Raw genomic sequence first — 57,671 nt, 5'->3', positions numbered from 1 at the left:
AGCAGCTGTTTCGGGACAAACCCGTGCTCCAAATTTTCACCCAACAATTGACGTGACAGGCAGCGATGGAAACACCTATAGTGTATTGGCAGGATACGGCGAACGCCGCGATAAACGTGGGGAAGCAAGTTTTAATGACCTTTATCTCATTGCAGGTTTTCGTTTTGAGGTTATTATCAATAAATCACCCCATCGCCCTAAGTTTCGTCGTAGAAGGTTTGGTTACTAATTGGCCTCTATTTGTTCTTTATAAACGCTTCATCAAACCAACCACGGGCTAGACAGTTGTTTTAAACATAATTAATTTTGCTATCTTTCACCAGCACCCAACGCACTAAGAACCTATTTATAAAACACCAAAGTTATGAAAGCATTTATTCTAAGCCTTGTGCTGGCTTCTGGTATCATTTTACCCTCCTTTGGGCAATTAAGCCCCGAACGACAAAAAACATTGAATCGCTACCTACAGTTTAGCGATCAGGTGTCAAAAGAAGCCAAAACCATGCTCAGGTGCTTATCGTCTCACTACCGCAAAGTACAGCGTTACAAACGAATGCAGCGTGTATACTATAATATTAGAGCCCCCTTTTGCCAAAAGCGTTCCTCGTTGTTAAAGGACAAATACAACAAAGCATTGCGTGGAGGCATTGCAGGGCTCAATGCTGAAGCCAAGGCTGTTTACCGTATTTTTGATAAATTTGCTGCCCTTGAGAGTGACCTCAAACAATACTATGTTTCTAAATCTTACCAGAAAGACAAGTTTGCTCATAATGATGAAGTGATCACTGCCTATGAAAAACTATTTGCACAATTGCAGACACAAAGCCAACGCTTGCAAAACCAAGTATTGCGTATGGGCAAGCAGACATATAAAGCTTCAGACCCTCACCACAGGGTAGAGCGAAAAATGCGGGAGTTATTGAGAGCAGAAGATCGTTTTCAACAAAAAATAGCCTTTAGTTTAGAAACTATTTCGCCTCAGGCAAATGTAAACGAAGCATTACTGAAAGAGAGTGTGCAAACACTTGAAAAGCACTTGAAAGCGTTGCCTACCATTAATGAAGCACCTATACGTGGTTTTGCTATTATGTCTTATACCAGTTTTTTACGAGCCGCCAACAGTTTGCTGGAGAGTCGTCGGAAGCTTTGGGACCAAAGCACTATAACTTACAAAAACTCTCGCTACCGAAGTAGCTACTACTCAAGTCGTTATTCAGTATATAGTTACTTTAAGCAGTATGTAGACAATTGTCGTCGAAATCAAGTGTATTTTTTGTACCATAGTCAGGTAGCTCCCCGGTTTAGTACTCAAGCCTTGCCTACACCTAAAAATGGCAACATACCCCCTAAAACCAATACCTTTCAAAAAAAACCAGTACCCCCATTACCGTTGCTGTCACATAACCAACCCATTAGTTTAAAAGTATTAAGTGCTTTGAATAATTACGTAGAGTGTATCAACCACTCTATTAACCGGAATAACCGCTTGGTAAGTACCATTGTGCGACACGACAAGACAGTAAAACGTATAGAAGCCCAGAAAAAAGAACAAGCTGATAATAAAAAACTGCCTGTAAACCCTCGCACCAAACGTCCCCGAAAAAAGTACATTTATTATCCTCGTTACTTTACCCGAAATTATTATTATCCCAAGTCATTGTTTTACAAAGTACAGCAAGGCAGTCAAAAACTCCCCCAGGCTTACCAGTTGGTGCTCAATGCCCAAATGCAAAACATTCAAAATATTTTGGAAGAAATGGTGGGTTTAGGGTACCAGTTAAACGAATACTTAAAAAAACGAGGATATCAAACAGACCAGTTTGCCAAGTCTAAACAAATTCTCAAGCGTTATCAATACCTGTTTGACATATTTGATGCGCAAAGAAATGGGTTACAAGCCAATATTCAACAAATAAAAAATGCTTATCCAATCAACAAAAATGCTTTGCCTCCAAGCCGCGCCCAACAAATGCTAAATAAAGCCTTAACCTTGGGCGAACCCATCATGCTTGCGGCTAAAGGCTTTATGCAGAAAAAATCTCAGGCATTGCTCAAGCAAACCATGGCTACACCACTTATCAGTGAGTTTGCCGACGTAAAAATAGATTATTCCCGTAAAAATCGCAGGCTTAAGCGTAACTGGCGTAGTGTGAAGTCTTTTGTACAAGCCACTGAGTCTATAGCTCATGCACAAGGCAAATACCGGGTATCGGCACAAACTATTCAAGGACTTTACTACAAGTACAATACACTGATTAAAAAATTTAATCAGTCGATAAAGGTTGTAATACAACCTACCCTCAAAAAAATGCTGTACCCTAAAGTTTTGTCTTTTGAAAAGGTGGGGTATACCCCCTGTGACTGCGGAGATGCCAATGAGGTAGTAAACATGAACAGTATGCAAGGGTTTGCCCATAACAACCTCATGTTGTTATTAGATGTGTCAGGATCAATGAAAAACGAATTGCCTATGCTCAAGAGCGCCCTGAAGTATCTTGTAAATATTATGCGTCCTGAAGACAAGGTGTCTGTAGTAGTATTTGGGTCAGAAGCTAAATTAATGCTACGCCCTACCTCTGCCAAATACAAAGCTCAAATTATGCAAGCAATAGATACGCTTAAATCCAGCGGGCGTACCAATGGCGAAGCTGGTCTTAAACTCGCCTATCAGTGGATACAAAATAACTATAAAAACAACAATAACAATCGTATTATTTTAGCGTCTGATGGGGAGTTTAGTATCAGCAAAGGTTTATATCAAATGATTGAACAAAAGGCTGAAGAAAGCATTGCCTTGTCAGTATTTAGTTTTGCCGATCAACTCAAAGCTTATAAAAAACTAAAAAAGCTGGTATCGTTGGGCAAAGGCAATCTTGAAGCAGTAGCACAGGGCAACATTACCTACAAAATGGTGCGTGAGGCTCAAAGCAAACGTTTGCCGGGTAAACGCATTAGAAAAAGTACTACTACCAGTACCAAGAAACCTTGTGACTGTGACTCATATAAAATAAAACAACTCCCCCCACCCAAAATTGTCATAAAAACAGATACCAATTATCAGGGAGTAAACATGACCAGTATGAAAGGCTTTGCCCACAATAACCTGATGCTATTGTTAGACGTGTCAGGGTCTATGTCGAGCAAAGACAAGCTCCCCTTACTAAAAGAATCTTTTAAATACCTTATTAGTATTATGCGTCCTCAAGACGACGTGTCTATTGTGATCTACGCCGGAGATGCTGCCATTGTACTCAAGCCCACTTCGGCAAGCAACCAAGAGCAAATCAATGCGGTGATAGATAAGCTGAGATCAAGAGGTAAAACCAATGTAAAGGCAGGTTTCAAGTTGGCGTACAAATGGATGAGTAAAAACTTTAAGGAAGGGGGAAACAATCGGATTATCCTTGCTACCGATGGTGAGTTTCCAATAAGTAAATACATTTATAAACTGGTAGAAAAGCGGGCAACAAAAGGAATTAACCTATCTGTGTTTAGCTTTGGCAGTATGACCAAAAAATTTGAAACCCTTGAAAAGCTGGTAGCCAAAGGCAAAGGCAACTATGAACAGGTAAATGCCCGTAATGTAAAGTATAAATTGGTGAAAGAAGCACAAAGCAAGCGGGTAGAATAGCGCCGATTGCTTGATAGCAAAAAAGGCTGGCGCTTGAAATCAAGCGTCAGCCTTTTTTGTTTGATCGTACAATAGTTGCTTTACGCAAAATGTAGGGCTACCCTTGCTGCATTGTTATAATGCGTTGTGGTAGTGGTGCTTCATAACCAGCCTTGCCCAAGGCTTCTACTATTCGTTGGCGAGTGTCCCAGTGTACATCCCAGTAACCCTCTACTGTAGAAAAAGGCAATGCTACCAATTCTACTGAACTCTCTCCCAAATTGTTTACTCCTACACGCGGGGCAGGTTCGTTCAACACATTGGGGTCTTTTTGCATCACCTCCATTACTATCTTTTTGGCTGCCTCTACATCGGCACCATAACGAACGGCAAACAACATATCTACCCGTAGGTTACCAATGGTTGAGTAATTGGTAATTTTTCCAGACGTGATGGCTCCATTTGGTATAATCTCGGTTTTGTTCTGAAAGGTCTCCAGCTCAGTTACAAATACAGATATTTCTTTGACAAAGCCCAAGGTACCATTGGTTTCTATCAAGTCCCCTACTTTGAAGGGGCGAAAGATAAGTAGCATAACCCCAGAGGCCAAATGCCCTAAAGAGCCGTTAAATGCTGCACCAATGGCAATACCTACACCTGCTATCAAGGCAGCAAACGAGGCAGTAGGAATACCTACAATGCCCGCAATAGAGATGAACAATAATGCCTTAAGGGAAAAACCCAACAAAGTAAGCAAAAACGGGCGAAGTGTCTTGTCAATTTTGCTGGCGTCAAATACGCGGGATACTGCTTTGAGCACCATACGAATGATCCAGAACCCAATAATGAGGGCGGCAAGTCCACCAATAAGCTTCAGACCCCAATCGCCTACTCCAATAGAAATAGAGTTAAAAAAGTTTTGAAGAGCTTGTTTAAATTCTGACATAAATTTCGGGTATTTTGTAATTGTTTAGATTTAGATGATTGATTTTACGTGACTTAGCCCTTAAGTAAATCAATGTATTGGATTAAGTAGCTCAAATCGTCGACAAAATACTGGTTTTGAGTGATTTTCAGCAATGAGACTTGAAAATTTTCTATGTTTTTTCCTTGGCCATACGCATTCTTTCAACAACAGCCCATTTGGTTAACCACAAACATTTAATGAGGCGTACTTGTAGCTTGGGGGTTACTTTTATCCCCAGACCTTAGTGCCCTCAGTACAGTTTTTACACATTTCTATTTGACTGCGCGACTTGATGAGGGTTTGCCTGAATTGCTGGTATTTTTTGCCTTGCCACAACTCTTTGAAACTTTGTTTCTGAACATCGCCTAGTCTATAATGAGCATCTTTGTCAAAACAGCATGGCACTACCAATCCATCCCAGGTAATTACACAAGAGTGCCACATTTTCCAACAGTGATTGATCAATTTATTTTTTATTTTATAAGTACCATCACCTTGCCGCTCATAACGTGAGTATTTGTCAATGGTAGGTATCAGGGGCGAACCTTGAGCATAGTCATAAATCTGCGCAGTTTTGAGCCCCACTTTGTCTACCCCAATCTCTTTGGCAAGTTGTTTTACTTCGGCTATTTGGTGTTGGTTGGGTTTTACTACCAAAAACTGAAAAACCACATGGGGTGTCTTTGATTTAAGCTGCTTTTTCCAACGTATCAGGTTGCGGGTACCTTCCAATACTTTATCGAGCTTGCCGCCTATACGATACGACTGGTAGGTATCTTGTGTGGTGCCATCAATCGAGATAATGAGGCGATCTAACCCTGACTCTATCGTTTTGCGGGCATTTTTATCGTTGAGGTAGTGAGCATTGGTAGACGTAGCCGTGTAAATACCTTTGTCCGAAGCGTATTGAACCAAATCTAAGAACTGGGGGTGAAGATAGGGTTCTCCTTGAAAATAGAAAGTGAGGTAAAGCAAGGTTTTTTGTAACTCATCAATGGTTTGCTTGAATACTTCTTCTTGTAGCATACCAGTAGGGCGGGTAAAATTGCGTAAACCACTGGGGCACTCCGGGCAACGTAAGTTGCATGAAGTAGTGGGCTCAAAGGCAATGCTGATGGGCAACCCGGTGTGGCGAGGCTTTTTAGTAAGTTTAGAGAGATAAAAACTACCTACTACTTTAGCAGCGTTCCAGGCACGGGGCAAGGTAAGTTTAGAAACTAAGTTAAAACTATCGTTGAGGTTGCTAATCATTAGTGTATACAATGAGGTAAAATAGGGTAGCTACTCAGCCACCCTGTTCAGCAATAAAATTACTCGAAATAGTGTTAACTCCCCAATGGAATAAGTGATGTAACCACAAATTTAAGGTAAAAGTAGCCTGAGGCGTTTACCATAGGTACATCATCTATGGGTCGACTGGTATTAAAATTTTCGCTCCATTGGTTGTTAAAAGGCAGGGCATAGCCAGTTCTAAGCCCTACACGCACATCTAGCCTGGGGCTACGTCCAAACAAACCCTTGAATCCAGTACATTTATCTACCCCTACACCAAGCGAAGTTTTTACCGGAACGGTATATAGTAAACTGTAAGGGAAAATGGCAGGGTTGGGTTGGATAGCCCTTAACTCAAGTATTGAAATATGCGCTGCTGCAGTGAAAAAAAACTCCAGGCTTTTCTTTTTCAACACCAAGTATTGGTAGTTGCCTCCAAAGTTGTATTGACTCAGGTAAAAGTTATCCCCATTGTGCGCACGATGGCCGTAACCACCCAAGCCAAACAGGTGCTTGCGATACACCAGCGAAAAAGTAAACCCAACGTGCAGATCTATAGGGGCAAACGCGCGGTAACCTTCAGTCTGTAGCTCTTGATTAATTGCTTGTACCCCCAACGTATGTACACCTACCTGCAGTTGGGTTCCTATTTTCCAGTCGGGTGGTTTAGCCTTAAAAAACCTTCGGCTACTGTCGAGGTTTATCTGAGCATAGCCTTGCCCAGCCAGGCACAAGAAAAAAAAGCCAAGAATAGTTCTGTAGTGTTGTGTCATATAATATGGGTAAGTAAAATAGATGTATTGATTTAGAGAAGTTTACGAGAATCAATACCAGGGGTTAAGCTTTGCGAAAAGTATTATTGAAAGTAAAATAAAAAGCCCTGACAATGTGCCAGGGCTTTTGTGATCAACTTACTCTAATCGTGTAGTAACATTACTAAAACTGGAACAAAATTCCTGTATTATACACTGGTGCTTTCAACATGTTTTGTCCTGACACAATGCCTCCTACACTGGCATTGAAAGAGAGCTTTTGGGTAATTGCAAAAGCAAGCTTAGGGGTAATGGTAACATAGCGTACATTGTTAGAAAAAATATTTTCAGGAGTGGCAGAAGCTGCCCCATTATTGAGCGAATGTACCATATTTGCTTGTACCATTGCCAAAAACCGGTTGTATGCCCAGGCTACTCCAGCATTGGCACGTATTTCATCCGAAAAACTATTGGTACGGTTATTAAAACCCACCCCACCAGTGACATAAAAAGAGGAGATTTTGTAGCCTATATCAAGACCAATGATTTGGTTAAACTCGCCGTCACCCGTTTGTAATAACTGAGACTCTCCGCCTTGAACCGTACCTGTGGGTACACCTAATAACAAACTGCCGCTTAATACAAACGACTTGCGATTGATCAGTCCATATTTTACACCCACGGTCATGTCGCCAATTGTACTTACCTGATCGCCTGTTTGTACTCTCTGGCTACTCCGAAAACGCACTGCATTGCGGGTAGCTCTTACAAACAAAGGAGCCTGTAGGCTTATTTCCAGGTGACTACCCAAACCCAACCTACCACTTAGCTCTGTAGAATAAAACCCCGCAGTGGTCATGTCTGTGGTAGTGCCTTCAGCTGAGTAAAACTGTTGGGCATAAATGGCTGTTTGGCTCAACTGCACATACCCATGTCCTTTGGGGGCTATCCAAACATCATTGAGTAAAGGGCTAACAGTATTGGTCGCTCGTGACTCAGAAGTGGTTTGTGCCTGAGCACCTACAGCGATACCCAGAGTTAATAAAAATAATAAATATATCTTGTTCATGAGTAGTTTACTATAGAATGGATAAACAACAATTTATTTGAGCTCAGCAGCGCCAAAAGTCACACCGAAAGGCTTGCAATACACCAACACGTATTTATATTGGTCAAGGGTAACTCCAGAAACCTGATAAGTATCGCCTCCAGAGGTTTTACGAAGTGGGGCAACTTCTAACCCTCCAGTAGTACTATTGCTTAGATATACATGTAAGCCTGGACCTGCTGACGAGGAAAAGTTACTGGCTAACACAATCTCCAAGGTGTTGTTAGCGGCTATTTTAAGTGTTACCCTACCCGACACATTGTAGTTGCCAAGCCCGCTAAACTCACCATTGAGCTCGCTTCCTGTACCTACAGTCAGTTCAAAGTTTTGGCTGTTGACACCATTAGTTGTGGCAGTAATCATCACAGAACCATTCGTTACTCCCGTCACTACACCGTTAGCGTCTACAGTGGCAATGGAGGGATCGTTACTACTCCAGGTATAGTTAGCTACGGTAAGGTTGGCACCATTGATATTTTGAGCAGTGGCAGTTAACTGTAAGGTGTTACCCACAGCTACATTGTTGGCGGGTGCCGTAATATTTACCATCGCTACAGCAGTCAGGCTATTCACCACGGTAATAATTAATTCATTACTGGTTACCCCCTCCTTTACGGCGGTTATTTTAGTTTGCCCCGCCCCTGTTGCGGTCACTGTTCCGTTGGCATCAATGGTAGCCACTTCAGAGTTGGTGTTTGTCCAAGCCACTTCACCTTCAAATTTATCATCAAAAGGATTTTGCAATATGGCGGTCACCTGACTGGTTTGGTTGGCAAGTAAAGCAGTTTTACTGGCAGTAATCTCAATAGATTTGATGCTGTCTTCTTTTACGTCTTCGCCTACACAACCAGGCAAAAAAAGCGTGCTTACAAAAAGCAGCAACCAATTATAAAGGGTTAATTTTTGAGTCATTGTTCATCAATAGTTTTATGTTTTATATAAAAATAGCGAATTACAATGAAGTAAAGTGTCAGGCAGGTTACATTTTATAAAAAAAGTTGAGGAGCTAAAAGGTGTTGGGTAAGTTATGCCCTAATTGGCATCTATAGTTAGCCTATGTTTATTACATTTGACACAGCGAAACAGGTATCCTTGAATATCTCCAGGCTTTGTTAATAAACCTTGTAATTCTGTCTGAGATATATTCCACCTGCTTTGAATGTCGCTTAAATCTGGCATTAATTCTTCCTGAAGGTGAGCAATTTCTTTCCAACCTACATAATCAATGATGGCACAAGGTTCGTTGCAGTGGCTAAGCCAGACTTCTTGTTGCCACCCTCTGTATCCAGGGGTTCTTTCCAGTAGCTCATCTATTACATCTGAGGCATAGTTAATAGTATGGGGAGTAGACGGGTCAGGCGATATTCCTTCTATCGCTAAATAGTCTTGCAAAGTACCTTGAAACCTTTGGGCTGCACTTCCATCTTTAATACACCAAGGACAAATGCCTCTGACTTGTGCTGTAGTGTAAAAAGGGCCTGTATAAACATAGGCTCGCTCTTGCTGACACACGGGGCAATGTGTTCTCTCTTTTTTGATTACCCCTAACCTTACCGGGTCAGGGTTGTATTTGAAAACGGGTAAATCACACATATTTAATTTTTTTAATCTTAGAAACCCTGACAGGGGCAAGCCTTAAGCGACAAGTCGCAAGTCCTTAGATACCAATGCCCCGCAAGCGGGATGTCGGCATAAGGCAAACCCTGTTTAATTACAACTCGTCACAGCAAGCTGCTATGGGTTCGGTTCACAGGTAGCTAATAATTCATAGCATACTCATTTTCAACTAGTTATAAATAACAACTATTTTTCCAGAAAGTAAATATTGGGATTATCTACTTGCTTGATTACCTCTAAAAACTCTGAAGGGGTCAAAAACTTTTGAAAAAACTCTTCCAAAGTACCTTCCTTTTTTATCTCCCAAAAATAAGTTTCATGATCTGTACTATACACCATGGGGTTATGGGGGCTTTTGTCAGACAAACAGATAAAATAATGATTAGGGAAACCATCTGTATTGCCAATAAACATAAACTCCAGCACCGCATCGTCAATAAACACCCTCACTTCTGCTTCTTCAATATCCCACTCCTCGTAGTCTTTGGTTCCTTTGGTAAAAGGAGTAAAAAGGGTATGCTCAAAACGAATATTTGTGTAACAAGTATTGGCAGGTGAGTAAAAATGCTGTACTGCATTTTTAAAAAATAGTGCCTGATGGTGTTCAAACAATTGCTTGTTTGTAGTTTTGAACTTTTCCAATTCATCACAAAAAGAATAAAAATCCTTGATAATGAGTGGCACAGGAAAATGAATACTTTGAATGTTGTCTTGTAGAGTTTTGCCCTGAAAATGAAACGTACCACCTAAAGCAGTGATACGTTCTCTAATGCTTTGGTTCATGTGTATTTAAATATTAGCAAAGGTGTAAAAAAGATATATAATACAGCCCATCTTTGCCAAAAAAAGCCTCGGATTAATTCATCGTTTTGCCTTCATCAATGCCGGAATCACATAACGAGGCATAATCTCGTCGCGGTATTTCAACCACAAACGTCCTTGTCCATAATTACCCGCATTAATTACCGTAACCAAGTCAAGTTTTGGAACCACAAAAATGAGTTGTCCACCATTGCCTGCGGCATAAAAGCAGCGAAATTTTTCACCCTCTACTTCAAAACGATGAATCCACCAATTATATCCATAGTTTTTATAGCTTGCATTGTGCATGGTAGCTTTGCCTTGGGTAGCTTGCTGTACCCATTTTTCCGAAATAACCCGTTTGCCTTTCCACACCCCTTTATTCGCAAACAATTGACCAAACTTGGCAAGGTCACGGGGACGCATATGAATGCCTCCTCCCAGGTAGCCGTTGCCCATAGGAGTCATGTTCATGGTATATTTTTTAATACCCAATGGTTCAAACAAATAGGTTTGTAAAAACTCATAACTGGGTTTGCGCGATACATTAGAGACTATTTGCCCCAGCAAATTCACCCCTCCTGTACAGTACACGGCTTTTTTACCTGGTTCACGTTTCATAGGCAAGTCAAGTGTAAACTTCACCCAATCAGGCTGGGCGTTTTGCTCTTGCATGCGGTCTTCGTGCCCTGGCGATTCGTAGTTGTCGTCGTTGCAGGCAAGCCCTGATGACATAGACATCAGGTCGCGGATTCGAATACGTTTTTTGCGGTCGCCTACATGTTTGATTGAACCTTTATATTCAGGAAAAAACGTGAGTATTTTTTGGTCTACATTGCTCAATAAACCTTGATCAAGCGCCAAGCCTACCATCGTTGATGCCAAACTTTTACCTGCCGATCGGGTGTCGTGGTACTGGTCGCGGTGGTGTCCGTAAAAATATTCTTCTAACAAGAGCTTATTGTTTTGCATAATAAGTATGCTATGCAGGTAGATATATTTTTGAGTCAGAATTTTTTCCATGAGCGCCTTAATTTTGCCCATGTCTGCTCCTTGCTTTTCCAACGAAGCAGTTTGCCAACCATCATGCAATTGGGGAGGAGTTTGATAGGCATAGGTTTTTTGCCCCACACGAGGACGCACCAATATGTCCTTTTTAGTATCTACTTTGTGTAACACTTTGCCTGTCATTCCATGCACTCGAAACTTCACATGCAAAGTTTTGCCATCTTTTGCCAGCATTCCCTTAAACATAGGCTTGGTAGTATCTCTGCCATAAATGAGTACTTGCCTTTGTTTTTGTACAATCTCACGTATTCGGATAAAAATGCCTTGGTTTCGTTCGGGGTTATGAATAAATCCCTTAAAATTACCGCCTTTTTTTGGGCGAATGACTAAGTAAAAGGTCAATCGCTTCAACTGAACTTCACGCACTCCTTCCCAGCCACTATTTTTGGGGTGTAGCTCTACCGGGGCTACATAACCATACTGCCGCCAAAAGCCTTTGATTATTTTTTGTTGAGGGTTTTGCGCATCTCTGGCAAACTCCCCATCAAACTTTGCTTTTTTCCAACGAATGGTAAACTTCCCATGGCGATATTTTACCGGAATGTTTTTCGTACCTAACTGGGCTTTCCAGTTTTTTCCTTTGGGGTAAATGCGCAATTTTTTCACCAGCTCTCTAGGCTCTTTGAGTACCACCTTCCATACTCCTTTTGCACTGGGTATGGTGGGAGGTGTAGTTTGGGCCTGGCAAGCCAAAGCCGATAAAATAAGGAATGTAATGACTTGAATTGTTTTCATGAATATATGGTTTATGTATAAATGGTAAGCCATTTTTAGCGAATACGATTACTGTAGTACAAACGAATGCCAAACGTGAGCATCAGACTTGCCACAAACAACACCAGTAATACAGGTAGTTGTTGGGTTTGTTGTTGCCAATAAGCCCTGATTGCCAAACTTGCCCATAGCACAGTGAGTATTCCACAAAAAAACAATGATAATTTTTGCATTATGTACTTACGTTTACTCAAAAATAAGCTGTGCTACCTCACAAGCGAAAGTCTCTGTGACCAATGGCTATATAACTGGACAAACTGCTATGCATGTTCTGCTATAATCTACTAAATTGAACATTGTATATTTTTATATAAAATAATGTTTAAAACACAATTCAAAAGCAATGTATGGGCATTGTTAGCCTTTTCGTTGGCATTGGTAGGGCTCACAATATGGTCGGTTACTTCTGCACAAAACTTTTATGTATTTGACCTGCTATATGGCCAAGATGTAACCCCGATAAAACGTCTGGAACTCAAGAGCATTAATGAAGCATCGCCTTGGCAACAAAAAATTAATTTTCACCAAAAAAGCGGAACATACCTACTCAGAGGAGAAGTAGATTTAGCCAATGCTTCTGACAAGCATCTGGGCATGTTAGTAGTTTTGCAAGCTTCTTATAAACTCTATTGGGACGGGCAACTCATTGAAACAAATGGCGTTGTGGGTGATAGTAAAACCAGTGAAGTACCCGGAAAAATGAATAATACGGTGATTATTCCCCGTGCTTTGACTACCCAAGGCAAACATCAGGTATTGTTTCAGTTGTCAAACTACCACCGCTCATCTGCCAACAGCTTTCGTTTGTTACTGGTGGGCACTTATGATCAACTCACTCAGCGTCCGCTTATTTTTACCGCTATCTTGTACATTTTAGCAGGCAGTTTTTTTACCATTGCTATTTATTACTTGCTACTTTACCTCATTGCCTATCGGCAAGCGTCTTTGCTGGTGTTTGGCATGTTAAGCCTCTGTTTTTGTTTATTAACCTTGTTTGAACATAGCAAACCAATTTACCAATACCCCTACCCCTGGCACCTTACTCGCTTAATGATTATTGACGCCTTAAGTTATGCCATTAGTTACCTCATTGTTTTATTTTTTCTCTTACGTTTTCAACCACCCCGACAACCCCTCATTTTACTGGTGCTTACCTTGTTGCTGGTAAGCATGCACCAGCTCAACTTCAACCCAGAAGGTGTTTTTTATATGTACATATCGGCACTGTTCATTGCTTTGCTCATTATTATAAGGGCTATGTGGCAAAAGCAAAGGGGGAGCTTAGAAGCCTTTAGTGGCATCCTTGCGTGTTTTATTAGTCTCAACTACTACGATTTGACCTTGTTTCTGGGCTTTTTTGGACTGATTGTTTTTATGTTAATTTCCTTGAGTATTCAACTCAAAGCCCAACAGCAAACCGAAAAAAATGCCTTGCTTCGATCAAGTAGATTAGAGATAGAACTGCTTAAAAAACAGTTACAACCTCATTTTCTGATGAACACCCTTACTTCTGTCATTGGTTGGATAGAAGCCGAACCTGCTACCAGTGTAAAACTGATAGAAGCCCTGGCAGATGAGCTGAAAATTTTGCTTCAGATCGCTTCTGAAAAACTCATTACTTTATCGCAAGAGATTGCTTTATGCCAAGCACATATTGCTGTAATGCGTTACCGCAAAAATACAGTTTATACCCTGGAAGTACAGTATGAAAAAGAGGATGTAATGATTCCTCCTGCTATTTTTCATACGCTGCTCGAAAACGGCATCACCCACAGCGATGCTCATGCAGGAGGGTTGGTTTTTATGCTTAAGCAACAATTGCACGCCCAAGGCATTACTTATGTCTTTACTTCCAAACATCGTCAAAGTAAAAACGAAATCACCACTACAGGCACAAATGGCACTGGGCACCGTTACATCAAAGCCAGGTTAGACGAAAGTTTTTCGGGGCGGTGGGAGTTTTATTCAGAAAATACCCCAAATGGTTGGCAAGATGTCATTCACCTAAAAAAATAGCCAGACAAATGAAAATAGTAATCGTAGAAGACGAGTTTCCCATTTTACAGTTAATCAAAAAACACCTCAAAGACATCCTTGTTGGACAAATCACCCAAATCCATGAGTTTTCATCGCTTGATGCGGCACAACAATACCTAAAAATCAACTTGGTAGACTTATTATTACTTGACCTAAACCTGAATGGCAAAAATGGTTTTGACCTACTCACTCACCTGGTGGCAGAATCATTTCATACCATTGTTATTTCAGCCTATCAAGAGCGTGCTATAGAAGCCTTCGAGTACGGGGTACTTGACTTTGTCCCCAAACCGTTTAACCGGGACAGGCTACAAAAAGCCTTCGATCGTTTGCAACTAGCACAGGCAAATCATTTAAAATTTTTAGCCATCAAACACAGTGGGCGTATCCGTTTGGTACCTATAGAGGAGGTAATGTATGTACAAGGTGCAGGCAATTACTCTGAGGTGTTTCTTAAAAATGGCGAAAAAGTATTGCACGACAAGGCATTAGACAAATTACATCATTTATTACCCCCAAGCTTTGAGCGTATCCATAAGTCGTACCTTGCCCAAATGAACGAAGCCAAAGATATTTGTATTTATCAAGGAAGCAAGTATGAATTAGTCTTGACAGATGGTACCAGCTTGCCCATTGGTAGAACCAGGTATAAGTATTTAAAAGAAAAATGGGTTTAACTTTTTGCCAACCTAAGGCAGTAGTACGTTCTTGCATACTTTGTTTCACAAATATGATGGGTGAGCCAAAGAATATCAAAAATACAGAAAATGCTCAAGGTGGCCTAAGTACTCTTTAGACACAAGAGAGGCAGCATTTGCTAAAAAATGATCCTTGATTAACTCATCGTTTTTCTCTTCGTCTTCATCATCAGGCAAAGGATACTGGAGCGACACATTGATGAGTTCAATACAAAGTAAGAAAAAATGGCGCAAGGTGGGAGCAATTGCTAGAGGCTTGCGGGCTTCTATAGACGCAAAAATTTCGTTATGATGAGTGTGCGCAATGATAGGGTCGTCATTGAGGTGAGCAAAGACAAACTGCCCTGCTTCTAAATGTAAACCTTCTTGATACCTCTCCAAACGCTCAACAGCAACAAAGGCTATGTTATGAACAATCAGATGAAAGCCCCAAGCGTAGTTTTTGTATAAATACTCAAAGGTAGGCGACAGAATAATACCAGTACGCAAAGTGCCAACAGTATTTACTTTGGTAAGAGTGCCTACATAAGCATCAGGATGAGAGCTTAAGGTCTCATAGAGCTTTTGAAAAACATGAATGGTTTTTTGATCATACATTGGCAACGCTATTAATTTTGCATTAAAGTACAATTATAAGTTTAACTTTTTGCCATCAAAGTAGTTTAAAGTGGTGTCTCCAGGGTTAAAAATATTTTTTAGCCTGAGCAATGGAATTCATACTCTCACATTGATTTTGCATTTACCCTCATAGCTTGTGTATATTTGCAAAACTTTAATAGCACCTCAACAGATACTTATGAAGATCAGGGATTTTGTAGACCACTATACTAAAGACAGCCTCACCCAAATGCTCGCCCAATACCTCAGCTCCAGCACCCCCGAACGTGTTCAGGTCAAGGGACTGGTAGGAAGCCTGGACTCAGTAATGGCAAGTGCCACCTATAAAATTCATACTGAGGCAAACCAACGTATTAATCATATTTTGGTACTGCACGACCGAGACGAAGCCCTGTATTTTTACAATGACTTGCAAAACCTACTGGGCAAAAAAAATATTTGGTTTTTTCCTTCTTCTTACAAACGCCCTTACAAATTTATGGAGGTCGAAAATGCCAATATACTGGAGCGTGCCGAGGTACTCAACCGCATCAACCAACAAATAAGCAACCCTCAGGTAGTAAGTATTGATGCTGGCAAAGCCAATGAAGAAAACCCCACCAATCAGGAGGGGTTTATGATAGTAACCTACCCCAGCGCTTTAGTCGAAAAAGTAATCAATAAACGGTCTTTACTGGAAAATACATTTACCGCCGAAGTAGGCGAAAAAGTAGACATTGAGTTTCTTGCCGAAATACTACATACTTACGATTTTGATAAAACCGATTTTGTATACGAAGCTGGACAGTTTTCTATCCGGGGGGGGATTGTCGATATTTTTTCTTACTCAAACGACTATCCTTACCGTCTTGAGTTTTTTGACGATGAGCTGGAAAGTATTCGTTTGTTTGACCCTGAGAGCCAGCTTTCTATAGAGCAGGTAAGCCAAATAGCCATTATTCCCAATGTGCAAACCAAATTGGTGCAAGAAGTTCGTGAGTCGTTTCTCAACTTTGTGCCCAACAATACCAAGGTATGGCTCAAGGACTATGATGCTACAATGGATGTTATCCGAAAGAGTTTCACGAAAGTGGCAAACAATTTTAAAGAGATTCTGGAAAAAAGCGGCAATACTCAAGTCATCAATGACCCTGACGTGCTGTTTGAAACACAGGCCTCTTTCGAGGAAAAGCTACTAGAGTTTACCACAGTTGAATTTGGTAAGCGGTTTCACTTTAAGTCAGACAAACGCCTGGTACAAGAGGCAAAGCCCCAACCTTCGTTTAATAAAGACTTTGCGCTCCTCATTGACGACCTCAAAGAGCGGCAAAGTCAAGGCTACGCTAACTTTATTGCTGCCGACTCGTTGCGCCAAGTAGAACGCCTTCACGTAATATTTGACGAGCTTGACCCAAATATAAGTTTTGAAGCCCTGGGAGTATCCCTTCGCGAAGGTTTTGTGGATCATGTCAACCGTTTTGTGTGTTATACTGATCACCAGATTTTCGAACGTTTTCATAGGTATAGGGCAGGCAAACGTCACTCCAAGTCAAAGGCACTCACTATGAAGGCGCTTAAGGCACTTAACCCTGGTGACTATGTGACCCATGTAGACTATGGAGTAGGCAGGTTTGCCGGGCTTGAAAAGGTAGAAGCCAATGGCAAAGTACAAGAGGCGGTTCGCCTGGTATACCGCGACGATGACCTACTATACGTGAGTATTCACTCATTGCATAAAATCAGCAAATACTCAGGCAAAGATTCTGCTCCTCCAAAAGTACACAAGCTAGGTTCGCCTGAATGGGAAACCAAGAAGAAACGGGTAAAAAAACGAGTTCTCGACATTGCCGAAGATTTGATAGAACTATATGCCAAACGTAAATCTGCCCCAGGTTTTGCTTTTAGTCAAGACAGCTTCCTCCAGGCAGAGCTGGAGTCTTCTTTTATATATGAAGATACCCCCGACCAGGCAAAAGCCACCGCTGATGTGAAAGCTGACATGGAGCAAAATAGTCCTATGGATCGTTTGGTTTGTGGTGATGTTGGTTTTGGTAAAACCGAAGTGGCTATTCGAGCAGCGTTTAAGGCAGTATATGATGGCAAACAGGTGGCAATATTGGTACCTACTACCATTCTCGCCCTGCAACATTACAAAACCTTTAAAAACCGACTGGAAAAATTCCCCTGTAATATAGAGTATATCAACCGTTTTAAAACCAGTAAGCAAATCAAAGCAACCCTGAAAGAAGTAAACGAAGGCAAAGTAGATATCTTGATTGGGACTCATCGTATTGTAAATAAAGATGTCCAGTTTAAAGACCTTGGGCTGCTGGTGATAGATGAAGAGCAAAAATTTGGGGTAAAAACCAAAGAACGCCTGAAAGAAATGCGAGTAAATGTAGATGTACTTACACTTACGGCTACGCCTATTCCCCGTACCCTACATTTTTCACTAATGGGTGCCCGTGACTTGTCTATTATCCAAACCCCACCGCTCAACCGCCAACCGGTGACTACCGAACAACATACCTTTAACGATGAGGTTATTCGAGACGCCATCAGCTTTGAGCTACGCCGAGGCGGACAAGTGTTTTTTGTACATAACAGAGTCAAAGATATTATATCAATAGCCAATAATGTACTTAAGCTAGTACCTGATGCCCACGTGGGGGTTGCTCACGGGCAAATGGAGGGACCTAAGCTAGAGAAAACTATGATGAAATTCATCGAGGGCGAATATGATGTGTTAATTTCTACCAATATTATAGAAGCCGGACTGGATGTACCCAACGCCAACACCATTATTATAGACATGGCGCATACCTTTGGGCTTGCCGACTTGCACCAAATGCGGGGAAGAGTGGGGCGCTCTAACCGTAAAGCCTATTGTTATCTGCTTGCGCCTGCGTCTACTTTACTCAATGTAGAGTCACGTAGAAGGTTGTCAGCTTTGGAGGAGTTCTCTGACTTGGGCGATGGTTTTAAAATTGCTATGCGTGATTTGGATATCAGAGGCGCAGGTAATTTGTTAGGTGCCGAGCAAAGCGGTTTTATTAGTGACCTAGGGTTTGAAATGTACCACAAAGTATTAGATGAGGCAATTCAAGAACTTAAAGAAACCAAATTTAGGGAGTTATTTGAAAGTGAACTTGCTATCAAGGAAATCAAAACGGACTGTGTGATAGAAACCGATTTGGCCATTTTAATTCCTGAAAACTATGTTACAAACATCACTGAAAGGCTTAGTTTGTATACTACCCTTGATAACATTAAAGAAACAGAAGAGCTCAATAAGTTTAAAATCTCGGTTCAGGACAGGTTTGGCAACCCACCATCAGAGGTAAACGATTTGATAGAAACTGTCAAGCTAAGGTGGGAAGCAGAACGTTTGGGGATGACCAAACTTACGCTTAAAAATGGGGCAATGAAAGGCTATTTTAACTCTGAAAATGACGACTATTTTAAGTCTGATACCTTTGGCAAAATCATCCGGTATTTGCAGCAAAACCCTCAAAAAACACGCTTAAAGGAACATAAGCAAAAACCAATTATTATATTTGCCGAGGTAAATTCAATTCAGCAAGCGATCTCTATACTATCCTCTATAAAATAGCGTTGATAAGGGGAGTAAAAAACAAAAAATACAAAAACTTTCACCAAAGGATATACGTTGAATTTGGCATAATAAGTGTACTTTTGTATTTATACGCTTTAAATTTTCTATCAATAAATTTAAGTTTAAACAGGTTATGAATAATAAAATGCAGCTCTTTAAGCAATTTTGTCTGTTTGCAGTTTGCTCTACGATGCTGACCTCTTGTTTTTTGTTTAACCGGGAACCCAAAGGCTTACAAAACAGTAAGAACGTTCACCGGAAGAACCAAAAGAGTATGGTAACGGGAGTAAAGTATAACGTAGAAGCAGGTGAAAAAGGCTCTGAGTATAGCTTCAAAGTATCAGAGTACGAGGGACAACCCGATGCTCCTAATATGGTGTTTATTGAAGGAGGGCGCTTCACCCTTGGTTCTTCTGAAGAAGATATTATGTTTTCTCACGATAACGTAGAAAGAACCGCCAGTATTCAGTCTTTCTTTATGGACCAAACCGAAGTGGCCAATATCCACTGGTTAGAATATATGGCATATTATGAAAACCCAGACAACTCATCTCGTCTCCCTCCCGGTTTTACTGACCTAAAAACATACAGAGATCAGGTTTTGCTTCCTGATACTACTGTTTGGGCAAGTGAACTCGCCTATAACGACTCTTACGTAGCCAACTATCTACGTTATCCTGGTTTCCGTTTCTTTCCTGTAGTAGGTATTTCCTGGGTACAGGCACAAGACTTTTGTCGCTGGCGTACAATGGTTGTAAACGAGAACCTGGCACTACAGGCAGAAAAGTCTGGTAAAATCGAATCTGTACCTGACTTTGCCAATGGCGAAAAATTACCTTTGGAGTCTGGTGTAGTTGTACCTGATTTCCGTTTACCAACTGAAGCTGAGTGGGAATATGCTGCTAAAGCTTTAATTGGAACTCAATATAATGACGAAAACCAATCTAACGGACGTATTTATCCCTGGGATGGTCACTCTGTAAGAAACCCTTACGATACTAAGAAGTACCCAATGGGTTATATGCTTGCCAACTTTAAGCGTGGTCGTGGTGACTATGCTGGTATTGCTGGTAAACTAAATGATGGTGCTTTGATCACTGAATATGTATTTGCTTACCCTCCTAACGACTATGGTTTGTACAATATGGCAGGTAATGTAAGTGAATGGGTAGAGGATGTATATCGTCCAAACTCTTTCCGTGATGTAGATGATTTGAACCCTGTTCGTCGTCAACGACTTGATAGTACTAAGCTTAACCCTGATACCTCTAAGAGTGTATACAGCGATGATAAAAAGCCTTATAACCCTGCCAACTCACAAGGAAACACTACTTTGAACTCATTAGTAAATGATGATGTTCGTGTATACAAAGGTGCTTCTTGGAAAGATGTGGCTTACTGGTGTTCTCCTGGTACTCGTCGTTTCTTAGATAAAAATGGTCGTACTGCTGCTATCGGTTTCCGTTGCGCAATGATTATGGCTGGTGAAAGAGACGGAGAAACTCGTAGAAAAAATAAATAATATTACTGAATATACTTTTGTTAAAAAAAGGGTAGTCAATTTGATTGACTACCCTTTTTTTTATTAGAATAATATCAAAAAGCAATGTAAGCCTTGGATACCAATGCATATAAGTACAATTGGGATATAAGAACTTACTTTATTTATATTATCAAGATAGAACTAAATATGCCTAATGAGTAGGTGTCACAGCCATATGAATGAGTTACTCTTACTTGTAGCACCGATATACATCGGTATCTAAGGACTTATAGCTATTGCGGCTACTTATGTACCTGTTTTTTACTCTTCTCATCACTCAAGCTCTTCATAAACACCACCAATGCAGCTTGTTCTGCTTCTGTAAGGTTTAGCCTATCAGGTGGTAATGTTTGTAAGGGTTGGTTAATACCGATGCCAGCCCCTCCCCCTCGGTTATAAAAATCTACCACCGACTCTAGTGTGGGATATGCTCCATTGTGCATATAAGGTGCTGTTTGTGCTACATTGCGCACGGTAGGCGTCTTAAAGAAAAACTTACGTTCGTTTACCTTAAATAAGTGATACCTGCCCAAGTCGGGGTCTATAGTGGCATTGGCAGTATCAGGCTTTTGGGGCACAGCCAGCATTTCCAACTCGGTTTCACGAAAATTAGGTGGTATGGTGCCATTAAAAGTGGGAGGAAAATGACAGGTAGCACACTTCGCTTTACCCATAAACAAATTAAAACCCTTGACTTCTTTCTCAGTCAAGGTTTGCTCTTGTTGGTTCAGGTTACGGTCAAACTTAGAGTTAAACGGTGCCAGACTTCTTATATAACTGGCAATGGCATGACGAATGTTAAGGTCGTTTACACCACGCTTATACAGTTTTTCAAACGTTGTTTTATAGTCTACAGTGCGGTTAATGAATGCTTTTATACTTGCCAGATCGGTATGAAACTCTTTGGTGTTTTTTACTACCGAAACTATTTGCCCTTCTAAGCTACCTGCCCGCCCATCATAAAAAAACTTCTGTTGCAAAGCAGCATACAATAATGTAGGACTATTGCGGGTTTGTCCTGTGGGCGTCACCAAGCCATCACTAAAACCTTTTTTTGCCTGGTGACAACTGGCGCAGCTCATGGTCTTGTCTGCCGACAGGTTTACATCGTTGAACAAGCGTTTGCCCAAGGCTACCTTGTCGGCAGAATGTACCCCTAGTTTGGGATCAGAGAAATAGGCAAGGTTAAAAGTTTTGTCTGAAAACAAAGAGGTAGCCTCATGATTAAGCGCCAGCGTAAAAGGAAACTGCACTTGCCAGACGTCTACAGTTTTTACCCACAGCTTAAGTTGAGGATGGGTGTGTTGTTGAATAAAAGCATAACGGTCAAACTGATTAAAGTCTCCTTTGAGGGCAGCTACACTTTGGTCAATGGCCTGCCTCCATTGTTTGAATAAAGTACTGTCTTTAAACTCAGGTTGGAATATTTGTAAATAGTCCTGAAGGCGTTCGTATATCCAGGCACTTTCGCTGAGCGATTGCTCTAGTACAGGTGAGTCAAACCCAGTAACACCAGTGAGCGCTACTCTGGCGATGGCATCACGCAAGAGCCATAAAAAATGATAGGGCTTATGAGAAGTAAAACGGGTGTTTTTTCTGATAAGTTTGAGACGGTTGCGGGTAAGCGCTGCATTTTTTTTGATGGCTGCTTTATCCAGGCTATCAGTAAATATTTGCTCTTCTAATACCTGGAAACCTGCCGGTTTTTTCACCTTTATATCGGTGGCATCTTCTTCTACTACCTTGAGTATATTGGGCTGGTTCAAAAACTTATAATTTTCTATTTCCATAAAAGCCAGCACAGGCTCAGCGTATTTAAAATATTGACGGGCTTTTAGGTAATATTTTTCCAGGGCTTTTCTGGAATTGGCTTGCTCCAGGCTATCAAGCCAGTCAATGCATTGACTAATGTCTTGAGTGTATACTTGTTGAACCTTTGCAAAGTAATCGGTTTTGTGAACAGTGTTGGATGGATCTTTGGCAGCACAGCCAACCAGCCAACCTCCTATGGTAAGGGCAAGGGTGAACCTGAAAAGCAGTTTCATAACATTCATTAAAAAAAACAGAGAAACAATAAATAAACAAGAGCAAGCTCCCAACAAGCTTGCTCTGTTTGTGTTGAGGTGAAAACACCTCTGGGGGATAGAATCACGTGATTTATCTTTTCAATCCATTTACAACATACATTACGCTACCTTCGTTGCGGTTAGTTAAGTCAGGATTGGCTTTAGGGTCAGTAAATTTGTCGTTAGTCCACCCGTGGTTTTGAGTCATTAACAAGAAAGTTTCCGGCTTTCCTACAATGTCCGAAATATCAATCATTCCGGTAAGCTCCCAGGTTTTGGTAGATAGTCCATAACCAGCCTTGGCAGCACTTGCCTGATCACACTCTAATACTACTTTTAACTCACCTGTGTTTAGGTTGTACTGATACAAACGAGCATAGTGAGTTTTTTCAGGGGTATCAGGGTAGCCGTTTGGATCTTCCTGAATATAAGCATAGTTTTCTGTGACCAAAATGTTATCAGGGCTATGAAAAGCCTTGGCAACACCCGTGAGGTTGTCACCATCTAATACACAAGTGATTTTTCCGGCTTGAGTAGGGTCATTTTCGTTCAATACTACCTTGTATATTCTTCCATAGAAAGTACCTTTGTCTTTCAAGCCGTCTTTTTTTCTTCCGGTTACAGCAAAATAAACCTCACGGTTGTTTTGTGCCGAACCTCTTCTCCAGTCAACGTCTTCTAAACGAGAAAAGCCCATTACCCCTTTTTGCTTGGCCTCAGCATCCAACAAGTCTATGTTAGTCTCGGTCAATTGTACAAACTCCATATCGTAAGCTTGTCCTTCCTTCATATCCATTTCAAAGTTGATTCCCGCTGAGGTAACCTTCAAACCATACAGTTTACCTCCGGTCAAATCGCCACGGGCACCTACATACATGCCCAACTGACCAGATGGCACATCATTGTCAGAGTGGTCATCACCGATAAAAGCCACTGTTTTATCAGCGTAGGCATCTTTGCCTATCAATACTGCGTTTTCAGTAGACCATTGCCCAAAAGCAGGCAACATTGAAGCAGTTGAAGCAGTATTGGCATCTTTGTAAGGGTCTGTTACAAATACACCTTTAGAAGAACCACCCCACTCGCCACCAGACAAGTACAAAGGACCAAAGCCGTGCTCTTCGGGGGTAATCATTGAACCAGAACATTGAGCAGTAGAAGCCGTAGCAGCTGCGTTCAGTATGTACTCCCCTTTGATAGGTTTAAAAGTAGCGTCCAAGGTGATACGTGAAACAGAATAATCGGCCTCTATATTGTTGATCAGGGTATAGGTACCATCTGTGTTTTTCAACAACCCGGCACCATCAGCCATAGACCCATACACAAAATCAGGAGTTTCAGTAAGTTGATCTTCTGAAGATAATATAGAGTGTATGCTTACATTCGAAAACTCATTACTCAACTTCAAAAATGAGGGAGTTTTTGAGTGTGTAGCCAAGACTATTTGAGATGTATCTACGTTATTTTCATCTTTCTTACAAGCTAACAGGCTTACAGCCAATACACTAACAAGCAAGTATAGTTTTATAGATTTCATTGTAGTATAATAATAGATTTGAGTGATGTTTAAAGTCACAAACGTAGAGGTTTAATGTTAACCAAAGACTGTTTCGATTTTAATGCTAAGTTAAATATGCGGGTAAAGTAGGGGCTTATGGGGTAAAATAGTTAATACACTCTTAATACTTAATCATTTGTTTTTTAGGATATGCATAGAGTCCCAAAAAAACTGCTTATCCCAATATGTACTCCACCAATAAAAAAAGCCTTTGAAAACTGAGGAGTTTTCAAAGGCTTTTGAATGGGCTATATAGTCAATGTTACATCTTAGAAAACTGACGTAAAAAACGGATGTCATTTTCGGTAAACAAACGTAAATCGTTGATTTGATACTTAAGCATTGCAATGCGCTCTATACCCATACCAAAAGCAAAGCCCGTATACTTCTCTGGGTCAATGCCACAATTGGCAAGCACGTTAGGATCTACCATACCACACCCCATGATTTCTACCCAGCCACTGTATTTACAGACATTACAGCCTTTGCTATCGCAAATAAAGCAGGAGATGTCTACCTCAGCACTAGGCTCAGTAAACGGAAAATAAGAGGGACGGAAACGAATTTTAGTATTTTTACCAAACATTTCTTTGGCAAAATGATACAAGGTTTGCTTCAGATCGGCAAAACTCACATTTTCATCGACATACAATCCCTCTACCTGATGAAACACACAATGAGCTCTTGCTGAAATGGCTTCATTACGAAAAACCCGTCCTGGTGACAAAGTACGAATGGGAGGCTTTTGATTTTCCATCACCCGTATTTGTACCGACGAAGTATGGGTACGCAAGGCAATGTCGTCGTTTTTGTCTTCACCTTTGCCTTGTTTCTCTATAAAGAAGGTGTCCTGCATTTCGCGGGCAGGATGGTTGTGTGGAAAATTCAACGCCGTAAAGTTGTGCCAGTCGTCTTCTACCTCTGGTCCTTCAGACACATTGAAACCTATGCGCTCAAATATTTCTACAATACGGTTACGGGTAAGGGTAAGTGGATGTACCGTGCCTAGTGTATGGGGTACTGTGGGCAAGGTAGCATCTATAGGCGCACTATTTCCCCCTTTCTTTTTAGGGCGTCCAATATCGGCTAGTTTCTCTTTAAACTTGGTTTGAGCAGTATCTTTGAGTTGATTAATGGCTGCCCCAAATGCTTTGCGTTCTTCATTGGGGATATTTCTCATTTCTCCAAAGAGTTCCCCAATTTTCCCTTTGATAAAAACTCTCTTGAATTCTTCCAGTTGTTCACGGGTTTCAATGGCATAATCTTCTACCTCTTGCAAAACCTCTTTGACTTTATCCATAGGTGCCATAACAATCAAAATGATAAAAAAGACTTAGTACACTGTAAAATAAATATCTTATGCTTTTTTCGGCTTCTTTTGCCCTCTGACTTCTCTTTACAAAAATCGCGTAGCTTTGGCTATGCTCTATTTGTAAAGATCGCCAGCAAACAAAATAAACTCGAACTAAATGACAACTTACTTAATTTACAATGTACTTAGTAATGGTTGAAAAATAAAGTATCCATTTGGAGATAGAGATTTGCTACTGAGGCGAGGCATTTTTTGCGCTCGTAGCAGCGCTACGGGCAATAAAAATAACGAAGCATCAGGAGTAAAGGTCATTTCCCAAATCGAAAGCTTACAGTCCCGATTCATCGGGGGTTATTTTTTGTCCATTACTTAAAGCCTAAAATTCAATAGTTTCGTTGAAACAAGCAAATATTTTAGGTAAAAGCTATAAACACAATGTAAGAAAAATGTAAGTTTTACTGGCTTTTTTCATCTCTATTTATATATTGCAAGTAATTAATTCAATCAATATTTCAAACTACTTCAAAACGAACAATGACAAAGTCACTATTACTATCATTGGTAATTCTTGTTGCCGGATTATTCACTGCCAATGTCCAGGCAAAAGGCTTTTATTAGTGAGGATGTAAAGGTTATAACACCTAAAAAATCAAAGAAACTTACTCGTAAGGAAAGAAGGGCTCTAAAAAAAACAAAAGAGAGAACTTCTCAAAAAGAGATTAGTCGACCTGAAAAAACAAATTAAGGAAGCCAAAGCAAACCTGCCCTACCAGAGCAGAGCGTAAGAGTTTTACCAAGGCTCAGAAAAAAGAGTACCGCCAAAATAAACGGCTCTATGGGTACGCTAGTGTTAGCTGTAGTTTTGTGGGTATTCTTAGGGAGTTTAGGTATTTAGCGTTTAAGGCAAAACCTATTATAATTGTAGGCTACCTTTTTACTTTTGGTGGATTTTTTGGTATTATTCCATTGATAGATATATTCCACATGCTGATCAACCCTGCCCATTATGAAGGAAACAGTAAATTATTTGCCGCATTTGGAGCAAAATAAAACTTAAAAATACTACCCCTATTGACATTGAAAGCTCTTGTTCAAAATTAAATTACGCCAGGGCTTTTTTGTATCCCTACAGGTTATATTAGTATATACTAAAGTAAATAATATATAAAACAACTATACTTTTTATCAGAACCACGTATTAGAAGTAATTAGTAACAAAAAACGGTTATAAAACATCAGGTACATAATGATCAATATTTACATAGTCTTAGAATACTAAAACAACAAACATGAGAAAAATTGCCAAAGTATTTACCCTTTTACTAGTAGTAGTGGCATTTGCTGCTCCTTCCAAGTCATTTGCTCAAGATGGCAAGAAAAACGTATTTAAAGTAAACTTACTTAGCCCTATTGTGGGTAGTTACAATTTCTTTTATGAAAGAGCACTTGGCTCAAAAACAAGTTTACAATTAGGTGCTGGATTTGTAAGCCTTACCGCAAGTGGTACTGGTATTACAGGATTTAGTGTAACGCCTGAGTTTAGATTTTATCCTAGTGGTAATTCTCCTAAAGGTTTTTATTTAGCTCCTTTTGCACGTTACAATAGTTTATCATTAACAGTAACTGATAACAGTGGTAATGAAGGGAAAGCCACCCTTGCTAGTATGGGTGGTGGTTTAAGTGTTGGTTATCAGTGGATTTTTGGAGACATCGTTTCTTTAGATTTATTTGCTGGTCCTGTATTTAACGCTTCTAGTAACGTAACAGTAGAAACCAACGGGTTTACAGAAGACAGCTTTTCAACAGGTAGTTTTTCTGGTGGCACAGGCGTACGCTTTGGGCTTACCTTAGGAGTAGCCTTCTAAACAAAAGAATCTAATAATTTTCGTTTTATAACCAATTGAGCCAGGTACTACATGTGCCTGGCTTTTTATGTGAATGTGGTAACGGATAAAACACTCACTTTTTGTATTTCCTCTCATTATCAAGCAAAAACTCCTTGATTTTCTGATGGTACTTGGCAATCTTCTTCAGGTTGTACTTTTGTGTCTGGTAAGCGGCATGTCGCCTACCGCCAGTATAAAAAATACGCCCCATCCCTAGTCCAGTCAATATGCCTGAAGCATAGTATCCATTCAGTACACTAAACACTCCAAATGTGAGCGAACCCAAGGTAAGCACACTGGACGATACCCCCCGCCAAAAAACACCTGCATACATTTGCCCTGCTCCAGGGAATATCCACGAAATTGTTTTGGCTTTTTTTATACTCTTAAAAGGCTTTTTTTCTACAAACCCATACAGTGCTTCAATGTTTTGATCTGACTGATGCAGTTTGATGTACCTGACACATAATTGTTTGGCTTTGTTCCATTGGTAAGTTTCGTTGAGGGCAAGTATTTCCAAAAACATCACCCTTTGCACCTTGATTGAGTCTTTGATGGTATTTTTGATGATGTTAATAAATTTAAGTGATTGCTTATACTGCTGCGCCAAATAAGCATTGAGGGCAACTTCATATAACAACAAATAGTTAACAGAATCTTGCGCAGGCAATAACTCGGCGCGTTCTACGGTTTCTTGTGCCAAGGTAAACTGTTTGAGTCTTTTGTGGCAATAAGCTTTGCGTAGTAAAGCCTCATTGGCAATGCTTTTATCTTTGGTCAAAAATACCACCCTTTCATAGGTGAGTTGGGCTTGTTGGTATTGCTTTTGGGCAAATAGTTGGTTGGCTTTTTTTAGGTAATGATGTATCACCGTTTTTGCTGTATGATGGTTGGTAAGGCTGTCTTGGGCATTACTGAAAGACCAACCGCAGAGGCACATCCAAATTAAATAAAACCTCATGGCGAATTGTTTCATATACTTCACGTTGTTGCATTTTTACAGATAATACACTCCCCCAAATATTGCCAATGTAAAAAAAGGAAAACAGGGCGCCATAAATAATAAACCGGGGACTGGCCGCACCATCTTTGATCAAAGCCTCAGCAGCTTGAGCACCCATAAATAAGTTTTGAAAAAGCATGCTTAAACCCTGGCTGGTGTTGCCTGCATACATTTTGCCAGTGCCAGGTACTACAGCCGACAAGATACCTGCTACCAAAGGCGAACGTTGGGGTATTTTTTTTAATTTTTGGGCAAAACTCAACAGCTTTTTTTCCTGACTGGCAAAGGCGGCGTATTGGAAACTGAACGCCCGGCTTCTTTGCTCAAACTGCACATAGTCTTTTTGCAACAAGGCAATGCCTGCCTGCTGAAATTGCCTTAACTCATGCTTTAAACTATCTGAAGGAAGAAGCTGAAGGGTGTCAAGTGCCTGATGTGCGGCGGTATAACGACGAACTCGTGTAAACTCAAGGCTTTGGTAAAAACGGGCTTTATCGTATAACTTGAAATCGGGGGTGACCCAACCAAGAGCCAGGGCAGCAGAGTCTGGTTTTGCCAGTCGGCGATAAGCCATGCCTGCATTGATTGCCAGACGGCTTTGTTGGGTATTGGTAGTAAACTTAGGGCGTAGCTGTTGGGCCAATAGCACTACATTGGCGTATTGCTTTTGACTGACCAAGTACTGCATAAACCTTATTTCTTCGTCAAAGGATGGAGAAACCTGCGCTTTTGCCGAAAGGCAACCAAAAATAAAGAACCACAAGAAGCCTGTAAACCTAATCAATTGAATTCATTTTGTTTTTTATAATAGGGCAAAATCACCTGGTGGCTCACACCTGAAGTTTAGTCTACCATACACCACTACCTCAAGAAGCTTGTTCTTATGGAGCTGTAGACTCACACCAACCACGAAAACAAAAAGCTGCTGCCATACACATACAAGTTTACCAATATAAGTTCACCCAAAAAAATAGCAGCTAAAAAACTCAAAATTTTCATTCGGATAGTGCCCGCCACATAACACACAATATCGGTAGGAACTAACGGAAAAAATGCCCAACCCAGCACATAAAAAAAGCCATAGCGATGATTGAGGCGTTTTCTTACCTTTAGTATTTGATGGGGGAACTTGCGCTGAAAAAAAGCGTCGAAACCCATAAATTGCGAAAAATAATAAATGAGTACGGCCGAAAATAGAATGCCTGCCATAGAGATAACCACTACCATGAGTGGTTGATGAGGAAAAAGCAACGAACCTGCAATGACAAAGGGAGTACTAGGAAAAAGCGCCAACCCTCGTACAATGCTCAGGAGCAGGTACACCAGCAAGATATGCTGCTCAAATTGCTGAAAAAAAGTTTGTAAGCCTTCGGCTGTAAAAAACTGAGGGTGATATATCGCATAAACCAAACAAAACAATAGTACACCCACCCAAAGCGCAAAAACAATACGTTTGACAATTTTCATGGTCAAATATAAACAAAACAATGAATTCAGTACAGCATTAGTGCTTATGTGGGTGCTCGTCTATCAACATCAAATCTTTGATTTTGCCTTTGGTCGTAAAAAACACCCCAGGTGTATTTTTGTGGGTACTTTTGGTGCAACGGCTCAAGCGATCGGCAGTAAGGGCTATTCCTTTGATAATACCGTATTTTTTGATCGCAATTCGGCTAAACCTTGAGCAGCTTACCTCATATATACAAGTAGCAGACATTTGCGGAGAAATTACCTGTTGATAGCCTGTAAGCAAACCTGAAAACACCCAATAAAAAGGGTTAATTGCCTGCACAAAAGTAATTCGTTTTTTTTGAGGTTTTTTGTAGAACTCTTTCCAAGCCCGTAAATCATAACGAGGTGGGGTATTGACAAGCAAATCAAGGTCTGTTGCTTTGTTCTGTGCCTGTAATGGGAGATGAACAAAAGTAACACCACACAATAGACAGATTAAAAGGCGGGCGATTTTCATAAGGTACATTTTATTATTTAAACCACTGGCTTTTTTCTACTCTACCCTACTATTTTTCGCCCTGATTTGTGTCTTCACAAATCACCTCACCCACAAGCTTAAAAAACGGCTTATTTTAGGGTTTCGATCGGTTGGTGAAGACACCATAGCCGTCAGGCTACTATTTTTTTACCCCTGAAATATCTTTCAGTGCCCAAGTTTTGGCGATTCGATCAGAGCGTGGGGACACTCGCTGAGGCGGTGACGGTATTTTTTAAGTGATTTTTTACTATGCTCCTCTTAACCTGACGGCTATGGTGAAGACACACAACCGAGGCGAGGAAGGTACTTTTAAAAAACCGAAGCTACAGTTTTACTGTGCTGAGCTCAACGAAGTTAAAAGCTGGGTAGAGTAGCTTTTTTCATTCTATTTGTTACGTAATTTTAGGTAAAAGCATAGCCCCAAAGGTAATGTTTTGACGATCTCCTCAAGGGCTTTTGTCATATAAAAACAGGTAAAAAATGTCAGTCAATGATTTAAGCTCAAATACTCAAGTTGCAACAACAGCCCAAAAACCTGATTGAGACCTTGTTTGAAGCAAGCATTTATTTTACCTTCTCTAGGTTTTCTATCCCCTCACGATCTGCCGCACCAATGGTCCATCTGCCCAGCATTTTGTTGCCTTTGATGGCATAATTTACCACCCCAAAACTGGTTCCAAACCCCCAGCCTACTACCAGATAGTCGCCTACTACAATGCCTACCCCTTTTTGTCCATCTGGTTTTAGTTGCCAACTAAGTTGATACACCGTACCTGTTTTGGTCACAGTAATGCCTCCCTGGTAGGCTTTTTCGCCCATCGAGCCATTTACTTTGTACTTGCCTTCTATTACTCCAGGCTGGCCACCCGATAACTTTTCGGTACCTGCCCTACTGCTTTGCGATGCTATCCATTCGCCCGCAAGTGTCCCATCTTTATTTATTTTGTAAGCCACTATACCATAAGTGCTATTGCCCCAACCCACGAACAAGTTTTGACCTTTTTTGATGGCTACTCCTTGGTAACTGCCTGCATTGGTGTTCCATTGCAATTGGTAGTATTCACCGCCTTTTTTACTAAACTTAACGGCTCCCTCATAACTAGTACCATTCAGGTCAAACGACTTGGTGATTTTCCAAGTACCCAATATAGGGTCAGTCTGGTTGTTGGTATTAGCAGATGTAGAGTCTGCCGGGTTTACTTCTGCTAACTTAGCCACTTCTTGCCCCTCATCATCATTGTTTTGCTGATAGTTGGTAGTTTGTTGCTGGTATTTTTTTTTGTAATTGTTAACGCGAGGATTTCTACCAAAGTAGCCTCTCATGGCAAGTAACAATACCGCCATTGCCCCCAAAAAACCTAAAAACACGAGTGTTCTTTTCATAATATGATAGGTATGTGAATGTCTGAGTAATTCAATATACTTAAAATTAAGCAGATAGTAGTGAAGAATAACTTGGACAGAAAATATTTATGTGCAATGCTGGATAAATTTTTAAAGATGAGCTCGTCAAAAAAATAGGTTGATCAGCCGCTATTTACACCTGATCAACCTATCATTGTCTAACAATTTAGGGAGCAACCAGTAAATAAAGTACGTGTTTTCAGTGAGAGGTTTTGGTTTGAGGCGAGATGGCAACATCTAGTGGATGTTGAGCCAGCCTGTGCGACGGTTGCGAGCGTAGCCATAGCTACGGTCAAAAAATTTAACAACGCATCAGAGCGAAACATCCTCTGTTAAATGCGTATACTATTTGTTGGTTATTCCCTTACTCAGTAAACCAATGGGTTAGCCATCAGTCTGCTTTATTTTCTTTGCATTTTTTGCTGCTATACCCAGCAACACCAAACCTACCACTACGCCTGGTACGCTAAGCCACTGCCCCATGTTAAAGAAATCGCCCATACCTACCAGCTCAGATTGAACCGGCTTGACAAACTCGTATACAATACGAAGGGTAAATAAAATGACCATAAATAAGCCAAATAATAAGCCTTCTGGAGTTTGGCTTTTGTAACGACTGTATACTAGCAACAGTAAACAAAACAGAAATAAGGACGAAATGGCTTCATAAAACTGTGCAGCGTGTCGGGGTACAGCGTATAAACCATTGACACTTGCCACTACTTTTTTGTCTTTGATGGCAACATTGATCACGGGTGGATTCAGCTTTTTGAAATGAGCCGCAGTAGAATACCGATTCATTGTCATCAGGGTTTTTTGTGCATACTGACGGGCTGCACTTGTGTCTATAGCCCTGCGTTTAAAGGTAATATTTACTTTGACAGAAGTGTGAGGGGTTTTATTAACGGTAGTATCTCGCCCCATCAAATCTACGTTGATGTCTTCTATCTCTCGTTGATAAAACTTCTGGTCAGCCAACCCATTTTTGTAAGTTCCACTAAATACCACCCCATAAGAAGCAGTCGTGGGTTTACCAATAATTTCTGAGTTCATTAAGTTACCAGTACGGATAAAAGCAGCTCCCAAAGCCACTACAATCACAATGCGGTCTACCACCCATAAAAAACTTTGGCCTTCTCTTTTTCGCGAATATAAATACAAGCCTACAGGTATGGCTATGGCAGCTCCATGACTAGCCAAGCCTCCCTCCCATATTCTAAAGATAGCCAAAGGGTCGGAAGCTGAAAAATATTGGCTGGGATCATAGAACAAAACATGCCCTAAACGCGCACCTACTACAGTACACACTACCATATAAATGAGTAACTTCTCTAGATCAGCTTCAGGCTTGCCTTCTATTTTAAATATTTTTGCAATAATTTGCTGACCAATTAAAAAGCCTGAGGCAAACAGTAATCCATACCAACGAATGGTGAGTGGCCCTATTGAAAATATTTCAGGGGAAGTAGCCCAATTGATATAACTTAGCATTATAATATAAAATGGAGTAAAAAAATGAGGTTAAGGAACGTGATCGCAATAACTGTCCGGTTTAGAACATATCCTCTTTCCTGACTTTCGTTACCCCGGCAGTTCCGCCGGGACTATGAGCTTTTATTGTCCGTAGCGCTGCTACGCCCGCAAAAAGTGCCTCAGTCAGCCTTGAGTTTATGACCTCAATCTCGACACTTATTTTTGAACATGTTCCTAAGTAACAGCCACGTTTATCAAGTTCTTTGCCTTAACTATATAGACTTTGTATTTCAATTAGCTCAAGATGATGAGTGCTCTGCTAATTTTTACTGCTTACAATATTTTATATGCTTATTTAGTTGTACTTATGTGTAATAAAAAAGCAAAGCTATTATTGCTAAAGACTATTTTGCTTCACCAAAGAACTATATTTGTCTGTTACCAAGCACCAAAATAAGGTTTTTGGACTCTCTGAATGGTGCATTTTGTTGGTGGCAAAGATACGCAAAAGAATCTAAGTTGCTATTTTTTCATCTGTCAAGTTAAAGTATAGGCAAGATTATGAACAGATGTGCGTTATAACTATGCTTATGGCACTTTTCTTACCCTAATTTTCTTCAAAAAATAGAAAATTTTCAGTTTTTTCTCAAAAAACGCAACAAGTTGAATAAAATCTCGTATAAGGCTTGCGAAAATATTCTATAAATCCTATCTTGCATTAGATTGTTAATCAAACACTACTTCTTAACTCTGTTAAGCAGACTTCGGCAAAAGGTTTTGTACGGTCACAACTTACACTGCTAACAAGTACAATTTCCTAATTCACTTTAACTTTTTTAGTTAAAAAAATGAGAATAAGAGAGGAGAAACTCAGGCTTATATACTCACTTTATTCATAATGATCACAAAACAAGTCAATTTATGCCTACAGTATTAGATATTATCCGACATAAGCGAATCACCAATTTTGTTTGGCGAGATGTAAGAAAGGTAGATGGAACTGCTCTGCACGTATGGAAAAAACGAAGCAAAAGGGTGTTACACAAAAAAACACAAATACTCAATGGGGTTGAAATCCCTTTGATTGATTTTCCTGAATATTACGCCAATACAATCAGTAGTATCATAGCTTACCACTTTGTAAGGAAAGAAAAAAAATACCGCAAACAACTGTTGCCCGAAAATGCCAAGATGCCAGGCGTTTTGACCAACCAGCCAGGTATACAACAATTTGAAAGCAACAATAAAAATAGATATACAGATTTTGATGAGTCACAAAAAAGACGCAAAAAAAAGCGTCGGATTGTGGTAAAAAAGAAAATGGTTGATAATCAACCCAATCATTACTACAAAACTCCATTAGGCATAAACCGTAGCTAAGTTATGCAGCATTTAAAAAAAATACACCGGATGTAATCAATGAGTATTCACATCCGGTGTTTTTGCTTGAGTAAAGGTTACAAATTCTTAAGTAAAGAGAGTAGTTTGGGGTGAGGATACATATCTGTTTTACCAAATAAGTAGGCTCCGTGTGCGTAAATTCCTTTTTTTCCACTACTGGCTTCAGGCATCAATTCAAAAATCCCCCCTTGTCCTGCTTTAAACGTATCTTTATTCAAAGGGATCTCATATTCATCAATCAAAGCCCTCAATAATTTATCGAGCGATGCAAACTGAGCATCGGTGTAGTTTTCGTAGTAAACATGCCCCTTGTAAGGCTCAGCCAACGTGTATACATTGTTTACAATGCCCCCGTAAGCATTTCTAAATATTGTTCCTTGTTTTGTCAAATACCCATAGTTGCATACCTCTATCCCTATCGCTTGAGAGTCGAGATCGGGTCGCCCCAGCCCAATATGCCAGGCCCAATAACCTTTAGGAAAAACCCTTATAACACTTCCGTTTTGGTCAATAATAAAGTCGGTAGCCACTCTTTGGGGGTTACTGTCCCACCAGTTTTTGGTGGCAGTAGCAGAGGGTCCTCCAGCAGTGTGGTGTATCACAATTTGTTTTTTAGGGTACACAGAATCATAATACTGCCCTAACCTCAAAAAACTACTGGTTACTCCTTCATAATCGGGTTTTACCAGGGCAGCCCTCATATTGGTACGTGCGTCTAAACCTTCGGCAAGTTTAAAATCTTTTTCGGCTTTTTTGCTGGATGGTCCAAACATGCCATCAATGGCACCCAGGTAATAGCCTTTGGCTTTCAAAAAGGTTTGCTTTTCTTTAATGGTAAGTGGAACAGGTGGTGGGTTTTTCTCAGCAAATGCCTCCTCCAGAGCATCATAGGTAAACTCATTTACAATACCAGTCACAAAACGCTTTTGTTGAAATTCTTTTACTGCGGCTTCGGTTTTAGGGCCAAAGTCATCGTCTAAAGCACCTTTATAGTGCCCAAGCGCTTTTAGAAATTCCTGAACTTTGCGAGTTTCGCCAGTACCGCTTACTCCTTTTTTAAGAGGTCGTTTCATAATCTTGAATGTAGTATTGAATGATGGAGATATAAACCCTCTAGGGGGTGTATGCTAACAAACTTAACCATTATTATGACATTGAGAAATTAAAAAGCAAGAATATTTGTTTGAAAGAAGGGGATAAAATGGAGACATAAGGCTTACAAAGGGTATGTACTGGTTACTTTGACCTAAGAGCTCATGGCATACACTTCATTTATGTAGACAAAGGGGCTGTCTCATCATAGATTTTTAAATACTAGCCCCACTTGGCAAATATAAAACTTCTGAATGATGAGACACCCACTTCAACTATACATTTTAAGAGCTAATACCCGGCTGCCTGCCCGTCTTTACGCGACTCAGAAGCTCCATAATATACCTTGTTTTTGGCATCATACATAATGGCCTGGTAGCCACCATAAATACCTCGGGCAAAACCCACTTTGTGTCCCATGGCCATCAATTGACGAATGGTACTGTAGTCAAACCCGCTTTCTAACCTTATTTCGCCTCTTCCTTTATTGGCAAACCCGGTAGGAGTAGCAGATCCGGTATGATCCATACGTGGGGCATCACCTGCTTCTTGCAGATTCATTCCAAAGTCAATCATATTCATCACAATTTGGGTGTGCCCTTGTGGTTGAAAATCTCCTCCCATTACACCAAAGCTCATAAAAGGTTGGCCATTTTTGGTAACAAACGCAGGAATAATGGTATGAAAGGGGCGCTTACCTGGTGCATAAGTATTGGCTTGCCCTTTTTGCAAAGAAAACAACTCGCCCCTATCTTGTAACATAAAGCCTAACCCTGGAGGTACCATACCTGATCCCATCCCTCTATAGTTGCTTTGAATCAGCGATACCATGTTGCCGTCTTTGTCAGCAACGGTCAGGTAAATAGTCTCTCCTTTACTTATTTTGCCTGCCGTAAAGTTGCGTCCCGCGCGTTTGCGATTGATAAGTTTACGCCGTTTGGCGGCATACTCTTTAGAAATGAGTGTTTGTAAGGGTACTTTACTAAACTGCATGTCAGCATAATATTTTGCCCGGTCTTCAAACACTAGTTTTTTGGCCTCTGTGACCAAATGGATGTGCTTAGGGCTGCCAAAACTAATTTTACTAAAATCAAACCCTTCAAGTATATTCAACATTTGTAAAGCAGCAATGCCTTGCCCATTGGGTGGCAGCTCCCATACATCGTAGCCCCGATAGTTGACAGCTACCGGCTTTACCCATTCAGACGAATGACTGGCTAAATCGTTGTAAGACAAAAAACCTCCCTGTGACTTGATAAAGCGGGCAATCGTACGCGCTACTTTGCCTTTGTAAAAACCATCCCGCCCTTTTTTGGCAATGATACGATAGGTATTGGCAAGCGCCGGATTCTTGAAGATTTGTCCTTTTTGAGGCGCCTTACCATTAATGGTGTAAGTTTCTTTGATATTAGGAAACCCCTTGCCCAGATAAAACGGAATTGAACGGTTCATATAATAAGCAATTAACTCTGTCAGGGGAAAACCCTTTTCAGCGTATTGAATGGCTGGGTTGAGTATAGTGGTCATTTTGAGTTTGCCAAATTTTTTGTGCAAACTAAACCAACCATCTACTGCACCTGGCACACTTACCGGAAGCGCCCCATGCGCAGGAATTTTCTTGAGTCCCTTTTTTTGAAAATAATCAAGGGTCAGGCTTTTAGGAGAACGCCCGCTGGCATTCAATCCGTACAGTTGTTTGGTTTTGGCATCCCAGACAATGGCAAATAAGTCGCCACCAATTCCACTTCCGGTAGGCTCCATCAAACCCAGAGTAGCATTGGCTGCTATGGCAGCATCAATGGCATTGCCTCCTTTTTTTAGCATATCTAAAGCTACCTGGGTAGCCAATGGATGACTGGTAGCAGCCATGCCATTTTGGGCAATGACCTCCGACCTGGTGGCAAAATTTCTGCCCGTGACCCGGTCTTGTGCCTGTGTGTTTGGCAATGAAAAAAACAACAAAAAAAAGCTTAATAAAAGTGTAGTGAAGTGTCGCATAAAAAAAACAGAAAAATATATAAAAGATTGGGTTACCTTTGTCTTTCAAATTTATTATTGCTCAAAGGTATGATAATGTCGATTGTAATTATTAACAAATAATTGTCAATATGGTTGATAAATCGGCACATAAACGCCCCAAAAAGGTCGTGCACATCAACTACCTTTGTTTTATTTTGTATTTAATTATTAATCAAATCAAAACTACACATCGTTATGAAATTTTTAAATGGACTCTTGATTATAGCAGTATTTGCTTTTGTAACTGCTTGTGGTGGTGGTGCCAAAACTGAAAACACTGAAGGTGACACTACTAGCACTGCTGAAACTAAAAAAGATGGCGAAAGCACTGAAGTAAACAAAGAAGACGAAACTAAAAAAGAGGACCAAAATGCTCCTAAAGTTTTGTTAGTAGCCCAAAAGTGGGGATACGATGTGGCTGCTTCTGTAGGAATGTTGCCTGAGGAAGACCAAAAGAAAATCTCTGAAGAGCAGAAAAAAGCAATGCAGGGAATGTCTATGGAGTTCAAAGCTGATGGTACTTACGAAATGGCTTTAAACGGCGAAACTAAAGAAAAAGGTACTTGGACCATGAGCGAAGATGGCAAAACCATCACTACTAAAGAAGAAGGTAAAGACAAAGAAGTAATTGCTAACCTTAAAGAAATGACTGCTGAGAAGATGGTTATTGAAATGAAGGATGGCGAAAAAACTGAAACTTTTGTAATGGTTAAGTTTGTAGCTCCTGTAACAGAAGAAGTGAAAACTGAAGGCAACAAAGAAGAAACTAAAAAAGAAGAAGTAAAGACTGAAGAGAAGAACTAAGCTTTACTGATTTTATCTTAGGAACGGAAAAATAATAACTTTTCAGTTTGGAGGTGCTCTTTTACCCTGATACTTCGTTACTTTTTTTAGCCGTAGCTATGGCTACGCCTGCAAAAAGTGCCTCCTCTCAGAATAAAATCCCTACCTCAAAATCGGTAATTTATTTTTTCATCATTCCTTAGAAATTTCTTTTTAAAATATTTTTAAAACCTCTCTTAAGCAACCTTAAGAGAGGTTTTTATTTTTATTACCCCCGCATTTTAGTAAGTTGCCCAGCATCAACTAAACTTAAGCTCACATGTTTGCCCCTCTCTGGAACTCTTCTGATATTGCCGAAAGGCAACAAATCGCCTTACAAATTGCTGACCTGAACCCTGATTTCGCTAAAGCATACCAACAACTCAAACAAGGACAGGTATACACCACTGCGGTAACTCGTGGATTTGTTGAGTGGCAACTCCCCAATAACATTGCCCGGGAGCCTCACTATTGTTTGGTGTTTATCCCTTACCACTATACCCCTACCCAAAAATATACGGTCAAAGTATTTTTACACGGGTTGGTAAGCACAAAAAATAAGCAAGGATGTATACACAAGTTTATCGACACGCAGGCCGCCACCTATGAACACCGCAACTATATTTCAGTGTATCCGGCGGGTTTCAAAACCTCTCCTTGGTGGGCAGAAAGTCAACTCGAAAACCTGGCAAATATTCTGGCCCAACTAAAACAACAATACAATATTGACGAAAACAGGGTACACCTTGCCGGAATGTCGGATGGTGGTACAGGGGCTTATTACATGGCCAATACTTGCCCTACACTCTGGGCAAGTTTTTTTCCTTATTTGGCAAATATTGCCGGACTCAATGCCTTAAGCCAGCGCCAAATCTATGTGTCTAACTTCAAAAACCGCCCTTTTTTGATTGTAAACGGAGAAAAAGACCACGTATTCCCGCCCAAAATTGTGATACCGTATGCCGAACTTTTGCGCAAAGCAGGCATTGACATGGATTTTTATATGCTCGAAAATGCAGGACACAATATGGACTGGTTTCCGGCAATGAAAAGTAAAGTCATAGAGTTTATCACTACCCACCCAAGGCAACCTTTGCCCGATCAGCTTTATTGGGAAACCGAAACTGTAGATAAACACGCCCGTGTTCATTGGCTGATCATCGACAAACTGACTAAAGAGTCGGAAAATACAGATCGTTTGGTCAGTGTAAATACCATATTGAACTACCACAACCAAATGTTTAGGCGAGACAAGGTGTCGGGGCGGGTACGTGCCCAAAAAAATGGCAATGAAGTAGTACTGACCAGTGACAATGTAAGTGAGGTCACCATTTTATGTTCGCCAGCTCATTTTGACTTTGCCCACCCCGTGAGAGTTATTGCTAATCAACAGGTTGTATTCGATAAAATACTTTCACCCAGTATCACCACTTTGCTTAAGTGGCACGCCATAGACAACGACCGTACAATGTTGTTTGGGGCAGAGATAAAAGTAAAAATCGCCTGAAAAACACCCTATTGTAACACAGGTAGGGTGCTTACCAAGCTACCCCCAGGTTAAAAGAAATGTCTGCTCCGGTCGTATTATCTTTGCTCACAAGGTAAGTAAGGGCACTAGAGCCTACTCCCAAACGTACAGGACCTGCCCGAAATGAAAAGTAGCCCGACATAGCAAAAGCGTTGTGTCCCCCAAAACTGGTAGCCAGCCCAAAGTTGGCAATGGTAAACAAATTGAGGTTATAACCCAATTGCATACTGGGACGACGGGTGGCTGTACCCAATTCGGTGAACCCTTGTACATAAGTAGCATAAAAGTGGTGCAGGTTAAAGCTGCGTCCTTTGCGGTCTTTGGCAGGTATTTTATACTCAAACTGTAAGGCCAGGCGCATAGGCAGTGCCATATTAAAGCTGTTTTGAGTGGGTGTGGGGGTAAAACGTGCAGTCAGTGAGTCTACAAACGATTGGGTACTGTCGGTCAGGTTGTTATTCCCTACCCCCAGCGTAATGGGCACTCCCTCAAACGTAAATTGGTCTTGTACAGTATAGTTAAGCGTTTGCTTGGTATAACGTACCATCCCTATATCCAACAAACTTGCGGATATTGAAACCCTGTTTTGAAATGTAAAAGTAGCACCTGCGTCAAACCCCAAACCACGCCCTCGTACTGTTAAAGGATTGGCGGGGTTTTCTGCATCCAGTACCGGGTTGCCGTCTGCGTTAATCCTGTCATAAGGCAGTGCCCCATTGAGTTGGTAGTCTATGTCAAACCCCAAACTACTTCCATCAACAGCCGTTGTCATATTGCCCGAAAATCTTGACGTACGAAAAGCCATCATTCCTTCCAATACTTTGATTCGCCCTCCTATGCGTAGGGTCATTTCTTGAGGGCGAAGTTTTTTTTGAGTAAAGCCAATTTTGGCACGTTTCCCAATGCGAACAGGGGCAGCAAAACCAGCGACAAACTCCCTGAGCCAAAAACCAGTTCCTCCTACTCGCCCCAGGTCTACCGTTTGGCCCGCAAACTGCTTATTACCCTTCCAGGCAAATTGTGCCAGGGTTTTAGACAAGAAGATATTCCCTTCCACGCGTTCGTTTATTTCTGCCGATATAGTAAAACGCTCTATATAAGAATCTTCAGGCTGGCACAATGCTGTAGGGGTACGGATGCTATAGGCAGGTTTTTTTCGTACAAATTTAATAGCCACTCCTATGGGCTGTACATGGAGCCCAAAACTCGCCCGGTTTGTTCGATTGAGTTGTCCCAAACGTTCTTCTATTTTTTCGTTTACTTCTTCAGAAGTCAAGTTGCCCCCCAACAAACGCTCTACTTCTCCCATGCTCGTAATATTGTTCCCAAACCATCCATAAGCATTGGCCAGGTTAATTTGTACACGCTCTGAGCCTAACCCCAGCTTACTGGGTTGGTAACGTGCGCCTTGCAAGGTAAAGTGACTGCCATAGGCTGCAGCAGGATTGTTTTGCGCATTTGCGACCACACAAAATACCCCACCCCATGCTATGGTGCATAATAGTACGTATATTTTTTTGGACATCATCATCGGTGATTTATAGAAAGGTAATTGCCTCATAATTGCTAAAGCACTAATTTTTTAATTTCACTTTTACATCTGCTATGAGCTGAAACTTATACATAGTAGCGCCATCAATGCGTACACTACTGCTCAGTCCGTTGGTATCGAACCCGGTTGTAAACTTTATATATTTAGTATTGCGTAAATTGTTGAGTAACGAGGTAGAACTTACGCGTACCGATAATGTGTCGCCTGCGCTAATAAGTGATGGCACTTCGAAAAGCGAGTCGATGACTGTAGTTTGATCATCGGCAAGAAAGTATGCTTGTACTGCCAGGTTCAACGGGGTTTGATTGTCGTGTTTGAGGATCAAACTGCCTTCCAGGTTTTCTACTTCGCTGCCCAACCCCAGGTCAAAATTGTCGGTGGTTTCAAAGCTTGCCGATACATTGGGCGCAAGTGTGATGGCGGTGATTCCTGAAATTTGTAGTTGAATATTCATGGTAAGGTCGCTAATGTTGCTAAAATCGACATTTGACCCTCCAGGCGATTGTATGTTTTCTATGCCTATTTCCAGGTTTGAGTTCAGTGTAGTACTGAGCACCAGTTGGCTAAAAGAATAGCTGGCATTAGGAGCCACCTCTTGCGTAGTTGTATGGGTGATCAAGGCATTGGTTTCGCCTTGATTGCGAAAAACAATGCGCATGCCTGCTGACAATGCCACCGGGAAAGGATTGCTAAAAGAAGTACTGATTTGGATACTATCTATTTCTACCGATTCAAAAATCAAGGCATTGTTGGCGTCCGTAATCGTGTAGGTACGCTTGACAGAGTCGATGGGACCAAAAGCTGGCACTACTGGGACAGTGCCGCTGTAGCCATCCAATCCTAACGAACTGGCGGGAATAGCAATAGAAAAATCTACATTTTGGATGTCGGGCTGCTGAAGTACCCCCATTGTTCCTTTTACAATGGGGGCAAGAATGTCGGGTTGCCAATCTAAGGTAATGTCCTGATTGTTGTTGAGGTTGCAAGCAGTAATTAAACTGCCCAGAATGCCCACAAAAAGCCATAGGCGAATAGACAAAAGTGCGTGTTTGGTGTGCATTGAATAATATTTAGTGAATCATTTGATGTCTTAAAATCAACGGAATTGGCTATCTGAACGCCACCCAAAACCCATAACTTTTATGGCAAAACTTTTGACTATCTTTGAGATACCGTATCTTTTTGAAGCAAATGGTGGGCGATGATGGATAGAAAACACCCGTTGAAAGTGTTGTTGCCTATTATAATAAGCCATCAATCTTATTTTGTAACCTTCTAATCACCTTTTTATGTTCTTATTCAAAAAAGCCCAAACCAAGCAAGCTTTAGTACGGGTGGGTGCAGGCGGTACTGTCGTTAGCTTTGGTCAAATACAAGTTGTTCCCTTTTTTCACCATCTCACTATCATTGATTTATCTTTGCTGCATTTGTCTTTGCACTTGAGCGAAAGCCAGGCAATTTTGTGCAAAGATTTTATCAAAGCAGATGTAAAAGTGGTATTTGATATAAAAGTGGGTGCCAATCCAAGTTATATTCAAAATGTGTTTCACTCTTTTGACACTGATCAACTCACTGACCCCACCTATTTGGCACAATGGTTTTTGCCCCATTTTGAGCACGCATTGCGGGTGGTAGGGCAAACAATGAACTTTGAGGACTTGCGTAGCCAGCCCGATAAACTGAGGGATATGACACTAGAGGTCATAGGGAAAGACTTGTCAGGGTTTGAACTAGAGGATATGTTAGTAGAAAGCATTGAGCGCACTTCCTTTGATTTTTATAATGAAGATGATTACCTGGAACAGCAAGGCAAAGCCAAGGCTGGGCGGCTTGCAATGAAGGTACCCAGCAAGGAAGAAAGCACGGTTGTTGGGGAACTTGATCCCTTGTTGCACAAAAACTTAATGGCTGAAGAAGCCAAACAAGCGTTTGAGTTGGAATCGGTAAAAATTGAAATAAAACAACAACTTGAAATAGCTCGTTTGGAAGCCGAAAAACAGGTTGAGTTGGCAAAATACACCGCTAAGGCTGAGCAAAACAAACCGGATGACATAGACTTGGAACTGAAAAAAGTACGCGCACAGGCACAACAGGAAAAACAAAAGATTGACCAGTTACAAAAAGAGGCCGAACGAATAAAATCAGAGAAAAAAAACGACGAAAATAATCTAAAACCCTAAATACTATTGCCCTTATGCCATTACCAGTTGTACTAGTGATTGTAACTTTTGCCTGCTTAATTTTCATGGGCGCTGTGCTGCTATATGCTCAATGTATAAAAATAGCTCCACCCGGCTTTGCCCTTATCCGTACAGGTATGGCTGGCAGCAATGTGTCTTTTACCCGGCTCCTGGCCTACCCTGTATTGCATAAAGTAGAATGCATGGACATACGTTATAAGCACTTTACCCTCATTTGTGAAAACAACGAAGGTGCCACTTGTGCCGACGATATGCAAGTAAATTTACATTTCAGTTTTATGATGCGCGTCAATCATTCAGAAGATGACATCGTGAAGGTGGCTCAAAGCATAGGGTGCCAACAAGTTGGACAAACAGCTACCTTGCGTCAATTATTTGAAGCAAAGTTTTTAGAAGCAATCAAAACAACCACTCGGCAATTTAGTTACGAAAGCTTACTCAAAGAAAGGGATGCCTACAAAGCAGAGGTACTCCAGGCAATTGGCGGAGACTTAAGCGGCTTTATTTTAAATAATGCCAGTATTACCCACATTGGGCTTACCCCCCGGCAATACCTTGACCCTGATATCTTGTCGGGAGCCAAGGCACTTAAAGCACTGACAGAACGCCTGGCTCAAGTACACAAGGATGTCAGTGAACTGCCACTAACACAAACTGCGACCAATGCCAAAGAACAACAGTTTTTGCTGGCGTTTCAGCAGGGAGAAAGTGCAGCCATTCATCAGGCACACATTCGGTTTTTGCGTGAGCAGGGCGCGCTCGATGTTCGTTTGGTATCCCTGAAGGTCAAGCTTGAAGCTGAAGTTTCGCCCGATATTCGCACACGTTTGCAAAAGCAAATAGAAGACCTCAAGCGCAAACGCCAAGACTTGAAAACGCAATTTGAAGTAGAAAAAAAAAGTATCAAAGTACGTTATCAGCGCAAGCTATTGGCAGCTAAACGCAGCAATGAACTGCCCCCTGAGCCTTAATAAGGTTCTAGGGACTAGGCTCTAGGTGCTAGGTACACCCTTGTTTTACAGGTAGTTACACTTTTTCTATCACGTTGATTGAAGGTTCTTGGGACTAGGCGCTAGATTCTAAGTACACCCTTTGTTTAACTCCGTTGAGCTCATCACAGCAAACTGCTGCCCCGATAAATATAAATCGGGATTTAGAAATAGATTCGGTTCATAGGTAGTTACACTTTTTCTATCACATTGATTGAAGGTTCTTGAATGTCGGCACAGCCGCTATGGTGAGGCACCCGCTGAAGCGATGAAGTGGATTATTTAAGAGAATGCCACATTTTCGTTTTGCCTGCTCCGAAGGGTTATGCCCCATAGCCCGATCGGAATACCGAAAGTCTCCGCCGGGTTTCTCATTTTTTATAAGAAAGCCCTTTAAAAACCTATACCAATGGAAGGTTTGCTGCCATTGGTATAGGTAAGTTATTTCTTGACTATGAATGCGCTTTAGGCTTGGCTCAACCACCCATGTTTAGCCTTAAACTTTTCGGCTTGAGCAGGGTTAATCATCTGCACAAAAGCCAAATATCCCTTACCATAGGCAGTGGCATCTTTGCCCAATTGTTTGGTCATTTCAGCCGCCCCTTTTTGTTCATATTGGTGCAAAAACGCCCGGAAATTACGCATATCGCGGCGCGAGATACGTATCTCATCATTGTTTACCACCACTCCTGTCACGGTTTGGCGTTGGTGCCCTCGCATCACCATTGTTTTGTCTGGGTGAATCACAAAGTTTTCTTCGCCAATAATCTTTTTCGACAAGCCCAGGATATGCTTCAGGTCAGTCTCTTTGTTACTGCTCGAAAACACCATGTCATCGGCGTAACGGGTATATTTCCAGTCAAGCTTATCGCCCAACTTGCTCAAGCGATTGTCGAGCTTGCGGCAAATCAGGTTGGTAATGGCAGGCGAAGTACAAGCTCCCTGGGGCAAATAACGTTCGCCCAAGGCAACGAAGTATTGTTTTCCCTCTAGCTTGGCGCTCAACCGCAAAGCATCGGTACACATCAGGGCCAACACCGACGCCACCCCTTCGTTGTAGCCAAAAGACTTAAATAAGCCCTTGACCCTGCCAAACTTAAGCGAAGGAAAAAAGTCTTTCAGGTCAATTCTGATGAGTACTTCGGCCTGGAGGTGAAAGTGGGCGTTATCAGCAATGGACTTGCCTGGTCGAAAAGCCATGGCTGCTTCGTGGCAGTCTATTTTACTTAAAATATTTTCCAGAATCCATTGCTGCGCCTTGCGGGTTTTGGGTTTGGGCGAGGCAATGCTTCTAAACCCTCCCTTGCGTTTCGGAATTTGAAAACGGCTATAGTGGTCCATAGAAGCCGCCTTGCGGTGATACGACAACCACAAAATATCGCTTTGTGGCATCGCCATCAATTCCGACAAATCGCGCACATTATTTACCACAGGCAAACCTGCCTCTTTGAGTTGGGCTTCGTTGCCTCCTTCAAACTTGAGCCCGGCCGATACCCCATCGCCCAGGTAATAAGGGGTGTCTTTTTTGCGTTGGGCAATTTCAGCTTTTCTTTCCTTTTCTTTTTGTGCTTTTTCTACCTTTCTAATGGCACGTGCCGCCTTTACCCGCTCAATCCGGTTTTTTCTAATTTCTTTGATCAAAGGGGTTATATCTTCCAGCCCCTCTAGTTCTTTGCTTAACTTATTAAGCTCTTTATTGACCTTGTTTAATTCTGTATACCGTTGTTTGAGCATATCCAATTCGGCAGGGTCTAGCTTCAGAAAGCCCATGCGAATCATCTCCTGAATCTCAAAATATTGTTTACCGACACTCCTTAACTCAGCCCGCCAGTTTGTCGTTGTTTGATTTGCCATGTTTTAGGTTTTTATTAGTAAGTAGTTTTTTGGGAGGTGCAAGCTTCAAGCAACAGGCTACAAGTGTTACAACTTTGTATCACAAACTTGTAGCTTGTTGCTCATCCCTTGCTGCTCTTAAGCATTCTTCGAAATAGAGATCACACTTGCCATAATGTGGGCACAAGGGCCTTGGCGTAGTTTGTTGCGTCGGAAAAAGCTACACCCACACTCGGCATATTTGATGCGCCCATCCAGGTCTAAATGAATGGTAGGTTTGTAAAAGTTTTTGCCCTGTACGCCCACACTGTATTCGGTCAAGCCACCATCTAACCGCTCAGAACGCATAATTTCTACCTGGCCGCCTTTTACCAGTGATACCGCGTATTTTAAACGTTCGTCTTCTTCGTTTTTGGTGAGCTTAATATCTTGCTGTAGCAATTGACGCCAACGGTAGGTGCCCGTGAGGTGGTCATACATTGCTTGCCCGTTTTTGGCAAGTTCCTGCAAGGCAAAAGTAGCATTGCTGCGGTCTATGCCCATGAGCTCGGCTACCTCCTGGGGGGTGGTGGCCAACTTTTGAATCAGTACTTGTTCTACCTTTTTAATGTCTATGTTTTTGGTATTACCAGTAGAGGCAAGCAAATCAAAATTCCCTTTTTTTGCCCAGTCGTTCGAGGTCCAGCCCGAAAGCCCCAGGTCAAAGCGGTGCCCGTCCATTTCTACCGTCCAATAAGAAGGCATACCTGTGCCCAATAGCTTTACTTCTACCTTGTCGGAATAAGGCAAAAGCTCCTTAAGCACAAACAAACGACGACGCCCCCACAAACGAACCTCCCCTTCATGGCTTCCCTGGTATACATTGGTATCTTCTACCTCTATGCCCCAGGGGTCGATCACAATGGTAGTTTTTTCGCCTTTTTTGAGCATAAACCGGAGCGAACGCGGGCTTTCTCTTTCTTTTTTGCGTTCCAGTTCCAACAAAATTTTGGCCACTGTTTGCGAATGCAAGGTTACCCTGATGCCGTCTAACGTAGACGCTGACTGTACCTGCAAAAACCCACGTACCCAGCTTTCGGGCAAGTCAATTTTTTTCTCTACGGTGCCCCCTGCTGCAGTAGACAGTTCTACTTTCTCGAAGGCTACTTTGAGCCACGCCGGACGGTAGCTTCTCACCCGGTAAATCTCATCGGCAAGCGCCTGGCTAAAGTCTATATTGGTAGTACCATAATCTATCTCTCCTATAGTTTCCAACAGTTTAGAAGGCACCGAAATACGTCCGTAACTTGACTCGTCCAGCGAGAAGGCTTCAAAAATAACCGCATCGGGGTGCACACTTATTACTGGGTCGAGCACCATCCACTTGTCACGGTCGTGCTGGTAAAGCCAATTATAGTACTGGCGACGGGCTTTGTTTACTACGCTTTGGGTTTTACTTATTTCTTTTCGAAGGGCGGTTTTTTTGGTCTGAAGTTTTTCGCGCTCCTCCAGCTTTTTAATTTTCCTGGCTTCTACCCCTTTCATGTGTTGGGGCAACTCTTCCAGGTAGCGTTCTGCTACCCACTCCTGGTAAGCGGTATGGTCTTTTTGGGCGGGGCGCCAGTCGCCTTTGACTACCTCGCGCAGGGCAAGCATAAGGCGGGCATACGCCAAGCTATTTTTGATGACTGCATTGATAGACACTGGCTTGCGGGACATCTCAGCCGAAAAGTTGAACTTCATCCCCTCCGAGTCTACCTGCGAAGAACTGGGGCGGGCATAAGATTGGGTTACTTGCATTGGTTTTGGTTTTAGTTAAAGTAAGGTATTCCTGATTTTGAAATGATGACTTAAAGATAATATAAAAAAAATGTTATGGTAGTACGTCAAACTTATCAATATTTAAATAATATTTTTTGATAAATATCTGACAACAACCCATTGTTTTGATTGGCTTTCAAATCAATTGTTGAGGCAAAAAGGCATACCTGGCCAGGCACTACTCAAAAAATTAAAACTAAAAATCAAATCGTTTTAAGTATGACTACTTGTTCCTCCTGTTTTTTGGGCTAAAAAATAGGGCTTCAAATAATACTGGGTAGTATTTGCCTGGCAAGGCAGCACAATCAATTATTTTACCTCAGGCTGTTTAAGCCGGGGGGTACTCACCGCGTCAGGTGGCTTTGTGGGTGGCTGAGCGGTGTTTCTGGCAAAGAAAAACGCAATCATCAAGCTCTCCAGCTCAATCAAGCGCGGAATAGCCGCCGTAATGATTTCTTTGTTTGCCAAAGGTACGGCGATAAACATCAGTAAAATGATGATGGCAAACAGTAATAGAGCAAAGGTGCCCGCAAAGGACAACCTGCCCAGGTTTTCGAGTTTTTTTCCCATGATAAATTGTGTTTATAGTGTAAAAGAATATTTCTCGCCTCGGTTTGTGTCTCCACAACCGAGTTTACGAGTCCTTAGATATCGATGAATATCGGTGCTCAGCAAAGCTCGCAGCGTCTGGAAACATTATTTTTGAAGGTTTCGCTCGTGGAGACACCATAGCCGTCAGGTTAAGCAAACAAGTGTAGAAAATTCACCCCAAAAATACCGCCACTACCTCAGCGAGTGTCTCCACTCGCTGATTGAGTCTCTAAAAAAAGCGCCCAAAGACAGTCTGGTCTCTTGTGAAGACACAAGCGACGGCGGAAGCTGAGGCAATGACGGTACTGTTTTATAATAAATTCAAATAAAATATTTTAGGAATAGTACCAAAATAAATTTACATTTTTAACGTCGTCTTTCGCTGACAGAATTCGTTAAAAAAACTTGCCTTAGCGCTGCTATGTCGCCGTCCCGCAGGGCTGGTTCAACATCCACTGGATATTGCCCTGCCTCTTCTGCCAACAAAATATTTTGGCGTTACTATAGTAATTTAATTTCTCAACATTCCTTAGTCCATACAAGGTTATCCCATCATTCAAAAGTTGCCAAACTTTATTAGGAGACACCATTTTGCAGGAAATTTTATACCTGGCAGGTTTTTAAAACCTGCCAGGTATGGCTAATATTTAGAAGAGTATTCCACCACCTCGGGCAGTGTCTCCACGCCCGATAGAAGCCGCGTGTGTTTCTAACAACTCAAGATTATTTTCAAATGAAGGCATTGTTTATCAAATACTTAAAGCCTTCACTTGAAAAGTTAAGTTGACGCCAATGCTCGATGTGGGGCTGATCAGTACCTGAAAAAAATTCAATCAGCCTGCACAGGTTTTACAAGAAAACCTTGATGAATAGTAAGCAGGTTGGATGGGTAAAAATAAGCTGGAAAATAAAGCCCGGCATGAAGTCATGCCGGGCAGCAAATATTTTAGTATCAAACACGATTATTACTTAGTAAACCTTACCAGCTCTACTCCTTCCAGCATTTGCAGGGCAAGGTGGGTTGAAGTGGGGTTTGCGCCAGACCAGTATACGTTGTCATTGTTCTCTTTTTTTGTAGAAATATTTTTCGATAAATCAGGCAGTTCAAGCACCAATTTATCATTAAAAGGCACCGTTACCTTCAATTTTCCTCCCCCCTCTTTGTCAATTTCCTGCCCGTTAACATCACGAAGCGCCTTTTTGTGATCATGAGCTACCCCAAAATGCAACACTTCGGGCTTCAGATGTAAATCTAAAGTTTGCAAATCGCCTTTGAATAAGCAAAGCATGACATTGGGCGACAAAGCCACCCGGCGAATGAGTTCAAGCGGGACATCGTTGGCTGTTTTGCCCTCTACTTGCATGCCTGGCCAGCCTGCTACTGCTTCGGAGCGCATAATAAAACCGCTGATGGTGGTTGCACTGGGCACAAAAGCTTCCTCCAACGCCCTTATTTCGTCATCCAAGGCGTGGTCGCCACTGGTGACCCGCCCCATGCTAAAGGCGCCGTCCAGCAAAGCCTCCATCCATAGCCTGTCTAACTGAAAAAACCGGATAGACTCTACAGGCAGCAGTTCCTCATCGGGCACCAAATAGTTAAACGGTACGCCTTCGAGGTTTTCCAGCTTGGTGAGCCAATCGCGGATTTGCGCAGGCAAAGCCTCAAGTGTGGTATCCGTAACGGATCCCGCCAAATGCGTTGGGTTATTGCCGTGGCGTTGGGTTTTGGCATAGCGCCGCTTCCACTGGTACAATGAGGTAGAAAAATGGGTGTTTTGCAAGGCAAGCAAACGCCCCAGCTCCCAGGCGGCAGCATACGACACATCAAACATGCCGTCTTTCTCATAATAGCGCACCAAGGCATCGGCACCTTTGGCAGGAAAGTCAAAGGTTTCGGCATTGGAGCGAGGCGACAAAGGCCCATGGTACCACGAAACCGTTTGGGCGCCTTGGCGCATGCGGTGGGGCAAGGGGTAAAGGCCGTTTTTCAGGTATGGTGCTGCTACAGTATTGCTATCAGGTAAACGCAAGGTAGAAACCCTGCTATCCATGTTTTTAAGAATGGTGGCAAAATCGCCTATAGTTTCGGTACTGGTAAACTCCCAGCTATGAAGCTTTACCAAGCGAACTTTGTCAGTAGTGCCTGCCCTCTGATAATTAAAAGTTCCATCACTTTTCAATCTATTCTCCAAAGACACCAAATACACCGTATTCTGTTCACCTTTTTTGGGCAGGCGGTTGGCTACTACAGTCGCCATGTCGTGTCCAGCAAGGTTGCCTTCGTTGTCTTTGGTTTGCCTCACGTGGGTCAACAACCGCAAGGCTTGTTCATTGGGCATTATTTTGTCCAGCAAACTCTTTTTGATGTCAACCACGGCTACTTTGGTGGCATTGGTTTGCCCTGGCTCCAGATTGTTTACATCAGGGGCACTTGCCACTCCTTCGGCTATGTTCCCAATCGCAACGATGCTTTCACTTACTTTATCCATTTCATTTTCGTGCACTACCAACAAGGCAAGCCAAGGTGTCTCGTTATCATCCGAATACACCTCCCGCTCCCAAGGCAGGGTATTGCGCGAGAGCAACACATGCGGAAACACATTGGCATAATCGCTTTGGCTATGGGCGGGCGGAAACACACTGTGTATGTGTTCGGGCTGGAGATGAAAACGCTCCCCTGCTACATGAAAATTTCGGGTAAGCGAAGGGGTGGCTTTGGCTTCATCATCTACGCTCAAGGTTTGGCTGATGGTCAGTTGGTACTCGCCACTCTCGAGCCCTGGCTGGTGGTATTGAACAAAATCTATTTTGGTTGGTTGGGTATTCATTGTCTTATCCATTTATTTTTTTGTGATGGTGAATACCTGACAGTTTTTTTAACTCTGTCAGGTATAAATTAACTTTGCTTTACGCAGGAGTCACTTGTGGCACTTCTTCTACCTGTGGAGCCAATACAAAGTGATCTGCTACTTTATCATTCAGATCAACGGTTGCATTGCCTAGCCCCAAAGCATTCAGAATGTCAGCATTTTTATTTTTTTTATCTTCGCCTTCGCTTTTAGCGACTACGATGCTGTTGTTAATCTTTTCTTTTGCCTCTGCATCACCCACATTTTTGGTAAAAGGGTTTCTGGTTTCCCAGCCAATAGCACCACCCAACGCAGTGGTTTCATACTTCACAAAATCACGGTCAACCAACTGGCTATGCCCTGGGGTAGACTCCTTGGCTGTGATCTCTAGCCCAGCAAAGGCATTGTCTACAAAGCGGGCATCATTGAGGTTATGCTGTAGTTTTTGTCCCCACATGGCAGCAGGCACTTTTTTGGTTACAGGTTTGTACTTCAGGTTTTGAGTATAATCTCCCCCCTCACGGGTAAGCTTGATGGTTTGGCTACTGCTTACCTTATCGGCAGCTTTGTCCATAGGGGCAATGCCAAAGGCAGTGTTCCAGGTTTTCGGTACAGATTGGCTACCCCAGGTTACTTCTTTAGCAGGAATCACCCCATCGGTTACTATAGCAAAGTGTTTGGGGTTGATGGCACCCAAATGCGTATCATCTTTACCCTTGCTCACCAAGCCATCTTTCACATTTACACTCAGGTATTTGTCATCTTCTTTGGGTAAAAAGCCTTTTTTGAAATTGTCCCAGTCAATGGGCTGAAGCGTTTTGCCCGACGAACTCCCAAAGCTTACCCCAATAGAGACGATCCAAATATGGATGCGGGCGTGCCCCGCAAACTTAGGTCCCCAAATGTGTACATCGGCGCCCAGGTCTACCGTAATGTGGTGGGTACCAAAAAAGTGGTAAGTATACGAAGCCCCAATGTCTATATATAGCGAGATGTCGTAGTGGTAGGGCTTCCAGGAAATCAAGAAGTCAGCTCCCATTTTAAACCACGCCCGCAGGTTGCCATTGTGGTACATCGCCTCCAGGTGCCCACCTGCCATCAGCGCGTGGGCACACAGGGCATAATACATGTCGCCCTTGATGCTGGTATGGCTATCCAGCGCCCAGTTGAAACCCACTCGGGGCACACTGGGGTAATGAGCAGGCTTGGCAAAGGCGGGATGGTAGCCCCCCACCGTCATCACAAAGTCTCCGGCATGCTCGCCCTTGAGCCAACTATACGCAGCAAAGCCGCCCGTGAGGTGGCAGTCTTTAGAAAGCACATACGATTGGGGCGTAAGCACCCCCATCAGCCCCACAAAACCTTCGTCGGGAATAAAAGCCCCCTTGAGTGCCATTTGCACCACCGCCAGGGCTTCTTCGTTGCCTCCAGCTTCGGCGGGCGGCGTAACCAGGGTAGACACCCCCAGCAAATCGAGCTCAAAGCGGTTGCCAAACGACGCCGCCAACAACATGCTGGACTCTATCAGCTCGAAGCTAGAAAAATTGACGCCTACCGCCAAAAACATTTGCCCAATGGCGGGCGGAATGTATAGGTGAATCTTTTCCAGTTCATCGCTTAGGTTGGGCGAAGTATTGCCTGCTTGCCCTTGCATTGCCTCTGCCACCAACGGAAAGTCCAGCACTTTGTCGGCAGAGGTAGGCATGCGCAAGGCGCGGTTGTAGCCAAAGCCTGCGCTTAAGCCTTTCACAAAAAAGAAGGGAGGACCACCCAATGGGGCGTCTAGAGTAGCAAAAATAAACAACGAAGGATGCCCCTCTTGCTTGGTATAAGAGCCTATTGCCCCCAGCGAAAACTCCTCCATTTTGAGGATGGCGGTGCCGTCGTATTCGTCTTCGCCGTCTACCGTTTCTCGCAAAAATGCGCCGCCTATTTCGAGGGCATCGTTGTGGTAGTCGATGCCGAGCCCTTTGAGGTCGAAGGAGGGGCTGAACTTAGTCAATGGCGAGCTTACGCTCAAGCCGTCTAAGCTAATGGTGAGCCCACCCAAGGCAAAGGAAGCATCGAGGGCAGCTTTGATTTTGCCCCCGCCATAACCCAAGCCAATGCGATGGAAATGCACTGGACCGAGGTTTTTCTGGAGCGCAAACCATTTGGTGCCATCATCGGTGCTGTCTGCCGTGGTTTTAAGTGGCTCTGGAGGCAAGTTTGAACCGTTGGGGTTAGGCTCCTCTGGATTTTCATTGACTGCCACAGGCAAGTCCAAATGAAACAAATCATCGGCTACCTGAAGCTTGGCTTCCAGGTGGGTGCCTTGAGTAATGTCCTGTTCAGTTTGCAAATGGCTGATACCTTCAGGCAACAAAGCATTAATTTCGCCAAGGTTTGCCTGAGAAAAACCAGCCGATGCCATCAACAACTGCACCTGTAGGGTAATGCTCTCTCCTACGGGAAACATTTTGCCCACCAACGGCAACGCCGATAGATTGAGCCCACCATCTACCTGAGCAGTAAACAGGTTTTGGGTAGTTTCATTATTGCCCCCAATGCTGGTTTTTTGGTGAGCCAAAGCCGCCTCTCGCAAGCGAATCTTGAGCACATCGGGTACTCCTCCAATGCCTACCTTTTCCAACAGTTCACTCAACGAAATATCAGCAGGATTGTCGTTGTGATAAGCCGCTAACATGAGACTGTTGGTGTTGCTTTTATCAAAAATGAGGTCAAACTTCAGGGTTTGGTCACCAAGTGGTATCTCCAAATGCCCGGCAAACTCTTTTTTGTAAGCATTGCCTTGCTGGCGGGTAAGGGCAATGTGGGGGCGAAGGCTCACCGTTTTGCCAGAAGCAATGGCAAAGTCTACTTCGCCGCCGAAAGCATAATTGCGGCTTCCAGTATTCAAGTCGGCTTTGAGGTTTTTAAATTCAATGCCGTTCAAAATACTCAACTGGTCTGAAGATACGCCAAATTTCTGGGCTATATCGGCCATGAGTGTACCAATGGGAATGACTTGATTGGGGGCAGTTGAGCCGCTCAATATCCAACCTTGCCCAGTCTGATAGTTGCCCTTAAGTTGTACCCCTACTCCAGCAATGTCAAGTTCACTGGCTGCCTCCAGCACTACCTGCCAGGCTTTAGTGGCTACTGACTGATTGGAGGCTTGCGCTGGGTGGGTCAGCTCTAATGCCACTCGTAAATCCAGAGAAAACTGGGCAATTTTGGCATTTAGTGCAACATCACCCGCAAGGTGGTAATACTTGAGGCGTGGTTTGGTTTCCAACAAGGCATTTTCTACCATCAGGTTCACAGGCAACACCTCAGGTGCTGGCAAATAAACTGCCTCAAGCATTTCCCGTAGAAGTTGAGCCAATTCTACTGCCCCAACAGTTTGGGCACTAAATGCCCACTCGTTGGGTTGTTGGCTGTCGTATTGGGTGTTTAGCTCAAAAGCAGCTCCACCTACTCTAATGGCTCCAGCTCCTTCAAAAGTGAATTTATCAGGCGCATGGTCAACATTTATGGTAAAATCACCTTCCAGTTGCTCGCTTATTTTAAGCGTTGAGGCTCCCTTAAATGCCATGGTTTTGGCAGTAGGGCTATAAGTAAGCTCCAGATTGCGCACCGTGAGTTCGGGCAAATTATCGGGTAAGTTTACCCCCAGCCCCGAAAAGAGGGTTTGTAACAAACTGGTCAACGAAATATCATCTCCCAAATCGGTACTACCTTGGTAAGTCCAGCCCGAATTTTGGTCATTTTTGGTAGAAACCAACCGCAAAGGGTGTTCTCCTATTTGAATGGTTCCTCCTATTTGCCCAGTTGTTTTGCGGGTGGCATTGTCCAGCGGATTTTCGATCTGAAGCACACAGGCTACTTCCTGTAGGCTCAATCCAGGAATGATCTCCAGTCTGCCCTGACTCTCAATATATACTGCCAGGTAAGGAATTTTAGGGCTATCTTTCTGTACCTGTAGCTCAAACTCGCGCAGGGTAACGCCCACAGCATTATCATTTTTGAGAGCAGAAGGCAAAGTATTGTTACCATCACTGGTCAAATCTACCTCGGTCAGGTTTTTTACCCCGTCCAGACCAAAGCTGATGGGTTCCAATAAGGTAATTTGCCAAGGATTGTTGATAGGTTTGTCAATGCGCAAGGCAAGTGCTACCTCCTCAAGAGTACCCTTGCCCTGCAAGCTACCCGAAGTTTGCCAGCCATTGCTGCTTCTTTGAAGCAATACTTGGAGGTCAAGCTCCTGAATTTCGAGGTGGTTTTCCCAAATTGGCCACGGAGTAGCTGCTGACAGGCTCAGGTCAAACTCATGAAGCTGTTTTTTATCCAGGTCGATGACCAGACGTAGGTTTTTCAGGTTAGAGGAAAAACTGCTGCTCAAGCCCTCGGGCAACAGGGAAGTAAGCGCTGTGCCCCCCAAGAGATCAGTAAACGCCCCCAATGAAGGCAGTGCTTGGGTGCTTTGGGTTTGCAGTGTAACAGCGCCCCGCAGAGGCAACGGAATTGTTGCCTCTATGTCGAAACTCCCCACATGTGCCGCTCCTTTTACCTGCCCCTGATAACTATAGCCACCATTGCCATTTTGCCTAATGACGAGCTCCAGCCCCAATTGCTTCAGAGCCAGTACCGAGCCATCGTCGGGCAAAATATTCCAAGCCCCTGTAGTTTGCAACCCAAAACTCAGGTCATACACCTTTTTGGCACTGGGGTCAAAATGAATCTCAAGGTGCTGTAGGTCAAAGTCTGGCAGGTTTTTGATTTGAGTAGGCAAATCGTTGAAAGCATTGCTCCCCATGGCCAACTGAGCCAGCCCTGTGAGGTTAAAGTTCACTCCTGGAGGTAACAAACGTAAGCTCCAAGTACCCGTATTGCCTATAGGTAAGCTGAGCTCTACGGTTAAATCTTGCCCGCTCAGGGTAAGCTTGCCAGTAACAGTTACCCGATAGCGTTTGCGAAAACTGCCTGATTGGTGACGCACGTTTACCGCCAATGTTAGGTCTTTGAGCGGCAAAGGATTGCCTACCTCCAACTCCAGAAACTTCCAACTTTCTTGGTTGGCAGCAGGTACAGTACCACTAATGGTGAGCTCTTCCCAATCGTGTTGGTCAAAGGCGGTGGCTTCCAGATGTACGTCGCTAAACTCTAGCAGACCATACAACAGCTCATACCCTGGGTTTAACCCCAGCAAGGGGGCTAAATCAGCGAGACTAAGGCTTGCCAAATCAGCGGCTAACTTTACCTTGTTTCCTCTGGTTTGGCGGGTTTCGGTAAAGGTAGTGGCTACGTTTATTTGATTCAGCAGGCTCGCCTTGCCTGCACTTACCTGAGTGTAGGCATTGGTAGAAGATACCTGTACCTCTCCCAACTCCAGAGCAAATACCTCTAGCAAAGAAAGTAATTTGCTATGTGCTGTAGAGTCGGTAGATTTGATGGTTTTATTTAGGTTTGTCATTTTGTTTCTCATTAGGCTCATACCATAATTAAATTACCATCATTCCAAAGGTCATTGAACTTTTGGGCAGTGGCAGGATCAAGAGAAGGCACAAAGGCAGAAGCAACGTTAACATTCGTCCTTCGTCTTTTTTGAGAGGGTGGTTCTGATAATGATTCCAAAGAAGCACTAGAAATAGCACTCTCTAGGCTGGATTCTCGGATGGTTGAATCGGTCAATCCAAAAGAGCTTCGGGCAGACTCCATGGAACCAATAATGCTACTAGTATCACCTTCTTCGTGTGTATCTAGCTTTCTTTTCCTAGCTAATTTATCTGGAGAAGGTGAAATAATTGGCGCTACTGGAGCTGGGCTCCCTCCCATAATATCGCTAAAACCTCCAGGTCAC

General features: G+C 42.3%; 41 protein-coding genes (1 of these 41 running past the window's edge). 12 read left to right on the top strand and 29 right to left on the bottom strand.

Annotated features, from left to right (window positions below; translation table 11 throughout):
• Positions 1-229 carry the 3' portion of a DUF6089 family protein gene (locus M23134_RS22950; protein ID WP_075164066.1) on the top strand. 776 nt of this gene lie to the left of the window's left edge, so 229 of the gene's 1,005 nt are visible here — the last part of the coding sequence; its start codon lies beyond the left edge, outside the window; its stop codon occupies positions 227-229.
• 135 nt (positions 230-364) lie between these two features.
• Entirely contained in the window at positions 365-3,631 is a 3,267-nt protein-coding gene (locus tag M23134_RS22945; protein WP_004156524.1) for a vWA domain-containing protein, read from the top strand.
• A gap of 97 nt (positions 3,632-3,728) precedes the next feature.
• Here the strand turns inward: M23134_RS22945 and M23134_RS22940 are convergent, their stop codons facing one another.
• The 9 genes from M23134_RS22940 to M23134_RS41310 all read right to left on the bottom strand — a co-directional run bounded on the left by M23134_RS22940 (position 3,729) and on the right by M23134_RS41310 (position 12,142).
• The gene (locus tag M23134_RS22940; protein ID WP_004156523.1) at positions 3,729-4,556 is read right to left on the bottom strand and encodes a mechanosensitive ion channel family protein; all 828 of its coding nucleotides are present in this window, start codon (positions 4,554-4,556) and stop codon (positions 3,729-3,731) included.
• Positions 4,557-4,805: 249 nt separating this feature from the next.
• Positions 4,806-5,828 carry an SPASM domain-containing protein gene (locus M23134_RS22935; RefSeq protein ID WP_004156522.1) on the bottom strand — a complete coding sequence of 341 codons (1,023 nt, stop codon included), beginning with the start codon at positions 5,826-5,828 and terminating at the stop codon, positions 4,806-4,808.
• A 74-nt stretch (positions 5,829-5,902) separates the two neighbouring features.
• The gene (locus tag M23134_RS22930) at positions 5,903-6,622 is read right to left on the bottom strand and encodes a hypothetical protein (RefSeq protein ID WP_045114152.1); all 720 of its coding nucleotides are present in this window, start codon (positions 6,620-6,622) and stop codon (positions 5,903-5,905) included.
• A gap of 163 nt (positions 6,623-6,785) precedes the next feature.
• Positions 6,786-7,670 (bottom strand): transporter, encoded by an 885-nt coding sequence (locus tag M23134_RS22925; RefSeq protein ID WP_004156519.1) that lies wholly within the window; start codon positions 7,668-7,670, stop codon positions 6,786-6,788.
• Positions 7,671-7,703: 33 nt separating this feature from the next.
• Positions 7,704-8,621: a DM13 domain-containing protein gene (locus M23134_RS38735; RefSeq protein WP_004156518.1), complete on the bottom strand. Its 918-nt coding sequence runs from the start codon at positions 8,619-8,621 to the stop codon at positions 7,704-7,706.
• A gap of 120 nt (positions 8,622-8,741) precedes the next feature.
• A complete protein-coding gene (locus M23134_RS22915; RefSeq protein WP_004156517.1) occupies positions 8,742-9,302 on the bottom strand; it encodes a CbrC family protein in 561 nt (186 codons plus the stop codon).
• 210 nt (positions 9,303-9,512) lie between these two features.
• Positions 9,513-10,109, bottom strand: coding sequence for a hypothetical protein (locus tag M23134_RS38730; RefSeq protein WP_004156516.1), 597 nt, complete (start codon positions 10,107-10,109; stop codon positions 9,513-9,515).
• 78 nt (positions 10,110-10,187) lie between these two features.
• Positions 10,188-11,930 carry a serine hydrolase domain-containing protein gene (locus M23134_RS22905; protein ID WP_004156515.1) on the bottom strand — a complete coding sequence of 581 codons (1,743 nt, stop codon included), beginning with the start codon at positions 11,928-11,930 and terminating at the stop codon, positions 10,188-10,190.
• Positions 11,931-11,965: 35 nt separating this feature from the next.
• The gene (locus tag M23134_RS41310) at positions 11,966-12,142 is read right to left on the bottom strand and encodes a hypothetical protein (protein WP_004156514.1); all 177 of its coding nucleotides are present in this window, start codon (positions 12,140-12,142) and stop codon (positions 11,966-11,968) included.
• Between the two features lie 145 nt (positions 12,143-12,287).
• Between M23134_RS41310 and M23134_RS22900 the strand changes: the two genes are divergently transcribed.
• Both M23134_RS22900 and M23134_RS22895 read left to right on the top strand, forming a co-directional pair.
• Positions 12,288-13,985 (top strand): histidine kinase, encoded by a 1,698-nt coding sequence (locus M23134_RS22900; protein WP_004156513.1) that lies wholly within the window; start codon positions 12,288-12,290, stop codon positions 13,983-13,985.
• A gap of 8 nt (positions 13,986-13,993) precedes the next feature.
• Positions 13,994-14,683 (top strand): LytR/AlgR family response regulator transcription factor, encoded by a 690-nt coding sequence (locus M23134_RS22895; protein ID WP_004156511.1) that lies wholly within the window; start codon positions 13,994-13,996, stop codon positions 14,681-14,683.
• 75 nt (positions 14,684-14,758) lie between these two features.
• On the opposite strand, the gene M23134_RS22890 is transcribed toward M23134_RS22895, so the two are convergent.
• Positions 14,759-15,301 carry a hypothetical protein gene (locus M23134_RS22890; protein WP_004156509.1) on the bottom strand — a complete coding sequence of 181 codons (543 nt, stop codon included), beginning with the start codon at positions 15,299-15,301 and terminating at the stop codon, positions 14,759-14,761.
• A gap of 199 nt (positions 15,302-15,500) precedes the next feature.
• Here M23134_RS22890 and mfd point away from each other — a divergent pair, with 199 nt between their 5' ends.
• Together mfd and gldJ are read left to right on the top strand one after the other, a co-directional pair.
• Positions 15,501-18,914 (top strand): transcription-repair coupling factor, encoded by a 3,414-nt coding sequence (mfd, locus tag M23134_RS22885; RefSeq protein WP_004156508.1) that lies wholly within the window; start codon positions 15,501-15,503, stop codon positions 18,912-18,914.
• 136 nt (positions 18,915-19,050) lie between these two features.
• The gene (gldJ, locus tag M23134_RS22880) at positions 19,051-20,439 is read left to right on the top strand and encodes a gliding motility lipoprotein GldJ (RefSeq protein WP_232296827.1); all 1,389 of its coding nucleotides are present in this window, start codon (positions 19,051-19,053) and stop codon (positions 20,437-20,439) included.
• A 263-nt stretch (positions 20,440-20,702) separates the two neighbouring features.
• Here the strand turns inward: gldJ and M23134_RS22875 are convergent, their stop codons facing one another.
• The 3 genes from M23134_RS22875 to pheS all read right to left on the bottom strand — a co-directional run bounded on the left by M23134_RS22875 (position 20,703) and on the right by pheS (position 25,393).
• On the bottom strand, positions 20,703-22,505 hold the full coding sequence (locus M23134_RS22875; protein WP_045114162.1) for a cytochrome-c peroxidase: 1,803 nt from the start codon (positions 22,503-22,505) through the stop codon (positions 20,703-20,705).
• Positions 22,506-22,617: 112 nt separating this feature from the next.
• A complete protein-coding gene (locus M23134_RS22870; RefSeq protein WP_045114151.1) occupies positions 22,618-24,063 on the bottom strand; it encodes an alkaline phosphatase PhoX in 1,446 nt (481 codons plus the stop codon).
• Positions 24,064-24,346: 283 nt separating this feature from the next.
• Positions 24,347-25,393, bottom strand: coding sequence for a phenylalanine--tRNA ligase subunit alpha (pheS, locus tag M23134_RS22865; protein WP_004156498.1), 1,047 nt, complete (start codon positions 25,391-25,393; stop codon positions 24,347-24,349).
• 1,292 nt (positions 25,394-26,685) lie between these two features.
• On the opposite strand from pheS, the gene M23134_RS22860 reads away from it, so the two are divergent.
• Entirely contained in the window at positions 26,686-27,261 is a 576-nt protein-coding gene (locus M23134_RS22860; RefSeq protein ID WP_004156495.1) for a DUF3575 domain-containing protein, read from the top strand.
• A gap of 94 nt (positions 27,262-27,355) precedes the next feature.
• Here the strand turns inward: M23134_RS22860 and M23134_RS22855 are convergent, their stop codons facing one another.
• The 6 genes from M23134_RS22855 to M23134_RS22830 all read right to left on the bottom strand — a co-directional run bounded on the left by M23134_RS22855 (position 27,356) and on the right by M23134_RS22830 (position 33,170).
• Positions 27,356-28,258: an outer membrane protein assembly factor BamD gene (locus M23134_RS22855; protein WP_157558605.1), complete on the bottom strand. Its 903-nt coding sequence runs from the start codon at positions 28,256-28,258 to the stop codon at positions 27,356-27,358.
• Positions 28,194-29,069: a hypothetical protein gene (locus M23134_RS22850; RefSeq protein WP_157558604.1), complete on the bottom strand. Its 876-nt coding sequence runs from the start codon at positions 29,067-29,069 to the stop codon at positions 28,194-28,196. Before M23134_RS22850 ends, M23134_RS22855 begins: the two co-directional genes overlap by 65 nt.
• A 113-nt stretch (positions 29,070-29,182) precedes the next feature.
• Positions 29,183-29,752 (bottom strand): TVP38/TMEM64 family protein, encoded by a 570-nt coding sequence (locus M23134_RS22845; protein WP_004156489.1) that lies wholly within the window; start codon positions 29,750-29,752, stop codon positions 29,183-29,185.
• Between the two features lie 37 nt (positions 29,753-29,789).
• Positions 29,790-30,254, bottom strand: a complete 465-nt coding sequence (gene yidD, locus M23134_RS38725; RefSeq protein WP_157558603.1) for a membrane protein insertion efficiency factor YidD — start codon at positions 30,252-30,254, stop codon at positions 29,790-29,792.
• Between the two features lie 585 nt (positions 30,255-30,839).
• Positions 30,840-31,658: a hypothetical protein gene (locus M23134_RS22835; RefSeq protein WP_004156483.1), complete on the bottom strand. Its 819-nt coding sequence runs from the start codon at positions 31,656-31,658 to the stop codon at positions 30,840-30,842.
• A gap of 405 nt (positions 31,659-32,063) precedes the next feature.
• Positions 32,064-33,170 (bottom strand): prolipoprotein diacylglyceryl transferase, encoded by a 1,107-nt coding sequence (locus M23134_RS22830; RefSeq protein ID WP_004156481.1) that lies wholly within the window; start codon positions 33,168-33,170, stop codon positions 32,064-32,066.
• Positions 33,171-34,073: 903 nt separating this feature from the next.
• Between M23134_RS22830 and M23134_RS22825 the strand changes: the two genes are divergently transcribed.
• Positions 34,074-34,532 carry a hypothetical protein gene (locus M23134_RS22825; RefSeq protein ID WP_004156479.1) on the top strand — a complete coding sequence of 153 codons (459 nt, stop codon included), beginning with the start codon at positions 34,074-34,076 and terminating at the stop codon, positions 34,530-34,532.
• Between the two features lie 77 nt (positions 34,533-34,609).
• Here the strand turns inward: M23134_RS22825 and M23134_RS38720 are convergent, their stop codons facing one another.
• Together M23134_RS38720 and ggt are read right to left on the bottom strand one after the other, a co-directional pair.
• On the bottom strand, positions 34,610-35,626 hold the full coding sequence (locus M23134_RS38720; RefSeq protein ID WP_004156477.1) for a peptidoglycan recognition protein family protein: 1,017 nt from the start codon (positions 35,624-35,626) through the stop codon (positions 34,610-34,612).
• A 310-nt stretch (positions 35,627-35,936) separates the two neighbouring features.
• Positions 35,937-37,643 (bottom strand): gamma-glutamyltransferase, encoded by a 1,707-nt coding sequence (gene ggt, locus M23134_RS22815; RefSeq protein WP_045114149.1) that lies wholly within the window; start codon positions 37,641-37,643, stop codon positions 35,937-35,939.
• A 216-nt stretch (positions 37,644-37,859) separates the two neighbouring features.
• On the opposite strand from ggt, the gene M23134_RS22810 reads away from it, so the two are divergent.
• Positions 37,860-38,468: a lipocalin family protein gene (locus M23134_RS22810; protein WP_002700042.1), complete on the top strand. Its 609-nt coding sequence runs from the start codon at positions 37,860-37,862 to the stop codon at positions 38,466-38,468.
• 298 nt (positions 38,469-38,766) lie between these two features.
• A complete protein-coding gene (locus tag M23134_RS22805; RefSeq protein WP_002700028.1) occupies positions 38,767-39,993 on the top strand; it encodes a dienelactone hydrolase family protein in 1,227 nt (408 codons plus the stop codon).
• 31 nt (positions 39,994-40,024) lie between these two features.
• Here M23134_RS22805 and M23134_RS22800 read toward each other — a convergent pair whose 3' ends face one another.
• Both M23134_RS22800 and M23134_RS22795 read right to left on the bottom strand, forming a co-directional pair.
• Positions 40,025-41,545: a DUF5723 family protein gene (locus M23134_RS22800; protein ID WP_157558602.1), complete on the bottom strand. Its 1,521-nt coding sequence runs from the start codon at positions 41,543-41,545 to the stop codon at positions 40,025-40,027.
• 43 nt (positions 41,546-41,588) lie between these two features.
• A complete protein-coding gene (locus tag M23134_RS22795) occupies positions 41,589-42,626 on the bottom strand; it encodes a hypothetical protein (RefSeq protein WP_002700025.1) in 1,038 nt (345 codons plus the stop codon).
• Positions 42,627-42,855: 229 nt separating this feature from the next.
• Here M23134_RS22795 and M23134_RS22790 point away from each other — a divergent pair, with 229 nt between their 5' ends.
• Together M23134_RS22790 and M23134_RS22785 are read left to right on the top strand one after the other, a co-directional pair.
• Positions 42,856-43,746: a flotillin family protein gene (locus tag M23134_RS22790; RefSeq protein WP_002700022.1), complete on the top strand. Its 891-nt coding sequence runs from the start codon at positions 42,856-42,858 to the stop codon at positions 43,744-43,746.
• A gap of 14 nt (positions 43,747-43,760) precedes the next feature.
• A complete protein-coding gene (locus tag M23134_RS22785) occupies positions 43,761-44,738 on the top strand; it encodes an SPFH domain-containing protein (protein WP_002700021.1) in 978 nt (325 codons plus the stop codon).
• A 483-nt stretch (positions 44,739-45,221) separates the two neighbouring features.
• Here M23134_RS22785 and M23134_RS22780 read toward each other — a convergent pair whose 3' ends face one another.
• The 6 genes from M23134_RS22780 to M23134_RS22755 form a co-directional block, all read right to left on the bottom strand.
• Complete coding sequence (locus M23134_RS22780; RefSeq protein ID WP_002700020.1) at positions 45,222-46,610, bottom strand: reverse transcriptase domain-containing protein; 1,389 nt, start codon at positions 46,608-46,610, stop codon at positions 45,222-45,224.
• 117 nt (positions 46,611-46,727) lie between these two features.
• The gene (locus M23134_RS22775; protein ID WP_002700019.1) at positions 46,728-48,368 is read right to left on the bottom strand and encodes a hypothetical protein; all 1,641 of its coding nucleotides are present in this window, start codon (positions 48,366-48,368) and stop codon (positions 46,728-46,730) included.
• Between the two features lie 330 nt (positions 48,369-48,698).
• Positions 48,699-48,959, bottom strand: a complete 261-nt coding sequence (locus tag M23134_RS22770) for a hypothetical protein (protein ID WP_002700016.1) — start codon at positions 48,957-48,959, stop codon at positions 48,699-48,701.
• Between the two features lie 986 nt (positions 48,960-49,945).
• Positions 49,946-51,808, bottom strand: a complete 1,863-nt coding sequence (locus tag M23134_RS22765; protein WP_045114147.1) for a hypothetical protein — start codon at positions 51,806-51,808, stop codon at positions 49,946-49,948.
• Positions 51,809-51,887: 79 nt separating this feature from the next.
• The gene (locus tag M23134_RS38715; RefSeq protein WP_002700013.1) at positions 51,888-57,284 is read right to left on the bottom strand and encodes a DUF6603 domain-containing protein; all 5,397 of its coding nucleotides are present in this window, start codon (positions 57,282-57,284) and stop codon (positions 51,888-51,890) included.
• A gap of 17 nt (positions 57,285-57,301) precedes the next feature.
• Entirely contained in the window at positions 57,302-57,529 is a 228-nt protein-coding gene (locus M23134_RS22755; RefSeq protein ID WP_157558601.1) for a hypothetical protein, read from the bottom strand.
• Positions 57,530-57,671: the final 142 nt, after the last annotated feature.

This window comes from Microscilla marina ATCC 23134 (genome assembly GCF_000169175.1).
Classification (GTDB): Bacteria; Bacteroidota; Bacteroidia; order Cytophagales; family Microscillaceae; genus Microscilla; species Microscilla marina.
The sequence above is the reverse complement of the archived record's forward strand: the minus strand, read 5'-3'. Positions and strand labels throughout refer to the sequence as shown.

Excerpts from the sequence above, each read along its gene's own strand:
- M23134_RS22945 (WP_004156524.1), top strand. The coding sequence starts at position 365 with ATGAAAGCATTTATTCTAAGCCTTGTGCTGGCTTCTGGTATCATTTTA.
- M23134_RS22940 (WP_004156523.1), bottom strand. The coding sequence starts at position 4,556 with ATGTCAGAATTTAAACAAGCTCTTCAAAACTTTTTTAACTCTATTTCT.
- M23134_RS22935 (WP_004156522.1), bottom strand. The coding sequence starts at position 5,828 with ATGATTAGCAACCTCAACGATAGTTTTAACTTAGTTTCTAAACTTACC.
- M23134_RS22930 (WP_045114152.1), bottom strand. The coding sequence starts at position 6,622 with ATGACACAACACTACAGAACTATTCTTGGCTTTTTTTTCTTGTGCCTG.
- M23134_RS22925 (WP_004156519.1), bottom strand. The coding sequence starts at position 7,670 with ATGAACAAGATATATTTATTATTTTTATTAACTCTGGGTATCGCTGTA.
- M23134_RS38735 (WP_004156518.1), bottom strand. The coding sequence starts at position 8,621 with ATGACTCAAAAATTAACCCTTTATAATTGGTTGCTGCTTTTTGTAAGC.
- M23134_RS22915 (WP_004156517.1), bottom strand. The coding sequence starts at position 9,302 with ATGTGTGATTTACCCGTTTTCAAATACAACCCTGACCCGGTAAGGTTA.
- M23134_RS38730 (WP_004156516.1), bottom strand. The coding sequence starts at position 10,109 with ATGAACCAAAGCATTAGAGAACGTATCACTGCTTTAGGTGGTACGTTT.
- M23134_RS22905 (WP_004156515.1), bottom strand. The coding sequence starts at position 11,930 with ATGAAAACAATTCAAGTCATTACATTCCTTATTTTATCGGCTTTGGCT.
- M23134_RS41310 (WP_004156514.1), bottom strand. The coding sequence starts at position 12,142 with ATGCAAAAATTATCATTGTTTTTTTGTGGAATACTCACTGTGCTATGG.
- M23134_RS22900 (WP_004156513.1), top strand. The coding sequence starts at position 12,288 with ATGTTTAAAACACAATTCAAAAGCAATGTATGGGCATTGTTAGCCTTT.
- M23134_RS22895 (WP_004156511.1), top strand. The coding sequence starts at position 13,994 with ATGAAAATAGTAATCGTAGAAGACGAGTTTCCCATTTTACAGTTAATC.
- M23134_RS22890 (WP_004156509.1), bottom strand. The coding sequence starts at position 15,301 with ATGTATGATCAAAAAACCATTCATGTTTTTCAAAAGCTCTATGAGACC.
- mfd (WP_004156508.1), top strand. The coding sequence starts at position 15,501 with ATGAAGATCAGGGATTTTGTAGACCACTATACTAAAGACAGCCTCACC.
- gldJ (WP_232296827.1), top strand. The coding sequence starts at position 19,051 with ATGAATAATAAAATGCAGCTCTTTAAGCAATTTTGTCTGTTTGCAGTT.
- M23134_RS22875 (WP_045114162.1), bottom strand. The coding sequence starts at position 22,505 with ATGAAACTGCTTTTCAGGTTCACCCTTGCCCTTACCATAGGAGGTTGG.
- M23134_RS22870 (WP_045114151.1), bottom strand. The coding sequence starts at position 24,063 with ATGAAATCTATAAAACTATACTTGCTTGTTAGTGTATTGGCTGTAAGC.
- pheS (WP_004156498.1), bottom strand. The coding sequence starts at position 25,393 with ATGGCACCTATGGATAAAGTCAAAGAGGTTTTGCAAGAGGTAGAAGAT.
- M23134_RS22860 (WP_004156495.1), top strand. The coding sequence starts at position 26,686 with ATGAGAAAAATTGCCAAAGTATTTACCCTTTTACTAGTAGTAGTGGCA.
- M23134_RS22855 (WP_157558605.1), bottom strand. The coding sequence starts at position 28,258 with ATGAAACAATTCGCCATGAGGTTTTATTTAATTTGGATGTGCCTCTGC.
- M23134_RS22845 (WP_004156489.1), bottom strand. The coding sequence starts at position 29,752 with ATGAAAATTGTCAAACGTATTGTTTTTGCGCTTTGGGTGGGTGTACTA.
- yidD (WP_157558603.1), bottom strand. The coding sequence starts at position 30,254 with ATGAAAATCGCCCGCCTTTTAATCTGTCTATTGTGTGGTGTTACTTTT.
- M23134_RS22835 (WP_004156483.1), bottom strand. The coding sequence starts at position 31,658 with ATGAAAAGAACACTCGTGTTTTTAGGTTTTTTGGGGGCAATGGCGGTA.
- M23134_RS22830 (WP_004156481.1), bottom strand. The coding sequence starts at position 33,170 with ATGCTAAGTTATATCAATTGGGCTACTTCCCCTGAAATATTTTCAATA.
- M23134_RS22825 (WP_004156479.1), top strand. The coding sequence starts at position 34,074 with ATGCCTACAGTATTAGATATTATCCGACATAAGCGAATCACCAATTTT.
- M23134_RS38720 (WP_004156477.1), bottom strand. The coding sequence starts at position 35,626 with ATGAAACGACCTCTTAAAAAAGGAGTAAGCGGTACTGGCGAAACTCGC.
- ggt (WP_045114149.1), bottom strand. The coding sequence starts at position 37,643 with ATGCGACACTTCACTACACTTTTATTAAGCTTTTTTTTGTTGTTTTTT.
- M23134_RS22810 (WP_002700042.1), top strand. The coding sequence starts at position 37,860 with ATGAAATTTTTAAATGGACTCTTGATTATAGCAGTATTTGCTTTTGTA.
- M23134_RS22805 (WP_002700028.1), top strand. The coding sequence starts at position 38,767 with ATGTTTGCCCCTCTCTGGAACTCTTCTGATATTGCCGAAAGGCAACAA.
- M23134_RS22800 (WP_157558602.1), bottom strand. The coding sequence starts at position 41,545 with ATGATGATGTCCAAAAAAATATACGTACTATTATGCACCATAGCATGG.
- M23134_RS22795 (WP_002700025.1), bottom strand. The coding sequence starts at position 42,626 with ATGCACACCAAACACGCACTTTTGTCTATTCGCCTATGGCTTTTTGTG.
- M23134_RS22790 (WP_002700022.1), top strand. The coding sequence starts at position 42,856 with ATGTTCTTATTCAAAAAAGCCCAAACCAAGCAAGCTTTAGTACGGGTG.
- M23134_RS22785 (WP_002700021.1), top strand. The coding sequence starts at position 43,761 with ATGCCATTACCAGTTGTACTAGTGATTGTAACTTTTGCCTGCTTAATT.
- M23134_RS22780 (WP_002700020.1), bottom strand. The coding sequence starts at position 46,610 with ATGGCAAATCAAACAACGACAAACTGGCGGGCTGAGTTAAGGAGTGTC.
- M23134_RS22775 (WP_002700019.1), bottom strand. The coding sequence starts at position 48,368 with ATGCAAGTAACCCAATCTTATGCCCGCCCCAGTTCTTCGCAGGTAGAC.
- M23134_RS22770 (WP_002700016.1), bottom strand. The coding sequence starts at position 48,959 with ATGGGAAAAAAACTCGAAAACCTGGGCAGGTTGTCCTTTGCGGGCACC.
- M23134_RS22765 (WP_045114147.1), bottom strand. The coding sequence starts at position 51,808 with ATGAATACCCAACCAACCAAAATAGATTTTGTTCAATACCACCAGCCA.
- M23134_RS38715 (WP_002700013.1), bottom strand. The coding sequence starts at position 57,284 with ATGACAAACCTAAATAAAACCATCAAATCTACCGACTCTACAGCACAT.
- M23134_RS22755 (WP_157558601.1), bottom strand. The coding sequence starts at position 57,529 with ATGGAGTCTGCCCGAAGCTCTTTTGGATTGACCGATTCAACCATCCGA.